The sequence below is a fragment of the Klebsiella sp. 64 genome, from assembly GCF_018223915.1.
Classification (GTDB): domain Bacteria; phylum Pseudomonadota; class Gammaproteobacteria; order Enterobacterales; family Enterobacteriaceae; genus Klebsiella; species Klebsiella pneumoniae.
Map to the genome: position 1 here is coordinate 57,158 of NZ_JAGRQZ010000018.1, position 57,671 is coordinate 114,828.

Genomic DNA, 57,671 nt, shown 5'->3' on the forward strand with positions numbered 1-57,671 from the left:
GCCGCACCAGCGTCGTCTGGCGGCCGGTATCGACCTGGGCACCACCAATTCTCTGGTGGCTACCGTGCGTAGCGGCCAGGCCGAGACTCTGCCCGATCATCAAGGCCGCTATCTGCTGCCGTCGGTGGTGAACTACCACGCTTCGGGGCTGACCGTCGGCTATGACGCCCGGCTTAACGCCGCTCAGGATCCTGCCAATACCATCAGCTCCGTGAAGCGGATGATGGGGCGCTCCCTCGCCGATATTCAAAACCGTTACCCGCATCTGCCGTATCAGCTGCAGGCCAGTGAAAACGGCCTGCCGATGATCCAGACGGCCGGCGGCCTGCTGAACCCGATTCGCGTCTCCGCCGATATCCTCAAAGCGCTGGCCGCCCGGGCGACCGAAGCGCTGGCCGGCGAACTCGACGGCGTGGTCATTACCGTTCCCGCTTACTTCGATGACGCTCAGCGCCAGGGAACCAAAGACGCGGCGCGTCTGGCGGGCCTGCACGTGCTGCGCCTGCTCAATGAGCCGACCGCGGCGGCTATTGCCTACGGCCTCGACTCCGGCCAGGAAGGGGTGATTGCGGTCTACGATCTCGGCGGCGGCACCTTTGATATCTCCATTCTGCGTTTAAGCCGCGGGGTGTTTGAAGTGCTGGCCACCGGCGGCGACTCGGCTCTCGGCGGCGATGATTTCGATCACCTGCTGGCTGACTACCTGCGCGAGCAGGCGGGCTTCAGCGACCGCAGCGATAACCGTCTGCAGCGTGAGCTGCTGGATGCCGCCATCGCGGCGAAAATCGCCTTGAGCGATGCCGAGGCAGCGCACGTCGAGGTCGGCGGCTGGCAGGGCGATATCACCCGCAGCCAGTTTAACGATCTGATTGCCCCGCTGGTAAAACGTACCCTGATGGCCTGCCGTCGGGCGCTAAAAGACGCTGGCGTTGAAGCGCAAGAAGTGCTGGAAGTGGTGATGGTCGGCGGTTCGACCCGCGTGCCGCTGGTGCGTGAGCGCGTTGGCGAGTTCTTTGGTCGCACTCCGCTGACCTCCATTGACCCGGACAAAGTTGTCGCCATCGGCGCGGCGATCCAGGCCGATATCCTGGTGGGCAACAAGCCGGACAGCGAACTGCTGCTGCTCGACGTTATCCCGCTGTCGTTAGGCCTGGAAACCATGGGCGGCCTGGTGGAGAAAGTGATCCCGCGTAATACCACCATTCCGGTGGCCCGCGCGCAGGAGTTTACCACCTTCAAAGATGGCCAGACGGCGATGTCCATTCACGTGATGCAGGGCGAGCGTGAGCTGGTCCAGGATTGCCGTTCGCTGGCGCGCTTTGCGCTGCGCGGTATCCCGGCGCTGCCGGCGGGCGGGGCGCATATTCGCGTTACCTTCCAGGTGGATGCCGATGGCCTGCTGAGCGTTACGGCGATGGAAAAATCGACCGGCGTGGAAGCCTCCATCCAGGTGAAACCGTCTTATGGTCTGACCGATGGCGAAATCGCCACCATGATTAAAGATTCGATGAGCTACGCCGAACAGGATATTCAGGCGCGCATGCTGGCTGAACAGAAAGTGGAAGCCGCGCGCGTGCTGGAGAGCCTGACAAGCGCGCTGGCCGCCGACGCCGCGCTGTTAAGCGCCGCGGAGCGTCAGGCCATCGATGCCGCTGCGGAGCAGGTACGCGCCGCCGCGGCAGGCGACGACGCTGACGCGATTAAAGAAGCGATTAAAAATATCGACACACAAACCCAGGAATTCGCCGCTCGCCGTATGGATCAGTCGGTCCGTATCGCGCTGAAAGGCCAATCCGTGGACGAGGTTTAAAATGCCAAAAATTGTATTTCTGCCCCACCAGGACCTGTGTCCGGATGGCATCGTTGTGGAAGCTGAGACCGGTGAAACCATTCTCGATGCCGCGCTGCGTAGCGGTATCGAAATTGAACACGCCTGCGAAAAATCCTGTGCCTGCACCACCTGCCACTGCATCGTGCGTGAAGGTTTTGACTCGCTGGCGGAAAGTAGCGAAGATGAAGACGACATGCTGGATAAAGCCTGGGGGCTGGAACCTGACAGCCGTCTGAGCTGCCAGGCGCGCGTCACCGACGAAGATCTGGTCGTTGAGATCCCGCGTTACACCATCAACCACGCACGCGAGCACTAATATGGCACTGAAATGGACCGACAGTCGCGAAATCGGCGAAGCGCTGTACGACGCTTACCCGGATCTCGACCCGAAAACCGTTCGCTTTACCGACATGCATCAGTGGATTTGCGATTTGGAAGAGTTTGATGATGATCCAAACGCATCCAATGAAAAAATTCTCGAGGCGATTCTGCTAGTCTGGCTAGACGAGGCCGAATAATTTCGCGTTAAGCGAAAACATTTTAACGGGCTGCCATAGGGTGGCCCGTTTGCTAAGAAGGATAATGATAATGACCGAAGCTATGAAGATTACGCTTTCTACTCAGCCAGCCGATGGACGCTGGGGAGAAAAAGCGACCTGGAGCATCAATAACGACGGCATCGCTCTACATCTCAACGGTAAAGACGACCTCGGGCTTATCCAGCGCGCGGCGCGCAAAATTGACGGCATGGGCATCAAGCACGTCGCCCTGAGCGGCGAAGGCTGGAACACCGATCGCGCCTGGGCCTTTTGGGCCGGCTATAAAGGGCCGAAAGGTCAGCGTCAGGTCGAATGGCCATCCCTTGACGACGCGCAGCGCAGCGAGCTGGATAACCGCCTGACGATCATCGACTGGGTGCGCGACACCATCAATGCGCCGGCGGAAGAGCTGGGTCCGGAGCAGCTGGCGCAGCGCGCTGTCGACCTGCTGTGCGGCGTGGCGGGTGAGAAGATAAGCTATCGCATCACCAAAGGCGAAGATCTGCGCGAGCAGGGCTATCTTGGTCTGCATACCGTGGGCCGCGGCTCCGAGCGCCCGCCGGTTCTGCTGGCGCTGGACTATAACCCGACCGGCGATAAAGAGGCGCCGGTATACGCCTGCCTGGTGGGCAAAGGCATCACCTTTGATTCCGGCGGCTACAGCATCAAGCAAAGCGCCTTTATGGATTCGATGAAATCCGATATGGGCGGTGCGGCGACTATCACCGGCGCGCTGGCTTTTGCCATTACCCGTGGGCTGAACAAACGCGTGAAGCTCTACCTGTGCTGCGCCGACAACCTGATCAGCGGTAACGCCTTCAAACTGGGCGATATTATTCATTATCGCAACGGCAAAACCGTTGAAGTTATGAACACTGACGCGGAAGGCCGCCTGGTGCTGGCGGATGGCCTGATTGACGCCTCGGCGCAGAAGCCAGAGCTGATCATCGACGCCGCTACCCTGACCGGCGCGGCGAAAACCGCGTTGGGCAATGATTACCACGCGCTGTTCAGCTTTGACGATGCGCTGGCGAATCGCCTGCTGGCGAGCGCTCAGGCGGAAAACGAAGCCTTCTGGCGTCTGCCGCTGGCCGAGTTCCACCGCAACCAGCTGCCGTCCAACTTTGCTGACCTGAACAACACCGGCAGCGCGGCCTATCCGGCCGGCGCCAGCACCGCGGCGGGCTTCCTGTCCCACTTCGTGGAAAACTACCATCAGGGTTGGCTGCATATCGACTGTTCGGCAACCTACCGCAAATCTGCCGTTGAGCAGTGGTCGGCGGGCGCCACCGGGCTTGGCGTGCGTACCATTGCTAACCTGCTGACAGCTGAGTAATGGCCTTGCCGGGTGGCGCTGCGCTTACCCGGCCAGGAAAACCATATGCCCGCGTGGACGAATGGCCGCCGGGCAATTCATTGTGAAGTAGCCAAACTATGTCAGATACAAAAAATGAATTAGAAACCCTGCTGGAAAAAGCGGCGACTGAGCCTGCCCATCGTCCGGCATTTTTCAGCGCGCTGCTGGAGGCCACCGTCTGGGTGCCGGGCAGGGCAGCCGATGGCGAGCAGATTGTCGAAGATAGCGCGCTGGATCTGCAGCATTGGGAAAAAGACGACGGTACCTCGGTGATCCCATTCTTTACCTCGCTGGAGGCGCTGCAGCAGGCGGTGGCGGATGAACAGGCTTTCGTGATGATGCCGGCCCGCACGCTGATGGCGATGACGCTGGGCGAATCGTTATTCCTCAACCCGAAGCTGCCGAGCGGCAAAGAGTTCACCCCACGGGAAATCAGCCATCTGTTAGGCGAAGAGGGCAGCCCACTGAGCACCCAGACGGTACTGGAAGGCGGCGAAGCGCTGCTGCTGTCTGAAGTCGCCGAACCGCCGGCGCAGATGGTCGATTCGCTGACCACGTTGTTCAAAACGCTGAAGACCGTCAAGCGGGCGTTTCTGTGCTCGATTAAAGAGCGCGCCGACGCGCCGGCAAACTTATTGATCGGGATTGAAGCGGAAGGGGATATTGAAGCCATTATCCAGACCACCGGCAGCGTGGCCACCGATACCTTGCCAGGCGACGAACCGATCGATATTTGCCAGGTGGTGGAAGGCGAGAAGGGCATCAGCCACTTTATGATTGCCCATATCACGCCGTTCTATGAAAAGCGCTGGGGCAGCTTCCTGCGCGATTTTAAGCAGAACCGCATTATCTGACAGCGGGGGCGGCAGCCCCCGCTGTTTCTTTCTGCTTCCAGTTCGAGGCACAAAAGCGGGGTGGCAAAAGCTAATGCAGGGCGGCAAAGATTCGCGGATAGGCAGACACCATGTGATAGAGGAGAAATCCCGTCACGCACAGTGTGACAATGCCGTTGAAGAGCGCCATATCCCCGCGCCAGGCCCGGCACCTCTCTTCGCCCAGCAGAGAACGTAGCGCTGCCACCAGCCCGCCGACCAGCATAAACGCCAGTAACACCCCTGCCATTTGCGCGATAACAATGTACCAGCCCAGCGGCGTATTCACGCCCCGGGCGCTCATCAGCGCGATCTGCGCCGGCAAAATCGTCTGGAACCCGAGGGTAAGTATCATGAGAAGACGCAGGTCCGCCAGCTGAGCGTCGAACGTGCGGGCCAGGCGCCGGGCGTCACGCAGGAGCAGCACCCCTGACGCCACCGCCGCGGCAACGCTGATGTGCTGGAGAATAAAAATGTATAACGCCAGGGTTCCGGATGGGACCCGGGACAAAAAGAACAGATTGCAAAAGACCATGACCAGCAGGCCAAATTTTGTGACCCAGGCACGGAATACCTCGCCGGGCCAGCGCCGGCTTGACGCTGGGTTATGCATCATCCACGCGGCAAGGGTCGACTTACCGTAACCGGGCGCGAGCAGCACCATCAGAAAACCCAGCAGCGCCTGATGGCAATAGGTGACTAACGGAACGTCTTCGAGAGTGACCCCGAGAAAGCGGGTATACACGGAGACTGGCGCAGGCACCAGGCTTAGCCATGTCCGGTTCCATTGCGGCCAAAAATAAAGGATCGCGCCGCCTGCCAGCAGGCCAGCTATACCTCCCAGCCAGGGAAGGCGCGGTGAATAAGCCGAATGTGGGTTAGAGACTAATGCCATTTTCACTCCTTGTGGTGACATCAGGTTACGGATAAAACGCTCCCTCCTGGAGCAGGCCCCGGCGGCGCGCGTTAATCGCGTCATCCGGGGTGAGATGGTGAATTAGTCAGGACAGCCTTCGAGCCTGGCGTAAAGATCCTCATGAATATATTCCAGCTCCAGCAAGGCGCCATCGCGTGCCTCATTGAGGGTCTGCTGATGCTGCCATTCGTCGTGACTCTCCTCGCTGCCGGCAAAGATCCCCTGCAGATATTCAATCAGTGACGATTCTGCCAGCCAGAGATCATTCTCTTTACCCTCGAAGCGGACAACAGGATATTCACCCTGTTCATCACGTTCAGTGACATAGATAAATACCTGCTGATCGCCGGCGTGGCTGATGCGAATCAGGGCAGGAAGACGCGGATCGTCGTTCCAGACGGGCATCAGCTCTTCAAAGTCCAGTCCGGCCATATCAAGACCATTCATGTAATAAGCATCTTCATCCAGCGAGTCGGAAAGCAGGACGCCATGTTCATCAATGGAGTCCACAACCCATTCCAGTACCAGCTGTCCGTGGGGGCTTTTCAGTTGGCAATCGTAGGCCAACAGCGCTTTCAGACTCTCCGGAAGCGCCACGGTTTCGCTATTTTGCGGGTCACGATATTTCCGTACCCGCAGGCGATCCACTTCGTCTACGGGAATCGGTTTCGGAGTGGGATTGCGGTTGTACTTATGTACGACATCCATGAGATCCGGTAATGAAAATGCCATTATTCAATTTCCTTATATAGTGAGTGGCAGTAAAGCGAATACGGCAGGAACAAACCCTGCGGCAGCACAGAGTAACCGGTTTAGCGAGAAGCAGAAGAAAGTGGGAGAGAAAATCAGAAATTATTTAGTGACCGCGGAACGGGAGGCCCGCGGTCACGCTGTGTTTACGGAGCGGCAGGGGCCGGTTCAATCGGCAGATCGCTCCGCGCGCCCCATTCGCTCCAGGAGCCGTCATACAGGCAGACGCCGTTCACGCCAAGCGTGGTGAGCGCCAGCACGACCACCGCCGCCGTCACCCCCGAGCCGCAGCTGGCGATGATCGGCCGTTCAAAATCGACACCCTGACGTAAAAAGATGTCGTTCAGCTCGTCAACGGTTTTCAGTTCGCCGTTAATCACCAGATCCGTCCACGGTACGTTCAGCGCGCCGGGGATATGCCCGCGGCGCAGGCCCGGGCGCGGTTCGTCGGCCTGGCCGTTAAACCGGGCCGCCGGACGGGCATCGACAATCTGCGCCGATCCTTCATGGCTGACCAACAGGACGTCGGTCAGACGCTTAATTTGTTGAGGATCGAACCGCACGTCGAATTCCCCTTCGGCCACTTCCGGCATCCCTTGTTCCAGCGGCAGTTCGTCGCGCCGCCAGCCCTCCAGCCCGCCGGCCAGAATTGACACCTTCTCTACGCCAAAGGTGCGCAGCATCCACCACGCGCGCGGGGCGGAAAACAGATTGCCTTCGTCATAGACCACCAGATGCTTATCGCTGCAGACGCCCAGTTCGCGCATGGCGACGGCAAACGCTTCGGCCCGCGGCATCATATGCGGCAGCGGACTGGTGTGGTCGGATAGCGCCTCAATATCGAAAAACAGCGCGTTCGGCACATGGCCGGCGCGGTATTCCGCGGCCATATCCCGCAGGGCCTCCTGCCCGGCGGGCGCCATGCGGGCGTCGATAATCTGAATTTCCGGGTCATCAATATGTTCTGCCAGCCAGTCGGCAGCGACAAAAAACGAGGTGGACATAGGTGCCTCCGTTTTATTATTCATGACTGAATTGTCGGCGTTTTAGCTGGCGCTGACAAGTTAAGGACGCCAGAGTGGGGACGGCGTCACGGCACTTTTCTGATTAATCGGCAGAAACCCGCTTCGTCACTGTTGAGAAGCGCCGCCATAACGCATAATAAATGTGACAAATTGCATCAGGCTCATCGGCCGAGGGGTTAGAAGGATGAAACCATTTCGTTTAGCGGCGCTATCACTAGCGCTCCTTACCGCATTTTCATTAACCGGGTGTGATGACAGCGGTACACCGCAGGCCTCGGCCCCGGCGCCAGCCGCGGATAGCAACCCAGGCGCGACGGCAAAACCGGACCGCGCCCAGCTGGCGGCGCTGGCGGAAAAAAGCCAGGGTAAAGCGCTGACGCTCCTCGACGCCTCGGAGGTGCAACTGGATGGCGCCGCGACCCTGGTGCTGACGTTTTCCGTCCCGCTGCAGCCGGACCAGGATTTCTCCCGCAGCGTGCATCTGGTCGACAAGAAAAGCGGTAAGGTGGACGGTGCCTGGGAGCTGGCGCCGAATCTGAAAGAGCTGCGTCTGCGTCACCTTGAGCCAAAGCGCGAGCTGATTGTCTCGGTCGACCCGACGCTGACCGCCCTGAACAAGGCGACGCTCGACAAACCGTTTGAGAAGACCCTGACCACCCGCGATATCGCACCGAGCGTTGGGTTTGCCAGCCGCGGCTCGCTGCTGCCGGGCAACGTGGTCGCCGGGCTGCCGGTGATGGCGCTGAACGTCGATAATGTCGACGTTAATTTCTTCCGCATTAAGCCGGAATCGCTCTCCGCCTTTGTCAGTCAGTGGGAATACCGTAACTCGTTAAGCAACTGGGAATCTGATGAACTGCTGAAGATGGCGGATCTGGTCTACAGCGGCCGCTTCGATCTCAACCCGGCGCGTAATACTCGCGAAAAGCTGCTGCTGCCGCTGAGCGACATCAAGCCGCTCCAGCAGCCTGGCGTCTACGTGGCGGTCATGAACCCGGCGGGCCGTTATAGCTACAGCAACGCGGCGACGCTGTTTACCCTCAGCGATATCGGCGTCTCGGCGCATCGCTACCATAACCGGCTGGACGTTTTTACCCAGAGTCTGGAAAACGGCGCCGCCCAGTCGGGCATTGAGGTGCAGTTGCTCAATGCCAAAGGGCAGACCCTGGCGGAAGCGAAAAGCGACAGCCAGGGCCACGTCACCCTGCAAACCGATAAAGAAGCCGCGCTGCTGCTGGCGCGCAAAGAGGGGCAGACCACGCTGCTCGACCTCAAGCTGCCGGCGCTGGATCTGGCGGAATTCTCTATCGCAGGCGCGCCCGGCTTTAGCAAACAGTTCTTTATGTTTGGCCCGCGCGATCTCTATCGTCCCGGCGAAACGGTGATCCTTAATGCGCTGTTGCGCGATAGCGACGGCAAGCCGCTGGCGGAGCAGCCGGTGAAACTCGAGGTGGTTCAGCCGGACGGCCAGGTGATCCGCTCGGTGATGAGCAAACCAGTGAATGGCCTGTACCAGTTTACTTATCCGCTCGACAGCGGCGCGGCTACCGGCATGTGGCACATTCGCGCCAGCGCCGGCGACAATCAGCCGCGCGAATGGGATTTCCACGTTGAAGACTTTATGCCGGAACGCATGGCCCTGAACCTGACGCCGCAGGCCGCGCCAGTCGCGCCGGATGCCGACGTCACCTTTGGCGTTAGCGGCGCTTATCTCTACGGCGCGCCGGCCAGCGGCAACCAGCTGCAGGGCAAGCTGTTCCTGCGCCCGCTGCGCGACGCCGTCGCTGCGCTGCCGGGCTTCCAGTTCGGCGATATTGCGGAAGAAAACCTCTCCCGTAGTCTGGATGAAGTCCAGCTGACGCTGGACGAAAAAGGCCATGGCGAAGTGACCACCTCAAGCCAGTGGCAGGATAGCCATTCGCCGCTGCAGGTGGTGTTGCAGGCCAGCCTGCTGGAATCCGGCGGTCGCCCGGTGACCCGTACGGTTAAGCAGCCGATCTGGCCCGCCGAGGCGCTGCCGGGGATCCGCCCGCAATTTACGCTGAAGGACGTTTACGATTACCGCACCGATACCACCGTCAAACAGCCGGTGGTGGATGAAAACAGTAACGCCGCGTTTGATATCGTCTATGCCGACGTCAAAGGCGAGAAAAAAGCGATCTCCGGTCTCCAGGTGCGGCTGATCCGCGAGCGGCGCGACTACTACTGGAACTGGTCCGACAGCGAAGGTTGGCAGTCGCAGTTCGATCAAAAAGATCTGCAGGAGGGCGAGGAGTCGCTGGACCTGCAGGCCGGCCAGATCGGCAAAGTGAGCTTCCCGGTGGAGTGGGGATCCTATCGCCTGGAGGTGAAAGGACCGGACGACGTGGTCAGCAGCGTGCGCTTCTGGGCGGGCTGGCAGGATAACAGCGAAGGCGCCGGCGCGGCGCGTCCTGACCGGGTCACCATGAAGCTGGATAAACCGAGCTATAAACCGGGCGACACCATCAGGCTGCACATCGCCGCCCCGGCGGCGGGTAAAGGCTACGCAATGGTGGAATCCAGCGAAGGGCCGCTGTGGTGGCAGGAAATTGACGTCCCGGCGGAGGGGATGGACCTGTCGATCCCGGTGGATAAAACCTGGAATCGCCACGACCTCTACCTCAGCACGCTGGTGGTTCGTCCCGGCGATAAATCGCGCTCGGCAACGCCGAAACGCGCGGTGGGCCTGCTGCATCTGCCGCTGGGCGATGAAAACCGTCGCCTGACGCTGGCGCTGGAGGCCCCGGACAAAATGCGCCCCAACCAGCCGCTGACGGTGAAAGTGAAAGCCAGCGTCAAAGAGGGCGAGGCGCCGAAACAGGTCAATGTCCTGCTCTCGGCGGTGGATAGCGGGGTACTGAATATCACCGATTACGCTACCCCGGATCCGTGGAACGCCTTCTTTGGCCAGAAGCGTTACGGCGCAGATATCTATGACATCTACGGCCAGGTGATCGAAGGGCAGGGACGTGTGGCCAGCCTGCGCTTCGGCGGCGATGGCGACGAGTTAAAACGCGGCGGCAAACCGCCGGTCAACCACGTGACGATCGTCGCCCAGCAGGCGCAGCCGGTGGTATTGAACGATCAGGGCGAAGGCACGGTGACGTTACCCATTGGCGATTTTAACGGCGAGCTGCGGGTGATGGCCCAGGCGTGGACGGCGGATGACTTCGGCAGCAGCGAAGATAAAGTGGTGGTGGCCGCCCCGGTCATCGCCGAGCTGAACACCCCGCGCTTCCTCGCCAGCGGCGATACTACGCGTCTGGCGCTGGATCTCAGCAATCTGACCGATAAACCGCAAACCCTGCAGGTTCATCTTACCGCCAGCGGGCTGGTGACCTTGACCGAGGGCCAACTGCCGCCGGTGCAACTGGCGCCGGGGGCGCGCAGCACGCTGTTTATACCAGTGAGCGCGCTGGCGGGCTTCGGCGATGGTCAGGTTAATGCCACCATCAGCGGCCTGAGCCTGCCGGGCGAAACCTTCGCCCCGCTGCAAAAACAGTGGAAAATCGGCGTGCGTCCGGCGTACCCGGCACAGACCGTCAACAGCGGCGCAGTGCTGCAGCCAGGTGAAAGCTGGCAGCCGCCGGCGGCGCAGAGCCAGGGCTTTGCCCCGCAAACGCTGCAGGGCCAACTGCTGCTCAGCGGTAAACCACCGTTGAATCTCGCCCGCTATATCCGCGAGCTGAAAGCCTATCCTTACGGCTGCCTTGAGCAGACCGCCAGCGGCCTGTTCCCGTCCCTGTATACCAGCGCGGCGCAGCTAAAGGCGCTGGGCATTAGCGGGGACAGCGACGAAAAACGCCGCGCGGCCATCGATGTCGGTATTTCACGCCTGCTGCAGATGCAGCTGGAAAACGGCGGCTTTGCGCTATGGGATAGAGAGGGGCCGGAAGAGTACTGGCTGACCGCCTACGCCATGGACTTCCTCGTGCGCGCCAGCGAGCAGGGCTATAGCGTACCGGTCAACGCCATTAATAAAGGCAACGAGCGCCTGCTGCGCTATCTGCAGGAGCCGGGCCTGATGACCGTGCGCTACAGCGACGACGCCCAGGCTAGCCGCTTTGCCGCTCAGGCCTATGCCGCGCTGGTGCTGGCGCGTCAGCAAAAAGCGCCGCTCGGCGCCTTGCGTGAAATCTGGAGCCGTCACGACCAGGCGCGATCCGGCTTGCCGCTGCTGCAGCTCGGCATTGCGCTGAAAACTATGGGCGATGCGCCGCGCGGCGACGCCGCCCTGAAGCTGGCGGTTGCCACCCCGCGCCAGGATGAGAATCGTTGGCTGGGCGATTACGGTAGCCCGCTGCGCGACAACGCCCTGAAACTGGCGCTGCTGGAAGAGAATAAGCTGCTGCCGGAGGTGCAAAATCAGCTGTTGAGCACGCTGTCGGAAGAGGCCTATGGCCAGCGCTGGCTGTCGACCCAGGAAACCAACGCCTTGTTCCTTGCCGGACGTACGCTGGCGGACCTGCCGGGCAGCTGGCAGGCGAAAACCTCGCTGCAGGCGGAGCCGCTGGCCGGCGACAAAGCGCAAACCCGCAACCTCGACGGCGATCGGCTGGCGGCGCTGCAGGTGAGTAATACCGGCAGTCAGCCGTTGTGGCTGCGTCTCGACAGCAGCGGCTATCCACAAAGCGCGCCGCAGCCGGGCGGTAACGTCCTGGGGATTGAACGCACTATTTTCGATACCCAGGGGCAGCAGAAATCGCTGTCTTCACTGCGCAGCGGCGAACTGGTGCTCGTCAAGCTGGAGGTGACCGCCAAACGCAACGTGCCTGACGCGCTGGTGGTTGATCTGTTGCCAGCCGGTCTGGAGCTGGAAAACCAGAATCTGGCCAACAGCAGCGCCAGCCTGCAGGAGAATGGCGACGCGGTGCAAAACCTGCTTAACCAGATGCAGCAGGCGGATATTCAGCATATCGAGTTCCGCGATGACCGTTTCGTCGCCGCCGTCGCTGTCAATGAAGGCCAGCCGGTGACGCTGGTCTATCTGGCGCGGGCGGTGACGCCGGGCACTTATCAGGTCCCGCAGCCGCAGGTGGAATCGATGTATGCGCCGCAGTGGCGGGCGACAGGAGCGGCCAGCGGTCCGCTCACCGTGACGCCGTAAATGCGCGTATTGCCTCGGGTAAAACGCCGCTGGCGCTGGCTGGCGGCGTTTATTTTTCTGCTGTGGCTGGCGGTGCTGGCGGCCGATCGCCTGTGGCCGCTGCCGCTGCATGACGTCACGCCTGCCCGTGTGGTGGTGGCGGAAGACGGGACGCCGCTGTGGCGGTTTGCCGACGCGCAGGGCGTCTGGCGTTATCCGGTCACGCTCGCCGACGTGTCGCCGCGCTATCTGCAGGCGCTCATCCAGTATGAAGACCGCTGGTTCTGGCGCCATCCGGGGGTCAATCCCTTCGCGGTGCTGCGCGCCGCCTGGCAGGATCTTACTTCCGGGCGAGTTATCTCGGGCGGCAGCACGCTTACCATGCAGGTGGCACGCCTGCTTGATCCCCATCCACGCACCTTCGGCGGCAAGCTGCGCCAGCTGTGGCGAGCGCTGCAGCTGGAGTGGCATCTGTCAAAAAGCGACATTCTAACCCTCTATTTGAACCGCGCGCCGTTTGGCGGCACCCTGCAGGGGATCGGCGCGGCCAGCTGGGCCTATCTCGGTAAGCCGCCTGCCAGGCTTAGCTACGGCGAGGCGGCGCTGCTGGCGGTACTTCCCCAGGCGCCCAGTCGTTTACGTCCGGACCGCTGGCCGCAGCGGGCCCAGGCGGCGCGTGATAAAGTGCTTACGCGAATGGTCAGCCAGGGCGTCTGGCCGGAGCAGGCGGTAAAGGAAGCGATGGAGGAGCCAGTATGGCTGTTTCCGCGCCAGATGCCGCAGCTGGCGCCGCTTTTTTCACGCCGGGCGCTGGCGACCAGTCGTGATGAAAAGGTGGTGACGACTCTGGATGCCGGACTGCAGCGGCAACTGGAAGATCTGGCGCTGAACTGGAAATCGCGCCTGCCGCCGCGCAGTTCGCTGGCGATGGTCGTCGTCGACCACACGGATATGAAAGTTCGCGGCTGGGTAGGCTCGGCGGATATCACCGACGACAGCCGCTTCGGCCATATTGATATGGTCTCGGCGGTACGCTCGCCGGGGTCGGTGCTGAAACCCTTTATCTACGCGATGGCGATGGATGAGGGGCTGATTCACCCGGCATCGCTATTACAGGATGTGCCACGGCGTTTTAGCGATTATCGCCCCGGTAATTTCGACAGCGGGTTTCATGGCCCGGTGAGCGCCAGCGAGGCGCTGGTGCGTTCGTTGAATCTGCCGGCGGTGCAGGTGCTCGAAGCCTATGGACCAAAACGCTTTGCGGCTAATTTACGCAACGCCGGGCTGCCCCTGACACTGCCCGCTGGCGCAGAGCCGAATCTGTCGCTAATCCTCGGCGGCGCCGGGGCGCGGCTGGAAGATATTGTCGCGGCGTACAGCGCCTTCGCTCGCCATGGCAAGGCGGCGCGGCTGCGCCTGAAGCCGAGCGATCCATTGACCGAGCGCGCGCTGATGTCGCCCGGGGCGGCATGGATCGTCCGGCGTATTTTGGCCGGCGAAGCGCAACCGGTTCCCGATGCCTCGCTGCCGCAGGCGGTGCCGCTGGCGTGGAAAACCGGCACCAGCTACGGCTATCGCGACGCGTGGGCGGTCGGCCTCAATGCGCGATATCTGATAGGTATCTGGACCGGGCGCCCGGACGGTACGCCGGTGGTGGGCCAGTTTGGCTTCGCCAGCGCCGTGCCGCTGCTCAACCAGGTCAATAATCTGCTGCTGGCCCGCCCGGCGATGAGCCGCGGCGGGCTGCCGAGCGATCCGCGCCCGGCAACGGTCAGCCAGGGGACAATCTGCTGGCCTGGCGGGCAGGATCTGCCGGCGGGCGACAGCAACTGTCGTCGTCGCCTGGCCAGCTGGCTTTTGGATGCCAGCCAGCCGCCGACTCTGCTGCTGCCGGGGCAGGAGAGCGTACGCGGGATCCGCTTCCCGGTGTGGCGCAATGAACACGGCGAACGGGTGGCGGCGGATTGTCCCGGCGCTCGGGAAAGCCAGGTCGAAGTCTGGCCGCTGCCGCTGGATCCCTGGCTGCCGGCCAGCGAAAGGCGGCGCGCGCGCCTGGGACCGGCATCGGAGTCATGCCCGCCGTTACAGACTCAGGATACCGCGCCGCTGGTGCTGTCCGGCATCCGTGATGGGGCAGTGATAAAACGTCTCCCGGGTGAGGCGCGGGTGATGTTGCCGCTACAAACCAGCGGTGGGGAGGGGCGGCGCTGGTGGTTTATTAATGGCGAACCGTTAGAGGCCGCCGGCGCAAGAACCACGCTAACGCTGGATAAACCCGGCGAGTGGCAGTTGGTGGTGATGGATGAAGCGGGCCAGACGGCAGCCGCCAGCTTTACCCTGCAATAACCAGGGTAAATTTGTTGTTGGCGGTTTGTGTTTTCAATACTCATCTTATTTTAACAAAATGTTACCTTCATCCGTAGGCAGGGGCGGGGATGCTCATTATAATGCGCGCCAGGCCATACAATCGTATGTGCAACAACAGAACATTTAATTAGAGGTAATCATGGCTATTGAACGTACTTTTTCCATCATCAAACCAAACGCGGTGGCAAAAAACGTTATTGGCAGCATCTTTTCCCGCTTTGAAGCTGCAGGGTTCAAAATCGTCGGCACCAAAATGCTGCACCTGACCGTTGAACAGGCTCGTGGTTTCTATGCTGAGCACGAAGGTCGCCCGTTCTTCGACGGTCTGGTTGAGTTCATGACCTCCGGCCCGATCGTGGTTTCCGTTCTGGAAGGCGAAAATGCGGTACAGCGTCACCGTGACCTGCTGGGCGCCACCAATCCGGCAAACGCCCTGGCGGGTACCCTGCGCGCTGACTACGCTGACAGCTTCACCGAGAACGGCACCCACGGTTCCGACTCTGTAGAATCCGCTGCCCGCGAAATCGCGTTCTTCTTTGCTGAAGGCGAGGTTTGCCCGCGCACTCGCTAATCTCCTGCGTCTTTCATGCCACAGCATTGTTGGCTTCCTTCGCGCACCCCGGTCACATAGTTATCTATGCTCCCGGGGATTTGCGAACTCGCCGTCTCGCTGTGACCTGAAATACTTTGGAGATACAAACCTCGTCTTTTCGACCGTCGCGGCGTTGGCTGCGCGCGTTCACCCCGGTCACATAGTTATCTATGCTCCCGGGGATTAATGAGAGGCTCCTGCCTCTCACCGGAGGCCAGCCTACGGCTGGTCAAATTCGTTCCCGACGAATTTGTCACTTGCTTGCCGCCTTGCGACAATCGAAAAGCCTTAGAGGATTGAGCAGTCAGTTACAGATTTTTTTTCATTGCTTTGTGCAAACGTGGCAATGATGCGCCAGAATTTGTAGAATATAGCGCCCCTGGACGAGCAGTCGCTCTCCGGGGCGTTTCTTTTTCAACCCACCTGGGGCCATAACGTGTAATAACGAGGCCGGAAAATATTATGTCTGAACAAATTGTCACGCCTGATACCGCCGCTCTGACGGTGCCGAACAAAGATGCCAAAATCAACCTGCTGGATTTAAACCGTCAGCAGATGCGCGAGTTTTTCAAAAACATGGGCGAGAAGCCTTTCCGCGCCGATCAGGTGATGAAATGGATGTATCACTACTGCTGCGACGACTTTGATGAGATGACCGACATCAACAAAGTCCTGCGCAGTAAACTGAAAGAAGTGGCGGAGATCCGCGCCCCGGAAGTGGTTGAAGAGCAACGCTCAACCGACGGGACCATTAAATGGGCGATTGCCGTTGGCGATCAGCGCGTCGAGACCGTCTATATCCCGGAAGAAGACCGCGCCACCCTGTGCGTCTCCTCCCAGGTAGGCTGCGCGCTGGAGTGCAAATTCTGCTCCACCGCCCAGCAGGGCTTTAACCGCAACCTGCGGGTATCCGAAATTATCGGCCAGGTCTGGCGCGCGGCGAAGATCGTCGGCGCGGTGAAGACCACCGGCGTGCGTCCCATTACCAACGTAGTAATGATGGGCATGGGCGAGCCGCTGCTGAACCTCAACAACGTCGTTCCGGCGATGGAAATCATGCTCGACGATTTCGGCTTTGGCCTTTCCAAGCGTCGTGTGACCTTGTCTACCTCCGGCGTGGTGCCGGCGCTGGATAAACTCGGCGATATGATCGACGTTGCGCTGGCGATCTCCTTGCACGCGCCGAACGACACCATTCGTGACGAAATCGTCCCGATCAACAAAAAGTACAACATCGAGACGTTCCTCAACTCGGTGCGCGGCTATATTTCGAAGTCCAACGCCAACCAGGGCCGGGTGACCATCGAGTACGTGATGCTGGATCACGTCAACGACGGCACCGAGCACGCCCATGAGCTGGCGGCGCTGCTGAAAGATACGCCGTGCAAGATCAACCTGATCCCATGGAACCCGTTCCCGGGCGCGCCGTATGGCCGCAGCTCTAACAGCCGCATCGACCGTTTCTCCAAAGTCCTGATGGAGTACGGCTTTACGACCATCGTGCGTAAAACGCGCGGCGACGATATCGATGCCGCCTGCGGCCAGCTGGCGGGCGACGTCATTGACCGTACCAAGCGTACGCTGCGTAAGCGGATGCAGGGCGAAGCGATTGACGTAAAAGCGGTCTGACAAATGATGACCCGTGCAGCGCAGGCGGCACGGGTCATATTTATGGCCGATAGCCAGGCGAAATACGCTGATTCGGTTAATAATTACGGTGCGTTTTTGTCGACTTTGAGGCAGTATGTAGCGGCACAACAACCGCTTAGCATTCAATTTTGATTCGTCTCTGTGATCGCGCGGCTGACAGTCCTATACTGTGAGGCTGACGTAGCACAGATGTCTCGCGGCGCCGGCTTTTTCCCGCGCTGAACTTTAAATTTCACGTACCAGTAGTTGTAGCGAATGAATACTGAAGCCACTCAAGATCATCAAGAAGCAAACACCACGGGCGCGCGTCTGCGTCACGCCCGCGAACAACTCGGACTTAGCCAGCAAGCGGTGGCCGAACGCTTATGCCTGAAGGTGTCCACGGTTCGTGATATTGAAGACGATAAGGCCCCCGCCGACCTCGCCTCCACCTTCCTGCGCGGGTACATCCGCTCCTACGCTCGCCTCGTACATATTCCAGAAGACGAGCTGCTGCCGATGATGGCCAAGCAGGCGCCCATCCGCGCGGCGAAAGTCGCGCCAATGCAGAGTTTCTCTTTAGGCAAGCGCCGCAAAAAGCGCGACGGCTGGCTGATGAGCTTCACCTGGCTGGTGCTGTTTGTGGTTATCGGTCTGAGCGGCGCCTGGTGGTGGCAAGACCATAAGGCGCAGCAGGAAGAGATTTCGACCATGGCCGATCAGTCTTCCGCTGAGCTGAACGGCGGCGACGCCAACAGCCAGAACGTGCCGCTGGATACCAGCGCCCCTGCAGCCCCGACCGCCGATAGCGCCGCGAACAGCGCGCCAACCGATACCGCCAGCGCACCGACCACCAGCGCGCCGGCCCAGACGCCAGCGGATAATAACGCTGTCGTGGCGCCTTCCCAGGCCAATGTCGATACCGCGGGGACGACGCCGGCAGCTCCGGCTACCACCCCAGCCTCGCCGTTGCCGACCGATCAGGCGAACGTCACGACTCCGGCGGCGTCGGCGCAGGATCTGGTGATGAACTTTTCCGCCGACTGCTGGCTGGAAGTGAGCGATGCCACCGGTAAAAAACTGTTCAGCGGCCTGCAGCGTAAAGGCGGTAACCTGAACCTGAGCGGTCAGGCGCCGTATAAGCTGAAAATTGGCGCCCCGGCCGCGGTACAGATCCAGTATCTGGGCAAGCCTGTCGATTTAAGTCGTTTTATCAGAACTAACCAGGTTGCGCGTCTGACCCTCAATGCCGAATCATCACCGGCGCAGTAACAGACGGGTAACGCGGGAGATTTTTCATGCATAACCAGGCTCCGATTCAACGTAGAAAATCTAAACGTATTTACGTTGGTAATGTGCCAATTGGCGATGGGGCTCCCATCGCCGTTCAGTCAATGACCAATACGCGCACCACCGATGTGGCGGCGACCGTAAATCAAATCAAAGCGTTAGAGCGCGTAGGCGCGGACATTGTCCGTGTCTCTGTTCCGACGATGGACGCTGCTGAGGCGTTCAAACTTATCAAACAGCAGGTTAACGTCCCGCTGGTCGCCGATATCCACTTTGACTACCGTATTGCGCTGAAAGTGGCGGAATATGGCGTCGACTGCCTGCGTATCAACCCGGGCAACATCGGCAACGAAGAGCGCATCCGCATGGTTGTAGATTGCGCTCGCGATAAAAACATCCCGATCCGCATCGGCGTCAACGCCGGCTCGCTGGAAAAAGATCTGCAGGAAAAATATGGCGAGCCGACGCCGCAGGCGCTGCTCGAATCCGCCATGCGTCATGTCGATCATCTCGATCGTCTGAACTTCGATCAGTTTAAAGTCAGCGTTAAAGCCTCCGATGTCTTCCTGGCGGTGGAATCCTATCGTCTGCTGGCGAAACAGATCGATCAGCCGCTGCATCTCGGGATCACCGAAGCGGGCGGCGCGCGCAGCGGCGCGGTAAAATCGGCGATCGGTCTGGGACTCCTGCTGTCCGAGGGGATCGGCGATACGCTGCGCGTCTCGCTGGCGGCGGATCCGGTGGAAGAGATCAAGGTCGGCTTCGATATCCTCAAATCTCTGCGTATTCGTTCCCGCGGCATTAACTTTATCGCCTGCCCGACCTGTTCACGCCAGGAGTTTGACGTTATCGGTACGGTGAATGCTCTGGAGCAGCGTCTGGAAGATATCATCACCCCGATGGATGTTTCGATCATCGGTTGCGTGGTGAACGGCCCGGGCGAAGCGCTGGTCTCCACCCTTGGCGTCACCGGCGGCAACAAGAAAAGCGGCCTGTATGAAGACGGCGTGCGTAAAGATCGCCTGGACAACAACGACATGATCGACCAGCTGGAAGCGCGGATCCGCGCCAAAGCCTCGATGCTCGATGAAGCCCGTCGGATTGACGTTCAACAGGTTGAAGCAAAATAACGTGTTGGGAAGCGATACGCTTCCCGTGTATGATTGAACCTGCGGGCGCGAGGCGCCGGGGTTCATTTTTGTATATATAAAGAGAATAAACGTGGCAAAGAACATTCAAGCCATCCGTGGCATGAACGATTATCTGCCGGGCGAAACCGCTCTCTGGCAGCGCATTGAAGGCTCACTGAAGCAGGTGCTCGGTAGCTACGGTTACAGCGAAATCCGTTTGCCGATTGTAGAGCAGACCCCGTTATTCAAACGCGCGATCGGCGAAGTGACCGACGTGGTTGAAAAAGAGATGTATACCTTCGAAGACCGCAATGGCGACAGCCTGACGCTGCGTCCGGAAGGGACGGCGGGCTGCGTACGTGCCGGCATCGAACATGGTCTGCTGTACAATCAAGAACAGCGTCTGTGGTACGTCGGGCCAATGTTCCGTCACGAGCGCCCGCAGAAAGGTCGCTACCGCCAGTTCCATCAGATCGGCGCCGAAGTGTTTGGCCTGCAGGGCCCGGACATCGACGCGGAGCTGATTATGCTGACCGCGCGCTGGTGGCGTGAGCTGGGCATCTCCGAGCACGTCAGCCTGGAGCTGAACTCCATCGGTTCGCTGGAAGCGCGCGCCAACTACCGCGACGCGCTGGTGGCATACCTGGAGCAGTTTACCGATAAACTGGATGAAGACAGTAAACGCCGGATGTATACCAACCCGCTGCGGGTGCTGGACTCCAAAAACCCGGACGTTCAGGCGCTGCTCAACGACGCGCCGGCGCTCGGCGATTATCTTGACGAAGAGTCGAAAGCCCACTTTGCCGGCCTGTGCGCGCTGCTTGACGATGCCGGGATCCGCTACACCGTCAACCAGCGCCTGGTGCGCGGCCTTGATTACTATAACCGCACCGTGTTCGAGTGGGTGACCACCAGCCTTGGTTCCCAGGGCACCGTCTGCGCCGGCGGTCGTTACGACGGCCTGGTTGAGCAGCTGGGCGGTCGCGCTACCCCGGGCGTGGGTTTTGCCATGGGTCTGGAACGTCTTGTTTTACTGGTCCAGGCAGTGAATCCGGAATTTAAAGCCGATCCTGTTGTCGATATATACCTGGTAGCCTCCGGGACCGATACTCAGTCTGCTGCAATGCGTCTGGCTGAGCAGGTTCGCGATGCGCTGCCCGGCGTGAAGCTGATGACCAACCACGGCGGCGGCAACTTTAAGAAGCAGTTCGCCCGCGCTGACAAGTGGGGGGCGCGCGTCGCGCTGGTGGTCGGTGAATCAGAGATTGCTGACGGAAACGTGGTAGTGAAGGATTTACGCTCAGGTGAGCAAACTACCGTAACGCAGGAGAGCGTTGCCGCGCATTTGCGCACACTTCTGGGTTAATCTCCCGGGAATTATTAGTCAGGAGAAGGACTGCGTGGAAACTTTTAACAACGAGAACGATCAGGTCGATGCGCTGAAGCGTTTCTTTGCCGAAAACGGCAAAGCGCTGGCGGTCGGGGTGATTTTAGGGATTGGCGCGCTGGTTGGCTGGCGCTACTGGACCTCCCATCAGCAGGATACCGCCAGAGACGCGTCGCTGGCTTACGAGAAGGCGACTTCCGCGCTGAAATCGAATACGCCAGAAGTGCTGTCAGGGGCAGAGAAATTCGCGGCTGACAATAAAAATACCTACGGCGCCTTCGCCTCTCTCGAGCTGGCACAGCATTTTGTTGAACAGAACGATCTGCCGAACGCTGAAAAGCAGCTGCAGCAGGGGCTGGCGGCCGCATCTGATGATAATCTGAAATCGGTTATCAGTATGCGTCTGGCCCGCGTTCAGCTGCAAATGAAACAGGCTGATGCGGCGCTGAAAACCCTCGACAGCATCAAAGGTGAGGGCTGGACCGCCATTGTGGCCGATTTGCGCGGCGAAATTCTGTTGAGCAAAGGCGATAAGCAAGGGGCCCGTGCGGCGTGGGAAGCTGGCGTGAAAAGCGATGCTTCTCCTGCGCTCAGCGAAATGATGCGTATGAAAATGAATAATTTGTCCATCTGAGAGGGACTCGATGCAATTGCGTAAATTACTGTTGCCAGGGCTGCTTTCCGTTACCTTGCTGAGCGGGTGTTCGCTGTTTAATAGCGAAGAAGATGTGGTGAAAATGTCACCGCTGCCGACGGTAGAAAACCAGTTTACGCCGTCCACGTCCTGGAGCACCTCGGTTGGCGATGGTATCGGCGAATTTTACTCTAACCTTCATCCGGCCTTTGCCGACGGCGTAGTGTATGCTGCTGACCGTAAAGGCACCGTCAAAGCGCTGAACGCCGACGACGGCAAAGAGGTGTGGTCGGTGAATCTGGCGGAGAAAGATGGCTGGTTCTCGCGCACGCCAGCGCTGCTTTCTGGCGGGGTGACCGTCTCTGGCGGCCATGTTTATATCGGCAGCGAGAAAGCGCAGCTGTATGCGCTGAATACCAGCGATGGTACCGTGGCCTGGCAAACCCGTGTCGCCGGCGAGGCGCTGTCGCGTCCGGTGGTGAGCGATGGCATGGTGCTGGTGCATACCAGTAACGGCCAGCTGCAGGCGCTAAACGAGACCGATGGGGCCGTGAAGTGGACCGTTAACCTCGATATGCCGGCGCTCTCCCTGCGCGGCGAGTCTGCGCCTGCGACCGCCTACGGCGCGGCGATCGTCGGCGGCGACAACGGCCGCGTCAGTGCAGTATTGATGCAGCAGGGGCAGATGATTTGGCAGCAGCGTATTTCTACGGCCACCGGCCCGACGGAAATTGACCGCCTGAACGACGTCGACACGACGCCGATCATCGTTAACGGTGTGGTTTATGCGCTGGCTTATAACGGTAACCTGACCGCGCTGGACCTGCGTAGCGGCCAGATTATGTGGAAACGCGAGCTGGGTTCGGTGAATGATTTCATCGTCGATGGTAACCGTATCTACCTGGTAGACCAGAACGATCGCCTGCTGGCACTGACCACCGACGGCGGTGTAACCCTGTGGACGCAAAGCGATCTGCTGCACCGTTTGCTGACCGCGCCGGTGTTGTATAATGGCAATCTGGTCGTCGGCGATAGCGAAGGCTACATGCACTGGGTTAATCCGGAAGATGGCCATTTTGTGGCGCAGCAGAAAGTCGATAGTTCCGGCTTCCTGACCGACCCGGTGGTTGCCGATGGTCGACTGCTGATCCAGGCGAAAGACGGTACGCTGTACGCGATTACGCGTTAATTACCGCTGTCGTGAGTGATTAAGAAACGGCCCCTGGCAGACAGGGGCCGTTTTGACTTTTTTAAAAACGTCGTTAAGACGATGTTGCTTAGTGATTGTATGAGGCATTTAACATGATACCTGTGGTCGCGCTTGTCGGGCGCCCTAACGTTGGAAAATCCACGCTCTTTAACCGCCTGACGCGCACTCGTGATGCGCTGGTTGCGGATTTCCCGGGGCTGACTCGTGACCGTAAGTACGGTCGGGCCGAAGTCGAAGGCCGCGAATTCATCTGTATCGATACCGGTGGTATTGATGGTACGGAAGAGGGCGTGGAAACCCGGATGGCGGAGCAGTCGCTGCTGGCAATCGAAGAGGCCGATGTGGTGTTGTTTATGGTCGATGCGCGCGCGGGCCTGATGCCGGCGGACATCGCGATCGCTAAACACCTGCGCTCTCGTGAAAAGCCCACCTTCCTGGTGGCTAACAAAACCGACGGCATCGACGTCGACCAGGCAATGGCGGACTTCTGGTCGCTCGGTCTGGGCGATATCTATCCGATTGCCGCTTCGCACGGCCGCGGCGTGACCAGCCTGCTGGAGCAGGCCCTGCTGCCATGGGTCGATGAGGTTAATCCGCAGGAAGAAGTGGATGAAGACGCCGAATACTGGGCGAAATTCGAAGCCGAGCAGAATGGCGAAGCGGAAGAAGAGCCGGAAGACGACTTCAATCCGCAGGATCTGCCGATCAAGCTGGCGATTGTCGGACGTCCTAATGTCGGTAAATCAACCCTCACCAATCGCATCCTCGGTGAAGATCGCGTGGTGGTTTACGATATGCCGGGCACCACCCGTGACAGCATTTATATCCCGATGCAGCGTGACGAGCGCGAATACGTGCTCATCGATACCGCCGGGGTGCGCAAGCGCGGGAAAATTACCGACGTAGTGGAAAAGTTCTCGGTGATCAAAACGCTGCAGGCGATTGAAGACGCCAACGTCGTGCTGCTGGTGATCGATGCTCGCGAAGGGATCTCCGACCAGGACCTCTCGCTGCTGGGCTTTATTCTTAACAGCGGCCGTTCGCTGGTGATCGTCGTTAACAAGTGGGATGGCCTGAGTCAGGAAGTGAAGGAGCAGGTGAAGGAGACCCTCGACTATCGTCTGGGCTTTATCGACTTTGCCCGGGTGCACTTCATCTCCGCCCTGCACGGCAGCGGCGTCGGCAACCTGTTTGAATCGGTACGCGAAGCCTACGACAGCGCTACGCGCCGCGTAAGCACCGCGATGCTGACCCGGATCATGAACATGGCGGCGGAAGATCATCAGCCACCGCTGGTGCGTGGCCGTCGCGTGAAGCTGAAATACGCCCACGCCGGGGGCTACAACCCGCCTATCGTGGTGATCCACGGTAACCAGGTCAAGGATCTGCCGGATTCCTACAAGCGCTATCTGATGAACTACTTCCGTAAATCCCTGGACGTGATGGGCACGCCAATCCGTATCCAGTTCAAGGAAGGGGAAAACCCGTTCGCTAACAAGCGTAACACCCTGACGCCGAACCAGATGCGTAAACGTAAGCGCTTGATCAAGCACATCAAGAAAAGCAAATAAGCTATCAGCAAGATTTACCCACCAACATGAATCCTTCAAAGCCCGCTCTGCCGGGCTTTTTTATTAAGGCCGATTGTAGCGACGCAACAACGCGCATGATTGGCATGTATATCTGCAAGTATCCTATGAGATTTCTCATTTGCCAGCTTCGCTTGCTCAAGCAATTGTTTGAGTACGCTATGATAATATATACGCAGAAAGTTATCGCAATGATACGAGAGAAAACGCATCTGGATATATCGGAGAAAATCCACGGTGTCGCTCTTCTGTAATATGGAAGAAACTGGAGAGTCTACTTTATGGCTGAGTATTGTGGTAAATTGCGGTTCTTCCCAGGATGGGGAAATTAATCGGCAAGGAGCGATTATGTATTACAGCAATGTTGTCATCAGCTATTTACAGGCCAATAAAATTCTCGCAATGAAACTTGATCGCGCTGTTTCAGGCATAGAACAACGGGTTTCCGGTCAGGTTAAAACAATAGGTGCTGGCGTTACTCGAATCCTATATTATACATCCTGTTTTACTGATGAGTATCAGGATGTATGTAAAAAGCAGAAGAATGAGGATGTTAGATTTGCTAAAGGTATCTACCATCTTTTACAGCGTAAGGATATTGTATATGAAATGCTGAAAATATATTTTGAAGAAATATTTAAGCACAAAACAACAGAGCAGTTAGAGCATATTAAAAGAATTCTGATGGCTGTTAACATTCATATCGCTGCAGACTCTCTAACCAAATCTGGATTTGTTTTAGCTACGGCTACCTGTGTTTCGGTAGGCATGAAAGTAAGCCTTGATATGGGAGCGATTGCTGGGCGTTCTGCGGGGGTCGCCGTTACAGTGGCTGGCATGTATGGCGTTGTGCAGAGGGCTGCAGATAGCGCTGAGCGTCTCCGAATCTGTTATCCTGCATTCTTTTCTATACTATACGAACAAGAACTTGAAATGATGTATTTCCTGGTGGCGCCATTATTTGAACATGCCGACGCTTTTAAAGCCCAATGGGCTTCAGAGGCAGAGCTCGCTAATATCATCGAAAGAATGATTAGGTAGTGATGATGTCATTTATTAAAAGAGCGCTTTTGTGGTTGTTCCAGCAATTAATTTCGCTGTATGCCCCGCCACTTTGCATTGTCATATTTGCAGTGGTTTTTTTTCAAATTTTTCCTGAGGGGCCGGTTTGGCCTGTTGGTATATTCGCTGTACTTATGATTATTATCTTTGGGCGCTATGTGAAATGGTAATTCTAACGTTATTTATGATAAGGAAATTGTATGTCTACTCCCGCACATTTATGGCTTGAAGATGAAAACGGTTCTCCGATCATTGGAAGCTGCATGATGCCAACGCGTCTTGGATCTATTGAGTTAAAATCATTCTCTCATGGTATTACTATTCCAGTTGATCCAAGCTGGGGAAAACTGACAGGTACGCGAATACATCGTCCTGTGTCGATAGTGAAGGAATTCGATCAGACAACACCGCTTTTGTATCGTGCCGTGTGTGAGGGGCGCCCGATGAAGAAGGCGATTATAAAGATGTATCGCATTCTGGAGGCGGGCATTGAGGCCGAGTATTTCAATATCATCCTGGAGAACGTTAAAGTCACTACGGTTGCGCCGTATTTATCACCTACTGGTATGAGCAGTACCCACCTGGAAACGCTCGAGATGCGTTATGAGGCGATCACCTGGAAATACATGGACGGAAATATTTACTACCGCGACTCATGGAATGACCGTTGTTGTGCATGACTCCATTATTCTCACGCAAAAAATGCCAGGTATCTCGTAGTAGGTACAATTTTATACATCAATTCAAAGTTGAAATTCATATTGGTGGGTTTTTGTGGCCGCCATGCCGGTAAATGTCAAAACCTTCCGCCATAATCCCGCGATACTTCGCCGGGAACAGAGCGGCTCAAAGGTGGACTTACTATGCAGATTGGTTTTATCGGCCTCGGCGCGGTGGTGGAAACCGCCTATTTACCGGCGCTGCGTCGCCTGGGGGACGTCATCGACCGCTGCCAGGGCTATGACCTGGACTGCAGCAGAGCGCTGCCGGGGATCCAGCGCTGTAGTTCGCTGTCGGCGCTGCTGGCCGAACCCCTGGATACGCTCTTCATTACCACCTCATCACTTCAGCATCTGCCCGTACTGGAGAGGGCGTTAGCCAGCGGCATTTCCCGCATCGTGGTGGAAAAGCCGATCGTGGCCAACCTTGAGCAGGCCGCCCGGCTGCGGGCGCTGCTGGCGCCGCCTGAGCAGGCCGCGCGGGTGCTGGCTCTTGACCACTGGATGGCGCGAGGCGTTGCGCTGAACGCTCCTGGCCCGCTGTGGCGGGCGGAAGGGGAGGCCAGCGGCTTGCCTCCGCCGCACCTGTCAGCGCAGGATATCGTCTGGCTCGAAGGCTCTTTGCAGGAGCCAAGCGGCTTTAACAGCGCTGGTGAGCCGGTCGCACTCAATTTTGCCACCGGGGAGCTGGATACCCGGCAGCTGCGTCACCCTGATGGGGTGATCCTCGATATCGGCACCCATGTCCTGGCGATGCTCCGCGAAACCCTGCACGCCAGCGGAAGCGATACGGCGCTGAGCCTTTCCCTTCGGGTGGCGAAAGACCGCCTCGGCCATGACATTGCTCCTGGGGATACGAGCACTGCCGAGGGGGAGGCGCATCTGCAGGGAACCCTGGGCACTATCCCGCTCAATATCTGGCTCAACAAATACGCGGGTCCCGCGGGCGGGCAAAAGGGAATGCGGATAGGACTGCGGGACGGGCGAATAATTACCTTCGATCGCGCCCCTGAGGGCGAAGTGGTGACGCTACAGGACGGCGAGCGGGTGCAGCGCTGGACCCGGCCCGGGGCGATCTATACGCACTGTCTTGATGAGCAGATCCTCGGCGCTGATAATCTGTTTATCCGGGCGCCGGACAGCGTGGCCGGGCTAACGCAGCGTAGGCTTGAGGAAGTGGAATGGCTGCTCAGGTTGCAGCAGCAATTACGCGGCCCGCATTAAACCCGGAACATGATAAAATAGGTGCAGATAAACGTTGAAAGGAATGGTTATGGAACTTGATTGCCCTCTGTGCCACGCGCCGTTAGATGTCAAAGGCAGTAGCGCGCATTGCGCCCAGTGCGAAAGGGTATTTACCCTTGAGGCCCGCTGCCCGGAATGCCACCAGCCGCTGGAGGTGCTGAAGGCGTGCGGCGCGGTGGATTACTTTTGCCAGCATGGGCATGGCCTTATCTCGAAAAAACGGGTGGAATTTATTCCGCTGGTTTAGTGGGCGAAGGCTTTCTGGCCCGCGTTTTTTTCACCGGCGCGATCTGCTTCACTTCGCTTTCGACCCAGCCGTCTTTCAGGCGGGTGGTGAGCAGATCGCCGGTTTTGACCTGTTTTGTCTGCTTCAGCACCGTACCGTCGCTCACCGAGGTGACGCTGTAGCCCCGCGCCAGGGTGGCTAAGGGGCTCACCGCCTCCAGATGGGTCACCGCGTTGCCAAACCGTTCACGCCGCTCGCTGAGGCGGCCACGCATAATTTCCGCCAGCCGGTATTCCAGCTGCTGGATCCGCGACTGCGCGCGGTGGATCCGCGGCTGCGGGTTGTAGTGATTCAGACGCTGAACGGTGCGCTTTTGCCGCTGTTCTGCGCGCTTAAGCTGTGACTCCACGGCGATACGCATCCGTTGGCGCAGGCGTTCCAGGGCGGTCTGCTGGCGGGCCAAGCGCAGCTGTGGATGCTGTTGCTGCAGGCGATGGAACAGCTGGGTAAAACGGCGCTGGCGACTGGCGAGGAAATAGTCCATCGCCATTTCCAGCCGCTGCTGTCCGGACTGCAGCTGGCGCAGCAGCTCCTGCTGGTTGCGGCTGACGATTTCCGCGGCGGCTGAGGGAGTCGGTGCCCGCAGGTCGGCAACAAAATCAGCGATCGTGACGTCGGTTTCATGGCCGACGGCGCTGACGATAGGGATCTGGCTGGCGAAAATAGCCCGCGCCACCCGCTCATCGTTAAAACTCCACAGATCCTCCAGCGAACCGCCGCCGCGTCCGACAATCAGTACGTCACACTCCTGGCGCGCGTTGGCCAGCGCGATGGCGCGCACAATCTGCCCGGGGGCGTCGTCACCCTGGACCGCGGTTGGGTAGATGATCACCGGCAGCCCGGGATCGCGGCGCCTGAGGACATGGAGAATATCGTGCAGCGCGGCACCGGTTTTCGAGGTGATGACGCCGACGCAGTGGGCGGGAGAGGGGAGCGCCTGCTTATGTTTTTGCTCGAACAGTCCTTCCGCCGTTAACTGCGCTTTCAGCTGCTCATACTTCTGCTGCAGCAACCCTTCGCCGGCGGGCTGCATGCTTTCGACGATAATCTGGTAGTCGCCGCGCGGCTCATACAGCGTGATGTTGGCGCGAACCAGCACCTGCTGCCCGTGCTGCGGGCGGAACGTGACCCGGCGGTTGCTGTTGCGGAACATCGCGCAGCGCACCTGGGCGTTATCGTCTTTTAAGGTGAAGTACCAGTGGCCGGAGGAGGGCTGGCTGAAGTTAGAGATCTCGCCGCTGATCCAAACCTGGCCCATTTCGCGCTCAAGCAGCAGACGCACCGTCTGATTGAGGCGGCTTACGGTAAAAATTGCGGGGGATTGAGAGGGTAACATGTGAGCAAGATCAAACTTTAAATCAGCAGGTTATTCAGTCGATAGTAACGCGCTCAGAGGGGATGGCAAGTATTATTTGCAAAAAAGGGTAGATGCAATCGGTTACGCTCTGTATAATGCCACGGCAATATTTATCCACCCTGGTCGAGATATTGCCCATGCTACGTATCGCTAAAGAAGCCCTGACGTTTGACGACGTCCTCCTCGTTCCCGCTCATTCTACCGTTCTGCCGAATACTGCCGATCTCAGCACTCAGCTGACGAAAACCATTCGTCTGAATATTCCTATGCTCTCCGCAGCCATGGATACCGTAACGGAAGCGCGTCTGGCTATTGCCCTGGCACAGGAAGGCGGCATCGGCTTTATTCACAAAAACATGTCCATCGAGCGCCAGGCGGAAGAAGTTCGTCGCGTGAAGAAACATGAGTCCGGCGTGGTCACCGACCCGCAGACTGTTCTGCCGACGACCACTCTGCGTGAAGTGAAAGAGCTGACCGAGCGCAACGGTTTCGCCGGCTACCCGGTGGTTACCGAAGAAAACGAGCTGGTTGGCATCATCACCGGCCGCGACGTGCGTTTCGTCACCGATCTGAACCAGCCGGTCAGCGTCTACATGACGCCGAAAGAGCGTCTGGTCACCGTTCGTGAAGGCGAAAGCCGTGAAGTGGTCTTCGCTAAGATGCACGAAAAACGCGTTGAGAAAGCGCTGGTCGTGGATGAAAGCTTCCACCTGCGCGGCATGATCACCGTCAAAGACTTCCAGAAAGCAGAACGTAAACCGAACGCCTGTAAAGATGAGCAGGGCCGTCTGCGCGTAGGCGCGGCGGTCGGCGCTGGTGCCGGCAACGAAGAGCGCGTAGACGCGTTGGTAGCGGCAGGCGTTGACGTTCTGCTGATCGACTCCTCGCACGGTCACTCAGAAGGCGTTCTGCAGCGTATCCGTGAAACGCGCGCGAAATATCCTGACCTGCAGATCATCGGCGGCAACGTTGCCACTGGCGCAGGCGCACGCGCGCTGGCGGAAGCCGGCTGCAGCGCGGTGAAAGTGGGCATCGGCCCGGGCTCCATCTGTACTACCCGTATCGTCACCGGCGTGGGTGTGCCGCAGATCACCGCTGTTTCCGACGCGGTGGAAGCGCTGGAAGGGACCGGTATTCCGGTTATCGCTGACGGCGGTATCCGTTTCTCCGGCGATATCGCCAAAGCGATCGCCGCCGGTGCGGCGGCGGTGATGGTTGGCTCCATGCTGGCGGGTACCGAAGAGTCCCCGGGTGAAATCGAACTCTATCAGGGTCGCTCTTACAAATCCTACCGCGGGATGGGCTCCCTTGGCGCGATGTCCAAAGGCTCCTCTGATCGCTATTTCCAGAGCGATAACGCCGCTGACAAACTGGTGCCGGAAGGTATCGAAGGCCGCGTGGCCTATAAAGGCCGCCTGAAAGAGATCATTCACCAGCAGATGGGCGGTCTGCGTTCCTGTATGGGTCTGACCGGCTGTGGTACCATTGACCTGCTGCGTACCAAAGCTGAATTCGTACGCATCAGCGGTGCGGGCATTCAGGAAAGCCACGTTCACGACGTGACCATCACCAAAGAGTCCCCGAACTACCGTCTGGGCTCCTGATTTCTTCGCCCGACCTTGCGTCGGGCGATTTATTTACTCTGTTTCACTTGCCTCGGAATTAGCGTCAATGACGGAAAACATTCATAAACATCGCATCCTCATCCTCGACTTCGGGTCTCAGTATACTCAGCTGGTGGCGCGTCGCGTGCGTGAGCTGGGCGTCTACTGTGAGCTGTGGGCATGGGATGTCACGGAAGCACAGATCCGCGAATTTAATCCAAGCGGCATCATTCTTTCCGGCGGCCCGGAAAGCACCACCGAAGAGAACAGCCCGCGCGCGCCGCAGTATGTGTTCGAAGCAGGCGTGCCGGTATTTGGCGTCTGCTACGGCATGCAGACCATGGCGATGCAGCTGGGCGGCCATGTAGAAGGTTCTAACGAGCGTGAGTTTGGTTACGCACAGGTTGAAGTGGTTAACGACAGCGCGCTGGTGCGCGGTATCGAAGATTCCCTGACCGCAGACGGCAAACCGCTGCTGGACGTGTGGATGAGCCACGGCGACAAAGTGACCGCCATCCCAGCGGACTTCGTAACCGTCGCCAGCACCGACAACTGCCCGTTCGCCATTATGGCCAACGAAGAAAAACGCTTCTACGGCGTGCAGTTCCACCCGGAAGTGACCCACACCCGTCAGGGAATGCGTATGCTGGAGCGCTTCGTGCGCGACATCTGCCAGTGCGAAGCGCTGTGGACCCCGGCGAAAATCATTGACGACGCCGTTGAGCGTATCCGTCAGCAGGTTGGCGACGACAAAGTGATCCTCGGCCTCTCCGGCGGTGTGGACTCTTCGGTGACCGCGATGCTGCTGCACCGCGCTATCGGCAAAAACCTGACCTGCGTATTCGTGGACAACGGTCTGCTGCGCCTGAACGAAGCGCAGCAGGTGATGGAGATGTTCGGCGACCACTTTGGCCTGAACATTGTTCACGTTGAAGGCGAGCAGCGTTTCCTCGACGCGCTGGCGGGTGAAAGCGATCCGGAAGCGAAGCGTAAAATTATCGGTCGCGTTTTCGTGGAAGTGTTCGACGAAGAAGCGCTGAAGCTGGACGACGTCAAATGGCTGGCGCAGGGTACCATCTACCCTGACGTTATCGAATCTGCCGCTTCCGCCACCGGTAAAGCGCACGTCATCAAATCTCACCACAACGTGGGCGGCCTGCCGAAAGAGATGAAGATGGGCCTAGTTGAGCCGCTGCGTGAGCTGTTCAAAGACGAAGTGCGTAAGATCGGCCTGGAACTGGGCCTGCCGTACGACATGCTCTACCGTCACCCGTTCCCGGGCCCCGGCCTTGGCGTGCGCGTGCTGGGCGAAGTGAAGAAAGAGTACTGCGACCTGCTGCGTCGTGCGGACGCTATCTTCATCGAAGAGCTGCACAAAGCTGACCTGTATAACAAAGTCAGCCAGGCGTTCACTGTGTTCCTGCCGGTTCGTTCCGTCGGCGTGATGGGCGATGGCCGTAAATACGACTGGGTGGTTTCCCTGCGTGCGGTGGAAACCATCGACTTCATGACCGCGCACTGGGCACACCTGCCGTACGATTTCCTCGGCCGCGTCTCCAACCGTATCATCAATGAAGTGAACGGTATCTCCCGCGTGGTGTATGACATCAGCGGCAAGCCGCCAGCAACGATTGAGTGGGAATAATCCCCGGCGTTAGCTGAATGAAACGAAACCCTCTGTGTTTACAGAGGGTTTTTTTATAGCTGCTACATTAAGGTCTCCCACCTGACGGCAAGCGCTAATCGCGCATATATTGATGCATCTGGGCCGCCGACATGTCCCACTGGCTTCCTTCAAACGGGGGCATATAGCTGCCATCATCTTCGCCAATCTCAGCGGCAGTGAGCTGATTGAGTTTATCGTTCATAGTCATTAACAGATCCCGGTATTTCTCTGGCTCCCGGGCGAGGTTATGATTTTCTTCGGGGTCGTTAACCAGATCGAAAAGTTCAACATCATTATTCTCCAGCAGTTCGGCCAGGGTAGCAGGAATATGATGCTGCTTGAGCGAAAAGTAGCGGGCAAATTTATAGTGTCCATCGTTGATCATACGGATCCCTGAGCGATGGGAAAAATCAGGATGGAGTGACGCGATCGCTTTTTTAAATTGATCGTGCGGGAGTTTTTCTCCAGCCAGCTTTCTGAATTTTGCCGTGTATTGCGCATCCATATACAGGATCATGCCGTAACAATAAAGCGAACCCGGACGCAGCGCATTTAAGCCCGCTTGCTCAGGATGCGCCAGTAATGGGCTCATATCCCGGCCTTTTCTGCCCTCCAGGACTTTCTCTCGCAGCGAGCGATCGCGTCCAGTCAGACCAATCAGGGTCGGTACTAAATCCAGATGATTGGTCAAACTGTTGCAGCGGATATTTCCCGGATACGCCGGATGGCGAATGATCATCGGCACATGGATCTGCTCTTTGTACACCGAGGAACCTTTACCATGCATCTGGTGGGAGCCACCGAGTTCCCCATGGTCGGCGGTAAAGACGATAATCGTATTTTGCGTCAGCTGCAGGTTATCCAGCTCATTGAGAATCGCCTCAAGATGCAGGTCATTGTCGCGAATACAGTTGAAATAATAATCCAGTAATTTGCGCCAGCGCCGGTCTTCATCGGGGAACTGTCCCTCCATCACCGCCCTGGCATTCTGGTACTCTTTATGGGCGGCAGGTCTGCCAGGCTCATCGAGCGACTGATGGCGGTTTGCAGGCAGCGGATAGTCTGGCCAGCTTTGCTGATAGATTTGGTTGTGCGGGGGTTGGGTTGGCAGCAGGGTGTGGTTTTCTTTATCCATTGGCCCTTTCCACTGCACCTGCTCACCATGCTCATCGGTGTCGATAAACATGACATCGTGGGGGTTAACCAGGTTTACTGCCGCGAACCAGGGCTTATTTTCATCATTCAGCGGGCGGCCGGTGTTACGTAGCCAACTAATGGTCTGCCCCGTGGTGACTGAATCAAAGAAATAGCCGCCCTTACTTTTCCCGATGACATCGCCAATGCCGTGATAATCAGAGAAACCATACTTTTCCATAATTTCATGCAGTCGCGGCGTCGGGATCTCGCCCAGGTCCATTTCTTCTACCGATTTACCAGCGACCGGCTGATCGATCTCCCGGGTAAGATGCCATTTACCTTTATACGCCGTGTAATAACCCAGTTCACTCATCATATGGCCCACGGTACGTAATTCCGGGTCCAGATCGTAATTCATCCAGGGGAAGCCAAGATTATCAAACATCCGGGTGTGCGGCATATGGAGCCCGGTGTACATGACAGAGCGCGATGGCGTACAAACGTTGGCCGTGTTCTGATGATTGGTAAAAGTGATACCCGTTTTCATCAGGCGTTCCCGGCCCGGCACCGGAAAGGGATACCGCTCGAAATAACGTTCCTGATCGCAGGTTATTAGTAAAATATTGTAGCCTTCGGGCAGTGTGTCAGGGATTTCGCCGGTGAAAGGAATATCCCATGCCGCTTTCGGGGCGGCATTATTTTGTGCGGCGTTTCCCGTCTCTGGTAACAGGCTCACGACAGCGGCAATCCCCAGACCTTTGAGGAGATCGCGGCGATTTCCATCTATTTTATTTGGTTCTTTCATCTTCAGACTCCGTTAATTGTAATATATTTTGCCGAATCTCCGGGATAAGACTCATAATGAGCGCGGGCGGCTGGCAATTTAATAAAAGCCTTCGCATGACGTTCATATAGGGCGTGATATGGCCGAAAAAAGTTAAATAGCCGCTGCACAGGTAATTCTGTGCTTCGTCGTCATGGATGGTAAAACGGTGTTTAGGGCATCCCCCATGGCAGGCAAAGCGCCAGTGGCAGCTCTGACAGCGGGCAGAGAGTTGGCCCTTTTGCTTCCCGAACTGTTGCTGAAATGGCGAGCTCGCCATCGCTGCCATAGCATCTTGCTTCAGATTACCCAGTTTATATTCCGCTGAGACAAAGTGATCGCAGCTGTAGACATCGCCGTTTTGCTCCACCAGTAAACTCTGCCCACAGACAGGCTGCATGGTGCAGAGCGTGGCGGGCTGGCCGGCCCATACGCCGAGCAGATTATCAAAGTACTGGATAAACACCCTGCCAACATCGTTTTCCAGCCAGTCGTCGAAAACACTGCACAAAAATTTGCCCCAGCCCTCAGGGGTAACTGACCAGGGAGCAGGGGAGTCAACGAGAGGAATAAACTGGAGATGGTGAAGGTTTAGCTCGCGGCTCAGGCAGCGATAGAGACTTTTCCCCTGGCTTGCAGACTGGCGGCTGACCACCACCATGGCATTTACCGGAACGTCATGCTGCTGCAGGCAGCGTATGGCCTGCACAACTTTTTCCCAGGTGGGTTTTCCGCAGCCCGTCGTACGCCAGGTGTCGTGGAGTGACGCAGGGCCATCAATGGATAATCCGACCAGAAATCCATGACGACGCAAAAAACGAGCCCATTTATCGTTCAGCAAGATGCCGTTGGTTTGCAGGCTGTTGGCGATGATTTTGTTACCACGGTAACGCTGCTGGAGCTCGACCACCTTTGCAAAAAAATCCAGCCCGCATAAGGTAGGCTCACCGCCCTGCCAGCAAAACTCGACGTTTTGCGAGGGGGTCGATGAAATGGTGTTGTGAATGTACGCTTCCAGCGTGAGGTCGTCCATGGTGGCATACCCTGGACGCGGAACCTCGTTTTCCAGATAAAAGCAATACCGACAGGCCAGATTGCATCGATTGCCGCCGGGTTTTGCTACGGTATTAAAATTAGCGCTCATTCTTTGCTATGCTCGAACGTTTTCGATGAGGAAGAGAGTAAAGCTAATTGTGTTACCGGAGGTGTGGCTAATGTTACCGATGGCGACTGGCTTTATTTTTTGGATCATTATGCAAGCGAAAAATACAGGCGGTATCGTTATTTTTCGCAGGTGACAGCATGCCCTGCTATTCTCTTAAAAATTTCATTATTGATTTGGTGAATGTATTTTCATTAAAAATTTATAGTATGAATAATGCCTGCCATATGGCTATAAGCGCAGGCGTAAATTATCAAGGGCGTAGTGATCCACGTTTACTCTTCAGCAAGGTTGTTTTTGGCTATCGGTTGGTCAACGGCCGCTGCCGGATATTCTACATTACGTTCATACTGCGCCTTACCCGCCTCGCGCACCATCGCCAGCGCCAGTCCGGCAACGATCAACGTTAACCCGGTGGACACCCACATTCCGCCGATAATGCCCAGCCGGTGGTTCAGCCATGCGTAGGCAAAGGGTGAAACAGCTGCCATCAGTTGCCCGGGGATCAACAGGAGACCCGTGCGGCTGGCGTAGCTTTCTGCGCTAAACAGCGCCAGCGGCAGCGTCGCTTTGACAATCGTCACCAGCCCGTTAATCGCGCCATAGCCCAGCACAAACCCGGCTGCGCATCCGGCAAAGGTCGTGCTGCTCAATCCAAGGAGAAAACAGAGCGGCATGGCGAGCGCAGTAAAACGCGTTAGCGTGAGTGAGGTGACCCGGGGACCGGCCAGCACTTCCCCCAGCCGGGCGCCGGTCTGGCCGAATCCCCACAGCATACCGACGGCAACCGGCAGACCAAAGTGGCTGATAAACTCCGGCAGATGGGTAGAGGTACCGTTAGAGATGAAGGTGATCAGCGCAATAAAGATCGCGTAACGCGCCCCGTTACGCCGGTCGCCCTCTGCTGTCGCTGGCGAGGCTGGTGATTTCGCCGCTGAACTGAGCCGCTGGCGAGGCAGTTGATAACTCAGCCATGCGCTCAGCAGGCCAAACAGCGCATAGATCCGCAGGGCATTCTGCCAGGGCATGATGGTTAATAACGCCTCGCCCAGCGGCCAGAAGAGGGCAGAGGCCAGACCGCCAGCGAGAGTGATATGAGAGATAGTTTTCCGCGCCTGCTGACCGTACAGATTCACCACTGCGGCGAACAGCGCATCATACAGTGAGAGCCGCATGCCGATGCCGGTCAGCAGCCAGGCGCCGTACCAGCCGGCCAGCGAAGGGCGCCAGGCCATCATGGCGCAGCTGGCGGCTATCAGTAAGGTACCGCTGGTGACCACCAGTCTTCCGCCAAAGCGAGCCAGCAGCCTGGCAACGAACGGGGAGACAGCGGCCATCATCAGCATCGCAAGCGTCAGGCCGAGATAGATCTGCGGCAAGGACCATCCTTTGTCGGCGGCAATAGCCCCGGCAAAGGTGCCGGGCATATAAAAAGAGATCCCCCAGTTGATGAGTTGCTGACCGCCCGCGGTGAAGGCAAGGCGTCGGGGAATAGCGTTTATTTCCATGGTTTTTCATTCCGTTAAGACAGTTGTCCTGAGCATACCCGGCAGGCTATTGTTCTGGCAGAGCGGCCACCTTATGCGCGGTATAAGAGAAACTTTTATGACAACACTGAACCTGGGAAATCTGGCGACCTTCCGGCTGGTCGTACAGCGCGGCAGCTTTTCTGCCGCCGCCGACGCGCTGGGGATCTCCCAACCTGCCGTCAGCCTGCAGGTACGTCAGCTGGAGCAGTTTTTACAGACCAGGCTGCTGGAGCGAACCGGACGTGGGATCAAGGCGACGGCGGCGGGAATGGCATTGCTGGCCCACAGCGAGCAGATCGATCGGGCGGTGAATAGCGCGGTGCAGTCGGTCAGCGCATTCAGTCAGGAGGTTAATGGATCGTTGACGCTGGGGACTGGCGCGACGGCCTGCATTCATCTTCTTCCACCGCTGCTGCAGCATCTTCGTCAGCAGCACCCGCTGCTGACGGTGGGGGTGACCACCGGCAACACGCTGGATATCGTCCGCGCGGTGGAAGAAAACCGGCTCGATCTCGGGCTGGTCACGCTGCCCGTGCAGGGGCGCAGTCTGGCGGTGACTGCGATGTTAGATGAGGAGTTCGTGACCATCTATGCCAGCCGCGAGACGGAGATGCCGGCGGTTTATACTCCCGCCGAGCTGCAGGCGCAGCCGCTCATTGCCTTCGAGGCGGGTAGCGGCACGCGGGATCTGATTGACTGCTGGTTCCGCTCGGCGGGACTGGCGGTGACGCCGGTAATGCAGTTGGGGAGCATCGAGGCGATTAAGCGCATGGTGCGGGCAGGGCTGGGCTACAGCATCGTGCCCCGCATGGCGGTGGAGCGGGTGGAGGATCGCGACGGATTACGCGTACACTCGCTGGCGCCGCGGCTATACCGACAGCTGGCGGTAGTCATGCGTCAGGACAAAATTGTGACAAAAGGTATCGCTGAAATGCTGCGCCTGCTGCATACCGTGCGCTTATAAATCGCCGACGGCAAAATTACCGCATCAAAGACAGTACTTCAGCAGCGAGCGGCTCTGCCTGCGGAGTGTGGCGCTTGCAGTATTAGAATCAAAGGATTACTCGCGGGGGGAGGGCTCGACGGTGAGCGATGACTCCTGCGACGCTTTTTTATCCTGATGATGGTACCAGGCGCCGATGGAGGAGTAGACAAAGCGTCCAAAGAAGAAGAGAAAGCTGATAAGCAGTACGATACGGGTCATGCGACGGTTAAATCGATGTCGTTTACGCATACTGGGTGCCTGACTCACAAAAGGATCCTTGAAGTATACCCGAAGATGGGCGATGGGGGTATTAAGGCACAGGAACGAGATGGGGTCAATTGATGCAGATGTAAAAGTGCGGCAGTGAAAACATTAATTAATGTTATATAAGATAATCGTCGTATTTACATGCTCACTTTATTAGCCGTGAAATGTCGGGAAAAATAAGATTTATTAATGTTGGCGTCAGCATTTGTTGATTTATATCAATAGTCTCCTTCTCTTGGCCACTAAAATCAGCGGACGTTACCGTGTCGTTATTATTTACGCGGTCAGCATGGGTGGTTGGATGCCTGCCTGAATATGCCTCGCGGGAGCAGAGGCACTCTGTAGAGCACCTATGAATTTATTAAAATACTATCAACAATATCGCGACAAGTGGTGGGCTTTACCGCTCGTTCTGCCTGCGCTGTTATTACCGGTCGCCAGATGGGCGAATACCTACACCATGCTCAATGGTCATATGGTATTTTTGTATTATCTTCCCCTGGCGCTGGTGCTCAGCCTGATGATGTTTTTTGGCTGGGCGGCGATCCCTGGCATTATTATTGGCCTGCTCTTAACTCTGGCCCACGGCATGATGCTTGAGCAGTCCATCGGTGTACTGTTCCATTTCCTTATCCCCTGCGTGCTCTGCTGGGGCGGCTACCGCATTTTTGTCCCCCAGCGTCAGCAGGTCTCACACGGCAACGTCCGACTGATGCCGCATCGTCTGTTCTGGCAAATGCTGCTCCCCTCGGTCATTTTTCTGATTTTGTCACAGATTGCCGAATATCTTGGACTCCATCCGCGCACAACGGAAATGACCGGCGTTACGCCATTTAGTTTACGTTCATTAATCACCTTTCAGGCGCTAATGGTAGGGTGCCTGACCGGCATGCCGCTGTGTTATTTTGTGTTACGGGTCATTCGTAATCCTTTTCATTTACGCGGCTTTATTTCTCAGGTTCGCTTACAAATTGATCCAAAAATAAAAAAATTGAAATTATTTGCTGGGCGACGGTATTAATTCTGCTACTGTGGCTATTATTGATGCCGCTTAATGATAGCAGCACCATATTTAGTACGAATTATACGTTGTCATTGCTGATGCCGGTGATGCTCTGGGGTGCCATGCGTTTTGGCTATCGCTTTATCTCACTGATCTGGACGCCGGTGCTGATTGCCGTGATCCATTTTCATTACCGTTACTTACCAATTTACCCAAGCTATAACACCCAGTTGGCGATCACGTCATCAAGCTATCTGGTATTCTCGTTTATTGTCGCCTATACGGCGATGCTGGCGACACAGCAGCGGCTGATCTACGCTCGCGTCCGGCAGATGGCCTTCCTCGACCCGGTGGTTCATATGCCGAACTTGCGGGCGCTGAGCCGGGCGCTCAACGGCACGAGCTGGTCGACGCTCTGTTTTCTGCGCATTCCTGAGCTTGAATTGCTGGGGCGCCACTATGGGGTACTTTTGCGAATCCAGTATAAGCAAATGCTGGCGAACCACCTGAGAACGCTGCTGCAGCCCAACGAAGCGGTATATCATCTTGCCGGTCACGATTTAGTGTTCCGTCTCAATAGCGAAGGGCACCAGGCGCGCATTCACTTAATTGACCGCTCCCTGCGACAGTTCCGTTTCCACTGGGACGGGGTCCCCCTGCAGCCGCGGATCGGCATGAGCTATTGCAACGTTCGCTCGCCGGTCAAGCATCTGTATTTACTGCTTGGCGAGTTGAACACCATTGCCGACATGTCGTTAGCCAGCGGCCATCCGGAAAATTTACAGCGCCGCGGCGCGGGCCATGTTCAGCAGGATCTGAAAGATAAAGTCGTGATGATGAACCGCATTCTCAAAGCGCTGGAACATGACCATTTTGTCCTGATGGCGCAGCCTATCCAGGGCATTCGCGGCGATCGCTATCATGAAGTGCTGGTGAGGATGGAAGGGGAGTCGGGTGAGCTAACGGGGCCAAACGAGTTCTTGCCGGTGGCGCACGAGTTTGGGCTGTCCACGCGGGTGGACCAGTGGGTTATTGAGCATACGCTGGCCTTTATGGACGCCAACCGGCGGGCGCTGCCTGGTCTGCGGCTGGCGATCAATCTTTCTCCGGTGTCGCTGAGCCGCAGCCAGTTTCCTCAGGAGGTCGAAGCGCTGCTGCAGGCCTACAACATTGAGCCATGGCAGATTATTTTCGAGCTGACCGAGAACTACGCGCTCAGCAATCCCGAGCTGGTCTGCCAGACTTTAGAACATCTGCGGGCGCTGGGCTGCCGGGTGGCGATCGATGATTTTGGTACCGGCTACGCCAGCTACGCCCGGTTAAAAACAATGAACGTCGACATTCTTAAAATCGACGGCAGTTTTATTCGCAATCTGCTTGCCAGCAGTCTTGATTACCAGGTCGTGGACTCTATTTGTCGTCTGGCGCGTATGAAGAACATGCAGGTGGTGGCCGAATATGTGGAGTCGCCGGAAATACGTCAGGCGGTCATCACGCTGGGGATCGATTATATGCAGGGCTATGATATCGGGGTACCGGTACCTCTGACGCAGTTGGCGGAGGAGATGACCGGCTGAGCAGCAAAAAGCCGGGCGTAAGCGCCCGGCTCGGTTGATAGCCAGAGATACGATCAGGCGTCTGGCTCTTCTTCAGCAATCTTCAGCATCCATTCCGGCACGCCTTCCCAGTACTGTTGCTCTTTTTCCAGATCCAGCAGCACCAGCGCATTCTGGCTAAACCAGTTGTGCGGAAACGTCAGCGTCCAGTGGTGAGCTTCCGTCTGCAGGCGCAGCGTCGGCGGCGTAGTGGTAGCCTGACGCTGATTATTCAGCAGTACGCCCAGGCGCAGTAGCTGAATTAGCGGCAGAAACTGCTTTTTCCTGAATAGCGTAAAGCGCGGCAGATCGTCGAGCTTGATCGCTTTGCGATGATAGCGTACGAGGGTGGCCATCAGCATCTGCTGCTCCTGATTGAAGCCCGGCAGGTCGCTATTTTGGAGAATGTAGGCCGAGTGACGATGCATGCCGCTGTGGTTGATATTCAGCCCTACCTCATGGAGCATCACCGCCCATTTCAACAGCGCCGCGAGGTGCGGATTGGCCAGCTTGGGATTCTGCTCCTGCCACTGCTCCAGCATCTGGGTGGTAGTTTCCAGTACCCGGCGCGCCTGTTCGCGATCGATGTTGTACTGATTTGCCAGACTCTGTGCCGTGCGGCTACGAATATCCTGGTGGCGGAAGCGGCCTTCCATCTCGTACAGGACACCTTCGCGCAGCGCGCCATCGGACAGACGAAGTTCTTTGATGGCCAGCGCGTCAAACACACCGCAGAGGATCGCCAGCCCAGGCGCAAAGACCGCTTTACGGTCTTCTGAGAGACCGGGCAGACTGAGCGCGTCGAAGTTTTTATGCTTCAACAGCTCATTTACCAGCATCTCGAGGCGCTCCGGCGTAATAAATCCGTCCTTCTCGCCCATCGCCACCAGCACTTCCTGGGCGGCTTTAATGGTGCCGGAGGCGCCCAGCGCCACGGTCCATCCCTGAATACGGAACTGCCAGGCCAGCGTCTCCAGCTTCTGCACCGCCGCCAGGCGCGCGCGCTGGAAGTTTTCTTTATTGATAACGCCGCCAGGGAAATAGGCCTGCGAGAAGCTCACGCAGCCCATGCGGCGGCTTTCCACCAGGCGGGGCTCAAAATCTTCGCCAATGACCAGCTCGGTTGAACCGCCGCCGATATCAATCACCAGCTTGCGGCCGCGCTCCGGCTGCGTGTGCTCAACGCCCATAAAAATCAGGCGCGCTTCTTCATTACCGGAGATGATCTCGATCGGGTAGGGGATCACTTTTTCCGCGCGTTTAAGAAACTCCGCCGCGTTGGTCGCCTGACGCAGCGTATGCGTCCCGACGATACAGACGCTGGAGGGGGAGAACCCCTGCAGGCGTTCGGCAAACAGCGACAGGCAGTTCAGCCCACGGGTCATGGCTTCTTCGCTCAACACCGAGTTTTCATCAAGGCCATCGGCCAGATGTACGCGCTGTTTCAGGCGTCCGATGATCTGCATGGCGCCGTCGACGACACGGGCGATGACCATATGAAAACTGTTCGAACCAAGGTCAACCGCAGCGAACTCCTGCGGCCGAGGGGTGTTATCGTTTATTGGCATAGGTTAGTCGGGTTGTTCGAGTGATTTGAGATAATCGTAAATCGCCATTTGCGCGCGCACTTTACGGCGATTGCCGCGCGGCACATAGCGGTTACTCAGTTCTTTATCAAGATAGCGCGCTTTTACCGTATCGTTGAACAGGATATCAAAAATATCCAGCACCCGCTGCTTCAGACGCGGATCGAGCAGCGGAGCGGCAACTTCGATGCGATAATCGATGTTACGCGTCATCCAGTCGGCAGAGGAGAGCCAGACCTGTTTATCGCCACCGTTTTCAAAACAGTAGACCCGGTCGTGCTCGAGGAAACGGTCCACAATACTGATGACGCGGATATTTTCGCTGATACCTTCCAGACCCGGGATCAGCGAGCACATGCCGCGGATCAGCAGATTAACCGGCACGCCGGAGCTGGAGGCGGCATACAGTCGGTCCACCAGACCTTTATCCACCAGGTTGTTCAGCTTCAGCGTAATCCCGGACGGTTGCCCGTTTTGCGCATTGGCGATCTCGCGATCGATCATCTCATACAGCAGACGACGCGAGTTCTGCGGCGACACCAACAGGTAGTCGAAGCTAACCGGACGATAGGGGTTCTCGATAAAGTTAAACACCCGGCGGACTTCATTGGTAATGCGCGCATCGGCGGTTAACAGCGAATAGTCGGTGTAGATCCGCGCCGTCTTCTCGTTAAAGTTACCGGTGCCGATGTGGGCGTAGCGCACCACCTCATCGCCTTCTTTACGCGAGATAAGGAACAGCTTGGCGTGGATCTTCAGACCTGGCGCAGAGAAGATAACGTGGACTCCCGCTTCCGTCAGGCGTTTCGCCCAGTGAATGTTAGCCTCTTCATCGAAGCGCGCCTGCAGCTCCACCACTACGGTGACTTTCTTACCGTTGTGGGCGGCGTGGATCATCGCGTCAATAATGCGCGAATCCTTGGCCACGCGGTAAATGTTGATTTTGATCGCCAATACGCTGGGGTCGAAGGAGGCCTGACGCAGCAGCTCCAGCACGTGCTCAAAGGTGTGATAGGGATAGTAGAGCAGCACGTCGCGTTCGCGAATGGCGTCGAAGCCGTTGCGGAATTTATCAAACCACAGATGACGCAGGCGCGGCATGGGCTTATTGACCAGATTGGCCTTACCGACGTTCGGGAAGCCGATAAAGTCTTTAAAGTTGTGATAGCGGCCGCCCGGCAGCATTGAGTCGTAGTTGGAAATGGAGAGCTTATCGCGCAGCATTTCGACCATCGCATCCGGCATATCGCGCTGGTAGACGAAGCGAACCGGCTCGGCGGTCAGGCGCTGCTTGAGGCTGGAGGACATCAGCTCCATCAGGCTCGACTCCATCTCATGCACCAGATCGTACTCGGCGTCACGGGTCATCTTCATCGAGTAGGCGTTCAGCGCATCGTAATCAAAGAAGCCTTTAAAAATATCGTCCAGGCAATAGCGCAGGATGTTATCCAGGAGGATCATTGGCTTGCGGCGACGCGGCGCTTCCGGCGGCAGGTTCACGAAGCGCGGCACTTTATCCGACGGTATTTCCAGCAGAGCATAGTTGATGTTTTCCCCGCGGATAATCTCCACCGCCAGATAGGTGTAATCATCTTTCAGGAACTGCACGAGGTCCGTTTCGCGGTTGATCAGGATCGGCGAGATATGCTGGCGTAAATACTGCTTGAAGTAGTTGCGCAGCCAGGCCTGCTGATTGACGGACAGCTGGCGCTCGTTGATCAGGAAGATCTGGTTACGCGCCATCTCCAGCAACAGTTCATTATACAGACTATCGAATTCCTGATCGGCCTTCAGAACGCGGGCCTGAATTTTGCCTAACAGGTGGCGAGAATGGGCGGTACTGCCTTGTTCTTCACTGATAATAATCCGGCGCTTCAGCTCAGCGAAGCGCACTTTGTAAAACTCATCCAGGTTGTTGGAGTAAATACCTAAGAAGCGCATGCGCTCAATCAGCGGGTTACTCTTGTCCGCCGCTTCCTGCAGCACGCGTTCGTTAAAAGACAACCAGCTGAGTTCTTTTTCGATGTATAGCTTTTCCTGGCCCATTACCGCTCACACTCCGTTTTACTCACAGGACGTAGACTATTATGACGAATTTTTCTGCATAGCGATTTACTGTGTCACAACAATATGACAGTAAGAAGAATTATTTCTGTGAGATGTTTGATTAGTAAACACTTTTAATTAAAAAAAGCCCCGCGATGTGCTCATGCGGGGCTGGTTGTTCATTCGTCGGCGGCATAGCCCTGCGGGGGAAGCTGTCGCTCATCCAGCCAGGCGTGGTTGCCTGCCATGCGCAGACGTCCATCGACGAACCAGCTGATGACCAGCGGATAAATGGCATGTTCCTGGGCCTGAACCCGCGCCGTGATTTCCTCCTCGCTGTCGCCAGCGAAGACCGGCACCTTGGCCTGCAGGATAACCGGCCCACCGTCCAGCTCATCGGTGACGAAGTGCACCGAGGTACCGTGCTCCTCGTCACCGTTCTCCAGCACCTGACGATGAGTATGCAGGCCAGGATACTTCGGCAGTAGCGAGGGATGGATGTTCAGCAGACGTCCCTGATAGTGGCTGACGAACGCCGGGCTAAGGATACGCATATAGCCTGCCAGCACCACCAGATCCGGGGCGTAGGCGTCGATTTCATGCATCAGCTGACGATCGAACGCTTCCCGGTCGGCAAACTGACTTTGCGCCAGCGCATGGGCCGGGATGCCGGCCAGGCGCGCGCGCTCAAGGCCGAACGCATCAGCCTTGTTACTGAATACCGCACGCAGGGTGCCGTTTATCTGTTTCCGGCCGCAGGCGTCGATGATCGCCTGCAAATTGCTGCCGCTACCGGAAATCAGCACCACGATGTTTTTCATGCAATGACCACACGCTGTTCGGAATCGGAGGCTTTGATATACCCGATTTTCCACGCGTTTTCACCTTTGTCATTCAGCAGGGCAATCGCTTTGTCCGCTTCCGCTGCCGGCAGGGCGATAATCATCCCTACGCCGCAGTTAAAGGTACGGTACATTTCATGCTGGCTGACGTTACCGGCGGTTTGCAGCCAGTTGAAGACGGATGGCCACTGCCAGGAGGACTCATCGATGATCGCCTGGGTGTTATCCGGCAGCACGCGCGGAATGTTTTCCCAGAAGCCGCCGCCGGTCAGGTGGGCAATAGCGTGGACATCAACGCTGGCGATCAGATCAAGCACCGATTTCACATAGATGCGGGTTGGCGCCAGCAGATGGTCGGCCAGCGGTTTACCGTCAAGGTCGGTAGTTTGTGGGTCAACGCCGCTAACCTCAATGATCTTACGCACCAGCGAATAGCCGTTAGAGTGCGGGCCGCTGGACGCCAGCGCCACCAGCACGTCGCCATCGGTCACTTTGCTGCCGTCGATGATTTCTGATTTTTCCACTACCCCGACGCAGAAACCCGCCACGTCGTAATCTTCGCCGTGGTACATCCCGGGCATCTCTGCGGTTTCACCCCCGACCAGCGCGCAACCGGACTGCAGGCAGCCTTCGGCGATGCCGTTGATGACGCTGGCTGCGGTATCGACGTCCAGTTTACCGGTGGCGTAATAATCCAGGAAAAACAGCGGCTCAGCGCCCTGAACCACCAGGTCGTTCACGCACATGGCGACCAGGTCGATACCGATGGTGTCGTGACGCTTCAGATCCATTGCCAGACGCAGCTTGGTACCGACGCCGTCGGTGCCGGAGACCAGTACCGGCTCGCGGTATTTCTGCGGCAGTGCGCACAGCGCGCCGAATCCGCCCAGTCCCCCCATCACTTCCGGGCGACGGGTTTTCTTCACCACGCCCTTAATACGGTCGACGAGAGCGTTGCCTGCATCAATATCCACGCCGGCATCTTTATAGCTGAGAGAGGTTTTATCGGTCACTGCGAAGTCTCCACGCGTTTGCGGTAAGCAAGAAAAATCGGCGCAATTCTAACAGGGAAAGCAAACGTTTGCGAGCCTGCTTTACAGTTGGCGTAAAACCGCTGATGAATGGTTAAATTTGATACTGCTCACGAAAATGAAACCGGGTACAGTCTGGTGCTTGCCTCTACGTAAAGGAATCCTCATTATACGACTGAAACCGGTTTCCTTGTTGGTTTGCCACGCATTTTGTCGGTGATTGACGCGGGTCAGGAGAGGGATGAATGAAGATTGCGGCATTTGATATCGGTGGCACCGCGTTAAAGATGGGCGTGATGACCCGCGACGGCAGGCTGCTGGAAACCGCCAGGCAGTCAATCAATGACAGCGATGGCGATCGGATCTTACAGGCAATGCTGTCGTGGCTGGCGGCCCACCCGTCGTGTGAAGGAATAGCCATCAGCGCGCCGGGCTATATCGATCCGCACAGCGGTCTTATCACCATGGGCGGCGCTATCCGTCGATTTGATAACTTCGCCATGAAATCGTGGCTCGAGACGCGAACCGGGCTGCCGGTCTCGGTGGAAAACGACGCCAACTGTGTGCTGCTGGCCGAGCGCTGGCAGGGCAAAGCGGCGGAGATGGCCAATTTTCTGGTGCTCACTATCGGTACTGGCATCGGTGGGGCGATTTTCTGCCAACACCAGCTGATCAACGGGGCGCGTTTTCGTGCCGGCGAATTCGGCTATATGCTTACCGACCGTCCCGGCGGACGCGATCCTCGTCGCTATTCAATGAATGAGAACTGCACTCTGCGGGTGCTGCGCCATCGCTATGCGCAACATATTGGCGCGCCGCTGGATAGCGTGACAGGCGAACTGATTTTCGACCGCTATGACGCCGGCGACCCGGTTTGTCAGCGTCTAGTCGCCGAGTTCTTCAATGGCCTGGGCCATGGCCTTTATAACCTCGTCCATATCTTCGATCCGCAGACCATTTTTATCGGTGGCGGCGTTGTGGAACGCCCAGGATTTCTGACGCTACTGCGCCAGCATCTGGCCTGGTTCGGCATTGCCGACTATCTCGATACCGTCAGTCACGGTAACGATGCCGGCCTGATTGGCGCGGTTTACCATTTTAATCAGCTGTATCGTTCGCCAGACGACGATCGACATTAGGGAGAGACTATGTCCGGATTTAAAGCAGGTTTTCTGTGGGGCGGCGCGGTCGCAGCGCATCAGTTAGAGGGCGGCTGGCAAGAGGGCGGCAAGGGGATCAGCGTGGCGGATGTGATGACCGCCGGCGCCCACGGCGTGCCGCGGGAAATTACCGACGGCGTGGTGGCCGGGAAAAACTACCCGAACCATGAGGCGATCGATTTTTATCATCGTTATCCACAAGACCTGGCGCTGTTTGCCGAGATGGGCTTCAAATGTTTTCGCACCTCGATTGCCTGGACGCGTATTTTCCCGCAGGGCGATGAGCTGGAGCCCAACGAGGCTGGCCTGCAGTTTTATGATGATCTGTTCGACGAATGCCTGAAACACGGCATTGAGCCAGTCATTACGCTGTCGCATTTTGAAATGCCTTATCATCTGGTCACCGAGTACGGCGGCTGGCGCAACCGCAAGCTAATCGACTTTTTCGTGCGCTTTGCCAGGGTCGTCTTCACCCGCTATCAACATAAAGTGAAGTACTGGATGACCTTTAACGAGATCAACAACCAGGCCAACTTCCATGAGGACTTTGCCCCCTTCACCAACTCCGGTTTGAAATATTTGCCGGATGAAGACCGGGAACCGGTGATGTACCAGGCCGCGCACTATGAGCTGGTGGCCAGCGCCCTGGCGGTGAAAGCGGCGCGCGAGATCAACCCGGCGCTGCAGATTGGCTGCATGATCGCTATGTGCCCCATCTATCCGCTGACCTGCGCCCCGGACGATATGATGATGGCGATGAACGCCATGCACCGCCGTTACTGGTTTACCGACGTCCACGTGCGCGGTCGCTATCCGCAGCATCTGCTCAACTATTTTGCCCGCCGCGGCTTTACTCTGGATATCACCGAAGCCGATCGTCAGGCGTTAACCGAGGGCTGTGTCGACTACATTGGCTTTAGCTACTATATGTCGTTCGCTACCAAAGCCACCGAAGACAACCCCTTGCTTGATTATGATGAAACCACCAGCCTGGTCTCCAACCCGTACGTCAAAAAGTCGGACTGGGGCTGGCAGATTGACCCGGTCGGCCTGCGCTATTCGCTGAACTGGTTCTGGGATCACTACCAGCTGCCGCTGTTTATTGTCGAAAACGGCTTTGGCGCGATTGATGTCCGCGAAGCGGACGGCAGCGTCAATGACCAGTATCGTATCGATTATCTCTCCGCTCATATCGCGGAGATGAAAAAGGCGGTGGTCGAGGATGGCGTCGATCTGATGGGCTACACCCCCTGGGGCTGTATCGATCTGGTTTCCGCCGGCACGGGGGAAATGAAAAAACGCTACGGCTTTATTTATGTCGATAAAGATAATGAAGGCAATGGCACGTTGGCACGCAGCCGGAAAAAGTCCTTTGCCTGGTATCAGCAGGTAATTGCCAGCAACGGGGAGAACCTGTCGTAGTCGGGTGGCGCTAACGCTTAACCGACCTACAATACACGTAGGCCCGCGTAAGCGTATGGACTGCACCCCGCACCCAAGCCGGAGCCTCGCCTCCGGTTTTTTTGTCTCTAAATCACTTTGCTTGATATACGTCAAGCAAGATGGGTATGGCACAATCCGCAAAAAGCGGTATAATCCCGCGATTTTTTTTGTGGCTGCCCCTCAGAGGAGAAAGAGAATGAAGATTGTGGAAGTCAAACACCCACTCGTCAAACACAAGCTGGGCCTGATGCGCGAGCACGACATCAGCACCAAACGCTTCCGTGAACTCGCCTCAGAAGTGGGCAGCTTACTGACTTATGAAGCCACCGCCGATCTGGAGACTGAGAAAGTCACTATTGAGGGCTGGAACGGTCCGGTGGAAGTCGAGCAGATCAAGGGCAAGAAAATTACCGTTGTGCCTATCCTGCGCGCTGGCCTTGGCATGATGGAAGGGGTGCTGGAGCACGTGCCAAGCGCGCGTATCAGCGTGGTCGGTATCTATCGCAATGAAGAAACCCTCGAGCCGGTGCCTTACTTCCAGAAACTGGTGTCTAACATCGATGAACGTATGGCGCTGGTCGTTGACCCGATGCTGGCCACCGGTGGGTCGATGATCGCCACTATCGATCTGCTAAAAAACGCCGGCTGCACCAGCATCAAGGTGCTGGTGCTGGTGGCGGCGCCGGAAGGGATTGCCGCGCTGGAGAAAGCCCACCCGGACGTTGAGCTGTACACCGCCTCTGTCGATAAGGGACTGAACGAGCACGGGTATATCATTCCCGGTCTCGGCGATGCCGGCGACAAGATTTTTGGAACGAAATAAAATATACCGCGAAAAAAGCCGACTTTGAGAGTCGGCTTTTTTTTGAATAAAAGTAATCCACAGCAAATAACAGACGACTCTCAGAGGAATACACTATGACGCGCCGTGCCATCGGGGTGAGTGAAAGACCGCCGCTTTTACAGACAATCCCGCTTAGTTTGCAACATCTGTTCGCCATGTTTGGCGCAACGGTACTGGTGCCTATTCTGTTCCACATTAACCCGGCCACCGTCCTGCTGTTCAACGGCATCGGTACGCTGTTGTACCTCTTTATCTGTAAAGGCAAAATTCCCGCTTATCTGGGATCAAGCTTCGCTTTTATCTCCCCGGTGCTGCTGCTGTTGCCGCTGGGCTACGAAGTGGCGCTGGGCGGCTTTATTATGTGCGGCGTGCTGTTCTGCCTCGTCTCCTTTATTGTCAAAAAAGCCGGTACCGGCTGGCTGGATGTGATGTTCCCGCCGGCGGCGATGGGCGCCATCGTGGCGGTTATCGGCCTCGAACTGGCGGGCGTGGCGGCTAATATGGCCGGGCTGCTGCCGGCCGACGGCCAGTCACCGGACAGTAAAACCATTATTATCTCGATGGTGACCCTGGCGGTGACGGTGTTCGGATCCGTGCTGTTCCGCGGCTTCCTGGCGATTATTCCGATCCTGATCGGCGTGCTGGTGGGCTATGCGCTGTCGTTTGTGATGGGCGTGGTCGATACCACCCCGATCGCCGAGGCGCACTGGTTCGCGCTGCCGACTTTCTACACTCCGCGCTTTGAGTGGTTTGCTATCTTCACCATACTGCCCGCCGCGCTGGTGGTGATTGCCGAGCACGTGGGGCATCTGGTGGTGACCGCCAATATCGTTAAGCGCGATCTGATCCGCGACCCGGGCCTGCATCGTTCGATGTTTGCCAACGGCCTGTCGACGATCGTTTCCGGCTTCTTCGGTTCGACGCCCAACACTACCTACGGTGAAAATATCGGCGTGATGGCGATTACCCGGGTCTACAGCACCTGGGTAATCGGCGGCGCGGCGATCATTGCGATTCTGCTCTCCTGCGTCGGCAAACTGGCGGCGGCTATCCAGATCATCCCGGTGCCGGTGATGGGCGGCGTTTCCCTGCTGCTGTACGGGGTGATCGGCGCCTCGGGGATCCGCGTACTGATTGAATCGAAGGTGGATTACAGTAAAGCGCAGAATCTGATCCTCACCTCCGTGATCCTGATCATCGGCGTTAGCGGCGCTAAAGTGCACATTGGCGCCGCCGAGCTGAAAGGGATGGCGCTGGCGACTATCGTGGGCATCGCCCTCAGCCTGATTTTCAAGCTTATTAGCGTCCTGCGTCCGGAAGAGGTGGTCCTCGACGCGGCGGATAGCGAAGAGTTTAAATAACGATCGCCTGACCGGGCGGCGATCCCGCCCGGTTCTCTCCTGACCTAAATCTGTGGTAAACTCTTCGCGTTTTTCTGTAAGCCTATGTTGAGGTCCATCTGAACGCACCGGCACAGCTCTCTTTGCCACTGTATCTTCCTGACGACGAAACCTTCGCGAGTTTCTGGCCGGGTGATAATCCTTCCCTACTTGCCGCCCTCCAGAACGTACTGCGCCAGGAACACAGCGGGTACATTTATATCTGGTCACGTGAAGGGGCAGGTCGTAGCCACCTGTTACACGCCGCCTGCGCGGAGCTTTCCCAGCGCGGGGATGCGGTAGGCTACGTGCCGCTGGATAAACGGACGTGGTTTGTGCCCGAGGTGCTGGAGGGGATGGAACAGCTGGCGCTGGTGTGCATCGATAACATCGAGTGCGTCGCCGGCGATGAGCCCTGGGAGATGGCCATCTTTAATCTCTATAACCGGATCCTGGAATCAGGCAAAACCCGGCTGCTGATCACCGGCGATCGGCCGCCGCGGCAGCTGAATCTTGGCCTGCCGGATCTGGCCTCACGGCTGGACTGGGGGCAGATCTATAAGCTGCAGCCGCTGTCGGATGAAGACAAACTGCAGGCGCTGCAGCTGCGCGCCAGACTGCGCGGCTTCGAGATGCCTGAAGATGTGTGCCGCTTCCTGCTGAAGCGGCTGGATCGCGAGATGCGTTCGCTGTTTATGACCCTCGATCAGCTGGATCATGCCTCGATTACCGCTCAGCGCAAGCTGACGATCCCCTTCGTGAAAGAGATCCTTAAGCTTTAGTCCGCCAGGGGAGTCAGCTCCTGCTCCGTCAGCCCGGTCAACCGGGCGACCAGGTCGCGCGGAAGGCCGCTGTGCAGCATAGCGACAGCGATGCGCTGCGCCTCTTCTTTCCGTCCTTCCTGACGGCCTTGCGCCAGGCCCCGCTCCAGCCCCTGTTGTTCCAGATATTCCGCAATCGTCATCAACGTCTCCTTATGCTGCGGCGTACGTAACGCCAGCTCGCGAATGAATTTAATCGGCTCGCGCGTGTTGCCTGCCTGTACCAGATAGTGCATCAGGGCTTGTACCTGCGATTCCGTCGCCAGTCCAGTCAATAATAATTCGCTCAGCTTGTCGAGGAGCTGCGCCAGATCGCGTTGTCGAATATGTTTTTGCAGTAACTCCAGCGTTGCCATGCGCTGGTGGGTGGCAATCTCGTCATCCGGAATGACGGTTATGTCCGCCAGCGGAAACGCCCCGTGATAAAGGTGGCGGCCAGCTCCGGAGCGACGAATTCATCGAGCCAGCGCAGAGAGAACGGATAGGGGCTCACCAGACCGTGGTAGAAGAGAACAGGGATCACCAGCGGCAGGCGATCGTGGCCGGCATCGAGATGGCGCTGCATGGCGGCGATGGCGTAGCGCATCAGACGAAAGGCCATATGCCGGTCGGGCGTGCTCTGGTGTTCGATAAGCGCATAAATATAACCGTCGCCCGCCGTGGTTTTCAGGGAATACAAAATGTCGGCGTAAAAGGGACGCAGATCGTCTTCGACAAAATGCCCGGACTCGAGATGCAGCGTACGCAGATCGCACACTTTAAGCAGCGTCTCGGGCAGATACAGCTGCAGGAAATCACGGGCGGTATCGGGATGGGAGAGGTAGGTCTTAAACACGGCGTCATGGGGCGTGGAGGTCGGCTTTTTCATGTTCATCCGTCCAGTGGATTGAGCGATGGATGAACAGTAGCACCGTCCGGCGGGCGGGAGATATTGGCGTGAAAGATCTGGAATCGCCCACGTAAAAAAAGCGCCGCGCAAGCGCGGCGCGGGTGAGTTAGCTTACGATCTCAAGAACCTGTTCCGGCGGGCGGCCAATACGCGCCTGGCCGCGGCTGACGACGATAGGGCGCTCGATGAGTTTCGGATTGTCGACCATCGCCTGTATCAGCGCCGCGTTGCTGAGAGCCGGGTCGGCCAGATTGAGCGATTTATACAGATCCTCTTTCTGGCGCATGAGCTCGCGGGGGCTCTCCATACCCAGCAGCTGCAGCAGCTGGCGCAGCGTCCCGGCATCCGGTGGCGTCTCAAGATAAAGCACCACCTCAGGATCGATGCCGCGACTCTGCAGCAGGCTCAGCGTTTCGCGGCTCTTGGAGCAGCGTGGGTTATGGTAAATTTTTACCGCGTCGGTCATGGGGTCTCCTTACATTTTTTGATAGGGACGGAAGCGAGCCTGCAGATCGCGTAGCTGATCGATACGGGCATCGTAACGTGCCTGCTGCAGGCTACCGAGTTTCACCTGCGAGCTGGCGCTGCTGAGCAGGGAAATCGCCTGCTCCAGCTGGCCGACCAGCGCCATGCTTTCAGCCCGCGCCGCCAGCTCCTGATCGCGATTGCCCAGCGCGCCTTCCGCCTGGGCCAGCAGGTCCCAGCCGTTGCCATCCTCTTTATAGGTAAAGGTATACCGGTTCAGAATGGTCGCCGCTTCCCCGGGCTGCCCGCCCTGCAGCAGGGCGTTGGCCAGGTTCAGCTGCAGCACCGGATTAGTACGCAGCTCGCGGGCGTTTTTAAGGCGATTGATGGCGTCGCTGGTTTTCTTTTGTCCGAGGTCGATATCAGTGGCCAGATCGAGATACCAGGCATTTTGCGGGTCGGCGTTGAGCAGCGGCTGCAGCGTTTTGCGTGCCTGGTCAAAGTTGTTGCTTTCCATCGCCAGCAGAGCGCGACCATACTGGGCGGCATGCTGTTGGCGGATATTGCCTTTATCCCAGGCGTTCAGCAGATCGGTGCCCAGCTTGTTGTCGCCGTTAGTGTACATCCCGAGGGTACGCGCCTTCGCCAGATAGAAGTCCGCCGAGGACTGTACCACCACCGGGCGCATCTGGTTGGCACGGTTACGGGCATCGGCCAGTCGGCTTTCCGGTAGGGGGTGGGTGAGCAGCATTTCCGGCGGTCGCGTCGAGTAGCGCGACTCGTCAAGCAGTTTACCCATAAACATCGGCATAGCCTGCGGGTCGAAACCCGAGCGCTGCAGAACCTGAATGCCAATCCGGTCGGCCTCTTCTTCGTTCTGGCGGGTGAAGCTGATCATACCCTGCTGGGTGCCGGCCAGCGTCCCGGTCAGGGCCGCCATTCCGGCCTGCGGGCTGGCCATCGCCAGCAGAATCGAACCCAGGGCACCGACCCAGGTCAGCGGCGCATTGCGCTTCTGATCTTCCATCGCGCGGGCGAGATGCCGCTGCGTCACGTGGGAGATTTCGTGCGCCATGACAGAGGCCAGTTCGCTCTCGTTATCAGAGTAGCGGAACAGGGCGGAGTGGAGGACCACATTGCCGCCGAAGAAGGCGAAGGCGTTGATCTGGTCGTTATTAATCAAATAGAAGTGGAACGGGGTACGCACCGAGTTGGCGTGAGCCACCAGACGCATACCCAGCCCGTTGATATATTGCACCAGCAGAGGGTCGTTGATCAGCGGCGCGCTACCGCGCAGTTGGCGGACGTAGTAATCCCCCATCTGCATTTCCTGACCGATTGACAGCGTGCTTCCTGCGGAGGTTCCCATGTCCGGCAGGGTATCTGCGGAGTCAGCAAAAGCAGGACCTATCGAACCCAGCGTCAGCGACGCGATCGCGGTCGCCACCAGCGTTTTCTTCAACTGCCTGAACATAACCTCTGTCCTGTAATGTGGGTGTGCCAGTTTGACCGATTGTGCGGCGTAATGTTCCCTGGCCGCATCCCTGCGAGTTTAGCTGGCGTTGGCCGCCTTGAAAATATGTTCTTCATGGCGGAGAACGGTTTGACTGCGGCGCATCAAAAAGCGAAGTCTTTTTTGTGACATTTCGATACAATTCCCCGGATTGTCGCCGCTTGGCCCTTCAGGGAAGGTTTTATGCTTGAGATGTTAATGCAGTGGTACCGCCGTCGATTCAGCGACCCTGAGGCGATAGCGCTGCTGGTTATTTTGCTTGCCGGTTTCGGCATTATGTTCTTTTTCAGCGGCCTGCTGGCCCCGTTGCTGGTGGCTATCGTGCTGGCCTATCTGCTGGAGTGGCCGACCGTTCGTCTGGAGCGCATCGGTCTGTCGCGCACCTGGGCCACCTCGCTGGTGCTGATCCTCTTTGTGGGCATCCTGCTGTTGCTGGCCTTTGTGGTGCTGCCGGTAGCCTGGCAGCAAGGGATCTACCTCATCCGCGATATGCCGGGCATGCTAAATAAGCTCTCTGATTTCGCCGCCACGCTGCCGCGGCGCTATCCGGCGTTAATGGATGCCGGCATTATCGATGCGATGGCGGAAAATATGCGCACCCGGATGCTGACGGTGGGCGACTCGGTGGTTAAGTACTCTCTGGCCTCGCTGGTGGGGTTACTCACCCTGGCGGTCTATCTGGTGCTGGTGCCGCTGATGGTCTTCTTCCTGCTGAAGGATAAAGAGCAGATGCTCAACGCGGTGCGCCGCGTTCTGCCGCGCAATCGCGGGCTTGCCGGGCAGGTGTGGAAAGAGATGAACCAGCAGATCACCAACTACATTCGCGGCAAGGTGCTGGAGATGATTGTCGTCAGCGTCGCCACCTGGATAGGCTTTATTCTCTTTGGCCTCAACTACTCGTTGCTGCTGGCGGTGCTGGTGGGCTTCTCGGTGCTGATCCCCTATATCGGCGCGTTTGTGGTGACCATTCCGGTGGTGGGGGTGGCGCTGTTTCAGTTTGGCGCTGGCACCGAGTTCTGGAGCCTGTTTGCGGTCTATCTGATTATTCAGGGGCTGGACGGTAACCTGCTGGTTCCGGTGCTATTCTCGGAAGCGGTCAATTTACACCCGCTGGTAATTATCCTGTCGGTGGTGATCTTTGGCGGACTGTGGGGATTCTGGGGCGTCTTCTTCGCCATTCCGCTGGCCACGCTGATTAAAGCAGTGGTGCATGCCTGGCCGGATGGTTTGGCGGTCGACGACTAAGGCAATGAGAATAAAAAAAGACGCCGGGCGAGGGCTTCCTCTCCCGGCGTCTTGCTTTGCATCAGGCGTTTTCTTTCAGCCAGTTCAGCACCACGTCGTGGTGATTGCTGGTTTTAAAATCATCAAAGACGTGTTCGATTTTGCCATCGGCATCAATGAGGAAACTAATCCGGTGGATCCCGTCGTAGGTTTTCCCCATAAAGGATTTTTCGCCCCAGACGCCAAACTGCTCGCAAACCTGATGGTTTTCATCAGACAGCAGCGTAAAGTTCAGCAGCTCTTTTTCGGCGAAACGGGAGAGTTTTTCCGGTTTATCGGTGCTGATGCCCAGCACTTCAACGCCGGCTTTTTTCAGGTCGTCCATATTATCGCGCAAGCCGCACGCCTGGACGGTGCAGCCCGGGGTCATGGCTTTCGGGTAAAAATAAACCAGGACACGTTGTCCCTGGAAGTCGGTTAAATTTACTTCCTCGCCGTCCTGGTCCGGTAAGCTAAATTTCGGTGCGATATCACCGGCTTTCAGTGGGGTCATGGGTTAAACTCCATCCTGTTCATCATGCTGTGAATAATTAACGATGTTAATACTGCCTTGTGCGTTCAGTTCTGTACATAGGGCTTTGAACGCTTGTTCGATATTTGCTGCATTTTGCGTCGCAGGACTGTGGGCAGTTATCTGGATAAAAAGCTGCGCGGAATCGCCGTCTCCCGGCTGCGTGCGGGACACCAGCTCCGCAATATTCATATTCCATGTATCGCACAGGGCAGTAAAGCGCTCGATGATATGCGGTGAGTCCGGCACCTCAACCTGGACCCAAACGGTGTTTGGCATGGCCTGCGGCGGGCGCGCAGTGGTGCGTTTCATCACGATCAACAGCTCCAGCTCCGCGCCTTTCAGCGGCAGCGTTGATTCGATCAGGTTAATCGCATTCCACGACCCGGAAAGCAGCATGATAAACGTAAACTCATCACCGAGCATGGCCAGCCGGCTGTCTTCGATATTACAACCGCAGCTGCTGACGTGGCGAGTGATCGTATTCACGATGCCGGGACGGTCAGCCCCCAGGGCGGTAATAACCAGATAGTGTTGTAATGAGGCTGTCAAACCTGTTCTTCCTTTAAAAAGGTGAGGTAACATTAGGAAAGCATAAAAAAAACCGCCATACAACATCCCTGATGGCGTCGGGTCTCTTGCTTTTATTACAGCTCCAAACGTAACATTGAGAATCTTGTCGCACTTCTGCTCTGAGGATGGCCCATGTTCACGGGAAGTATTGTAGCGCTTGTCACGCCGATGGATGAAAACGGTAATGTCTGCCGGACAAGCCTGAAAAAACTGATTGATTACCATGTCGCCAACGGAACCTCGGCGATCGTTTCGGTAGGGACTACCGGTGAATCCGCAACGCTGAGCCATGAAGAGCATGGCGACGTGGTGATGATGACGCTGGAGCTGGCCGACGGGCGTATTCCGGTTATCGCTGGAACGGGAGCCAATGCAACCGCAGAGGCGATTAGCCTGACCAAACGTTTTAACGATAGCGGTGTTGTCGGCTGCCTGACGGTCACTCCTTATTATAACCGTCCGACCCAGGAAGGCCTGTTCCAGCACTTTAAAGCTATCGCCGAACATACTGACCTGCCGCAAATTCTGTATAATGTGCCGTCCCGTACCGGTTGCGATATGCTGCCGGAAACCGTTGGCCGTCTGGCGGAAATTAAAAATATTGTCGGTATTAAGGAAG

General features: G+C 57.4%; 46 protein-coding genes and 2 pseudogenes (2 of these 48 running past the window's edge). 31 read left to right on the plus strand and 17 right to left on the minus strand.

The features are described from left to right. From hscA to sseB, 5 genes are all read left to right on the plus strand, one after another. Window positions 1-1,810: the 3' portion of a Fe-S protein assembly chaperone HscA gene (hscA, locus tag KHQ23_RS13660; RefSeq protein WP_004149343.1), read on the plus strand. 41 nt of this gene lie to the left of the window's left edge; the window shows 1,810 of its 1,851 coding nt (coding positions 42-1,851); its start codon lies off the left edge, out of view; the stop codon is at window positions 1,808-1,810. 1 nt (window position 1,811) lies between these two features. Next, on the plus strand, window positions 1,812-2,147 hold the full coding sequence (gene fdx, locus KHQ23_RS13665; protein WP_002913956.1) for an ISC system 2Fe-2S type ferredoxin: 336 nt from the start codon (window positions 1,812-1,814) through the stop codon (window positions 2,145-2,147). A gap of 1 nt (window position 2,148) precedes the next feature. Beyond that, a complete protein-coding gene (gene iscX / locus KHQ23_RS13670) occupies window positions 2,149-2,349 on the plus strand; it encodes a Fe-S cluster assembly protein IscX (RefSeq protein WP_002913954.1) in 201 nt (66 codons plus the stop codon). Window positions 2,350-2,419: 70 nt separating this feature from the next. Beyond that, a complete protein-coding gene (gene pepB / locus KHQ23_RS13675) occupies window positions 2,420-3,706 on the plus strand; it encodes an aminopeptidase PepB (RefSeq protein ID WP_002913953.1) in 1,287 nt (428 codons plus the stop codon). A gap of 98 nt (window positions 3,707-3,804) precedes the next feature. Beyond that, entirely contained in the window at window positions 3,805-4,581 is a 777-nt protein-coding gene (gene sseB, locus KHQ23_RS13680; protein WP_002913952.1) for an enhanced serine sensitivity protein SseB, read from the plus strand. A gap of 70 nt (window positions 4,582-4,651) precedes the next feature. Here the strand turns inward: sseB and KHQ23_RS13685 are convergent, their stop codons facing one another. The 3 genes from KHQ23_RS13685 to sseA all read right to left on the minus strand — a co-directional run bounded on the left by KHQ23_RS13685 (window position 4,652) and on the right by sseA (window position 7,269). Further along, window positions 4,652-5,494, minus strand: coding sequence for a hypothetical protein (locus KHQ23_RS13685; RefSeq protein WP_004174837.1), 843 nt, complete (start codon window positions 5,492-5,494; stop codon window positions 4,652-4,654). A 102-nt stretch (window positions 5,495-5,596) separates the two neighbouring features. Beyond that, on the minus strand, window positions 5,597-6,247 hold the full coding sequence (locus KHQ23_RS13690; RefSeq protein ID WP_004899839.1) for a DUF5066 family protein: 651 nt from the start codon (window positions 6,245-6,247) through the stop codon (window positions 5,597-5,599). A gap of 164 nt (window positions 6,248-6,411) precedes the next feature. Then, on the minus strand, window positions 6,412-7,269 hold the full coding sequence (gene sseA / locus KHQ23_RS13695; protein WP_002913950.1) for a 3-mercaptopyruvate sulfurtransferase: 858 nt from the start codon (window positions 7,267-7,269) through the stop codon (window positions 6,412-6,414). A gap of 205 nt (window positions 7,270-7,474) precedes the next feature. Here sseA and KHQ23_RS13700 point away from each other — a divergent pair, with 205 nt between their 5' ends. From KHQ23_RS13700 to KHQ23_RS13765, 14 genes are all read left to right on the plus strand, one after another. Continuing rightward, window positions 7,475-12,418 carry an alpha-2-macroglobulin gene (locus KHQ23_RS13700; RefSeq protein ID WP_211652652.1) on the plus strand — a complete coding sequence of 1,648 codons (4,944 nt, stop codon included), beginning with the start codon at window positions 7,475-7,477 and terminating at the stop codon, window positions 12,416-12,418. Further along, window positions 12,419-14,743 carry a peptidoglycan glycosyltransferase PbpC gene (pbpC, locus tag KHQ23_RS13705; RefSeq protein ID WP_023282903.1) on the plus strand — a complete coding sequence of 775 codons (2,325 nt, stop codon included), beginning with the start codon at window positions 12,419-12,421 and terminating at the stop codon, window positions 14,741-14,743. Window positions 14,744-14,903: 160 nt separating this feature from the next. Beyond that, the gene (gene ndk, locus KHQ23_RS13710) at window positions 14,904-15,335 is read left to right on the plus strand and encodes a nucleoside-diphosphate kinase (protein ID WP_004144312.1); all 432 of its coding nucleotides are present in this window, start codon (window positions 14,904-14,906) and stop codon (window positions 15,333-15,335) included. Window positions 15,336-15,818: 483 nt separating this feature from the next. Continuing rightward, window positions 15,819-16,985 carry a bifunctional tRNA (adenosine(37)-C2)-methyltransferase TrmG/ribosomal RNA large subunit methyltransferase RlmN gene (locus tag KHQ23_RS13715; RefSeq protein WP_002913894.1) on the plus strand — a complete coding sequence of 389 codons (1,167 nt, stop codon included), beginning with the start codon at window positions 15,819-15,821 and terminating at the stop codon, window positions 16,983-16,985. A 276-nt stretch (window positions 16,986-17,261) separates the two neighbouring features. Next, entirely contained in the window at window positions 17,262-18,257 is a 996-nt protein-coding gene (gene rodZ / locus KHQ23_RS13720) for a cytoskeleton protein RodZ (protein WP_004149336.1), read from the plus strand. Between the two features lie 26 nt (window positions 18,258-18,283). Beyond that, window positions 18,284-19,405 carry a flavodoxin-dependent (E)-4-hydroxy-3-methylbut-2-enyl-diphosphate synthase gene (gene ispG / locus KHQ23_RS13725; RefSeq protein ID WP_002913892.1) on the plus strand — a complete coding sequence of 374 codons (1,122 nt, stop codon included), beginning with the start codon at window positions 18,284-18,286 and terminating at the stop codon, window positions 19,403-19,405. A gap of 91 nt (window positions 19,406-19,496) precedes the next feature. Further along, complete coding sequence (hisS, locus tag KHQ23_RS13730; protein WP_004149335.1) at window positions 19,497-20,771, plus strand: histidine--tRNA ligase; 1,275 nt, start codon at window positions 19,497-19,499, stop codon at window positions 20,769-20,771. Window positions 20,772-20,805: 34 nt separating this feature from the next. Then, window positions 20,806-21,426, plus strand: a complete 621-nt coding sequence (locus KHQ23_RS13735; protein ID WP_002913890.1) for a YfgM family protein — start codon at window positions 20,806-20,808, stop codon at window positions 21,424-21,426. A gap of 10 nt (window positions 21,427-21,436) precedes the next feature. Then, the gene (gene bamB / locus KHQ23_RS13740; protein ID WP_002913889.1) at window positions 21,437-22,615 is read left to right on the plus strand and encodes an outer membrane protein assembly factor BamB; all 1,179 of its coding nucleotides are present in this window, start codon (window positions 21,437-21,439) and stop codon (window positions 22,613-22,615) included. Window positions 22,616-22,728: 113 nt separating this feature from the next. Further along, window positions 22,729-24,207, plus strand: a complete 1,479-nt coding sequence (gene der / locus KHQ23_RS13745) for a ribosome biogenesis GTPase Der (protein WP_004144309.1) — start codon at window positions 22,729-22,731, stop codon at window positions 24,205-24,207. Window positions 24,208-24,573: 366 nt separating this feature from the next. Continuing rightward, window positions 24,574-25,266: a hypothetical protein gene (locus KHQ23_RS13750; RefSeq protein WP_023285454.1), complete on the plus strand. Its 693-nt coding sequence runs from the start codon at window positions 24,574-24,576 to the stop codon at window positions 25,264-25,266. A 221-nt stretch (window positions 25,267-25,487) separates the two neighbouring features. Next, window positions 25,488-25,967, plus strand: a complete 480-nt coding sequence (locus KHQ23_RS13755; RefSeq protein WP_020317242.1) for a type VI secretion system tube protein TssD — start codon at window positions 25,488-25,490, stop codon at window positions 25,965-25,967. 183 nt (window positions 25,968-26,150) lie between these two features. After that, window positions 26,151-27,230, plus strand: coding sequence for a Gfo/Idh/MocA family oxidoreductase (locus tag KHQ23_RS13760; protein ID WP_032432265.1), 1,080 nt, complete (start codon window positions 26,151-26,153; stop codon window positions 27,228-27,230). A 49-nt stretch (window positions 27,231-27,279) separates the two neighbouring features. Next, window positions 27,280-27,498, plus strand: coding sequence for a zinc ribbon domain-containing protein (locus KHQ23_RS13765; protein ID WP_004144303.1), 219 nt, complete (start codon window positions 27,280-27,282; stop codon window positions 27,496-27,498). Here the strand turns inward: KHQ23_RS13765 and xseA are convergent. After that, entirely contained in the window at window positions 27,482-28,873 is a 1,392-nt protein-coding gene (gene xseA / locus KHQ23_RS13770; RefSeq protein WP_004149333.1) for an exodeoxyribonuclease VII large subunit, read from the minus strand. The two genes, KHQ23_RS13765 and xseA, sit on opposite strands and share 17 nt — an antisense overlap. Before the next feature lie 158 nt (window positions 28,874-29,031). Between xseA and guaB the strand changes: the two genes are divergently transcribed. Continuing rightward, the gene (guaB, locus tag KHQ23_RS13775) at window positions 29,032-30,498 is read left to right on the plus strand and encodes an IMP dehydrogenase (RefSeq protein WP_004151980.1); all 1,467 of its coding nucleotides are present in this window, start codon (window positions 29,032-29,034) and stop codon (window positions 30,496-30,498) included. 67 nt (window positions 30,499-30,565) lie between these two features. Then, a complete protein-coding gene (gene guaA, locus KHQ23_RS13780; protein WP_004151979.1) occupies window positions 30,566-32,143 on the plus strand; it encodes a glutamine-hydrolyzing GMP synthase in 1,578 nt (525 codons plus the stop codon). A gap of 94 nt (window positions 32,144-32,237) precedes the next feature. Here guaA and KHQ23_RS13785 read toward each other — a convergent pair whose 3' ends face one another. From KHQ23_RS13785 to KHQ23_RS13795, 3 genes are all read right to left on the minus strand, one after another. Then, window positions 32,238-34,106: a sulfatase-like hydrolase/transferase gene (locus tag KHQ23_RS13785; protein ID WP_032434906.1), complete on the minus strand. Its 1,869-nt coding sequence runs from the start codon at window positions 34,104-34,106 to the stop codon at window positions 32,238-32,240. Next, window positions 34,090-35,268 carry an anaerobic sulfatase maturase gene (locus tag KHQ23_RS13790; protein WP_032409521.1) on the minus strand — a complete coding sequence of 393 codons (1,179 nt, stop codon included), beginning with the start codon at window positions 35,266-35,268 and terminating at the stop codon, window positions 34,090-34,092. Before KHQ23_RS13790 ends, KHQ23_RS13785 begins: the two co-directional genes overlap by 17 nt. 293 nt (window positions 35,269-35,561) lie before the next feature. Next, window positions 35,562-36,794 (minus strand): MFS transporter, encoded by a 1,233-nt coding sequence (locus tag KHQ23_RS13795; RefSeq protein WP_038989816.1) that lies wholly within the window; start codon window positions 36,792-36,794, stop codon window positions 35,562-35,564. A gap of 73 nt (window positions 36,795-36,867) precedes the next feature. Between KHQ23_RS13795 and KHQ23_RS13800 the strand changes: the two genes are divergently transcribed. After that, window positions 36,868-37,779 (plus strand): LysR family transcriptional regulator, encoded by a 912-nt coding sequence (locus KHQ23_RS13800; protein WP_073553568.1) that lies wholly within the window; start codon window positions 36,868-36,870, stop codon window positions 37,777-37,779. Window positions 37,780-37,875: 96 nt separating this feature from the next. Here the strand turns inward: KHQ23_RS13800 and KHQ23_RS13805 are convergent, their stop codons facing one another. Beyond that, window positions 37,876-38,049: a YfgG family protein gene (locus tag KHQ23_RS13805; protein ID WP_004174861.1), complete on the minus strand. Its 174-nt coding sequence runs from the start codon at window positions 38,047-38,049 to the stop codon at window positions 37,876-37,878. Window positions 38,050-38,419: 370 nt separating this feature from the next. Here KHQ23_RS13805 and KHQ23_RS13810 point away from each other — a divergent pair. Continuing rightward, a pseudogene (locus KHQ23_RS13810) lies at window positions 38,420-40,647 on the plus strand (EAL domain-containing protein). 53 nt (window positions 40,648-40,700) lie between these two features. Here the strand turns inward: KHQ23_RS13810 and ppx are convergent. From ppx to purM, 4 genes are all read right to left on the minus strand, one after another. Further along, window positions 40,701-42,233: an exopolyphosphatase gene (ppx, locus tag KHQ23_RS13815; RefSeq protein WP_002913839.1), complete on the minus strand. Its 1,533-nt coding sequence runs from the start codon at window positions 42,231-42,233 to the stop codon at window positions 40,701-40,703. 3 nt (window positions 42,234-42,236) lie between these two features. Next, entirely contained in the window at window positions 42,237-44,297 is a 2,061-nt protein-coding gene (ppk1, locus tag KHQ23_RS13820) for a polyphosphate kinase 1 (RefSeq protein WP_002913838.1), read from the minus strand. 179 nt (window positions 44,298-44,476) lie between these two features. Next, entirely contained in the window at window positions 44,477-45,118 is a 642-nt protein-coding gene (gene purN / locus KHQ23_RS13825; RefSeq protein ID WP_004145656.1) for a phosphoribosylglycinamide formyltransferase, read from the minus strand. Beyond that, window positions 45,115-46,152, minus strand: a complete 1,038-nt coding sequence (gene purM, locus KHQ23_RS13830; RefSeq protein ID WP_002913836.1) for a phosphoribosylformylglycinamidine cyclo-ligase — start codon at window positions 46,150-46,152, stop codon at window positions 45,115-45,117. The genes purN and purM overlap by 4 nt, the downstream gene beginning before the upstream one ends. A gap of 263 nt (window positions 46,153-46,415) precedes the next feature. On the opposite strand from purM, the gene bglK reads away from it, so the two are divergent. The 5 genes from bglK (at window position 46,416) to KHQ23_RS13855 (ending at window position 51,778) form a co-directional block, all read left to right on the plus strand. Further along, window positions 46,416-47,309 (plus strand): beta-glucoside kinase BglK, encoded by an 894-nt coding sequence (gene bglK / locus KHQ23_RS13835; RefSeq protein WP_021312780.1) that lies wholly within the window; start codon window positions 46,416-46,418, stop codon window positions 47,307-47,309. 9 nt (window positions 47,310-47,318) lie between these two features. Continuing rightward, window positions 47,319-48,752 (plus strand): 6-phospho-beta-glucosidase, encoded by a 1,434-nt coding sequence (locus KHQ23_RS13840; RefSeq protein WP_004174870.1) that lies wholly within the window; start codon window positions 47,319-47,321, stop codon window positions 48,750-48,752. A gap of 217 nt (window positions 48,753-48,969) precedes the next feature. Beyond that, complete coding sequence (gene upp, locus KHQ23_RS13845; RefSeq protein ID WP_002913827.1) at window positions 48,970-49,596, plus strand: uracil phosphoribosyltransferase; 627 nt, start codon at window positions 48,970-48,972, stop codon at window positions 49,594-49,596. Between the two features lie 95 nt (window positions 49,597-49,691). Beyond that, a complete protein-coding gene (gene uraA, locus KHQ23_RS13850) occupies window positions 49,692-50,978 on the plus strand; it encodes a uracil permease (RefSeq protein WP_002913824.1) in 1,287 nt (428 codons plus the stop codon). Window positions 50,979-51,076: 98 nt separating this feature from the next. Continuing rightward, window positions 51,077-51,778: a DnaA inactivator Hda gene (locus tag KHQ23_RS13855; protein ID WP_020947395.1), complete on the plus strand. Its 702-nt coding sequence runs from the start codon at window positions 51,077-51,079 to the stop codon at window positions 51,776-51,778. Here KHQ23_RS13855 and KHQ23_RS13860 read toward each other — a convergent pair. The 3 genes and pseudogenes from KHQ23_RS13860 to bepA all read right to left on the minus strand — a co-directional run bounded on the left by KHQ23_RS13860 (window position 51,775) and on the right by bepA (window position 54,645). After that, a pseudogene (locus KHQ23_RS13860) lies at window positions 51,775-52,691 on the minus strand (Rpn family recombination-promoting nuclease/putative transposase). The gene KHQ23_RS13855 and the pseudogene KHQ23_RS13860 sit on opposite strands and share 4 nt — an antisense overlap. A gap of 121 nt (window positions 52,692-52,812) precedes the next feature. Then, window positions 52,813-53,172: an arsenate reductase (glutaredoxin) gene (arsC, locus tag KHQ23_RS13865; protein WP_002913810.1), complete on the minus strand. Its 360-nt coding sequence runs from the start codon at window positions 53,170-53,172 to the stop codon at window positions 52,813-52,815. A 9-nt stretch (window positions 53,173-53,181) separates the two neighbouring features. Next, the gene (gene bepA, locus KHQ23_RS13870; RefSeq protein WP_002913807.1) at window positions 53,182-54,645 is read right to left on the minus strand and encodes a beta-barrel assembly-enhancing protease; all 1,464 of its coding nucleotides are present in this window, start codon (window positions 54,643-54,645) and stop codon (window positions 53,182-53,184) included. A gap of 51 nt (window positions 54,646-54,696) precedes the next feature. Between bepA and KHQ23_RS13875 the strand changes: the two genes are divergently transcribed. Beyond that, window positions 54,697-54,813, plus strand: a complete 117-nt coding sequence (locus KHQ23_RS13875; RefSeq protein ID WP_004221267.1) for a hypothetical protein — start codon at window positions 54,697-54,699, stop codon at window positions 54,811-54,813. A 54-nt stretch (window positions 54,814-54,867) separates the two neighbouring features. Further along, the gene (locus KHQ23_RS13880) at window positions 54,868-55,929 is read left to right on the plus strand and encodes an AI-2E family transporter (RefSeq protein WP_002913806.1); all 1,062 of its coding nucleotides are present in this window, start codon (window positions 54,868-54,870) and stop codon (window positions 55,927-55,929) included. A 61-nt stretch (window positions 55,930-55,990) separates the two neighbouring features. Here KHQ23_RS13880 and bcp read toward each other — a convergent pair whose 3' ends face one another. Together bcp and KHQ23_RS13890 are read right to left on the minus strand one after the other, a co-directional pair. Then, complete coding sequence (gene bcp / locus KHQ23_RS13885) at window positions 55,991-56,461, minus strand: thioredoxin-dependent thiol peroxidase (RefSeq protein WP_002913805.1); 471 nt, start codon at window positions 56,459-56,461, stop codon at window positions 55,991-55,993. A gap of 3 nt (window positions 56,462-56,464) precedes the next feature. Next, the gene (locus KHQ23_RS13890) at window positions 56,465-57,031 is read right to left on the minus strand and encodes a glycine cleavage system transcriptional repressor (protein WP_002913804.1); all 567 of its coding nucleotides are present in this window, start codon (window positions 57,029-57,031) and stop codon (window positions 56,465-56,467) included. Between the two features lie 153 nt (window positions 57,032-57,184). Between KHQ23_RS13890 and dapA the strand changes: the two genes are divergently transcribed. Next, window positions 57,185-57,671: the 5' portion of a 4-hydroxy-tetrahydrodipicolinate synthase gene (gene dapA / locus KHQ23_RS13895; protein WP_002913803.1), read on the plus strand. It continues 392 nt past the right edge of the window; the window shows 487 of its 879 coding nt (coding positions 1-487); it begins with the start codon at window positions 57,185-57,187; the stop codon falls past the right edge of the window.

Bases quoted from the DNA above. Each gene is read 5' to 3' on its own strand.
- fdx (WP_002913956.1), top strand. From the start codon at position 1,812: ATGCCAAAAATTGTATTTCTGCCCCACCAGGACCTGTGTCCGGATGGC.
- iscX (WP_002913954.1), top strand. From the start codon at position 2,149: ATGGCACTGAAATGGACCGACAGTCGCGAAATCGGCGAAGCGCTGTAC.
- pepB (WP_002913953.1), top strand. From the start codon at position 2,420: ATGACCGAAGCTATGAAGATTACGCTTTCTACTCAGCCAGCCGATGGA.
- sseB (WP_002913952.1), top strand. From the start codon at position 3,805: ATGTCAGATACAAAAAATGAATTAGAAACCCTGCTGGAAAAAGCGGCG.
- KHQ23_RS13685 (WP_004174837.1), bottom strand. From the start codon at position 5,494: ATGGCATTAGTCTCTAACCCACATTCGGCTTATTCACCGCGCCTTCCC.
- KHQ23_RS13690 (WP_004899839.1), bottom strand. From the start codon at position 6,247: ATGGCATTTTCATTACCGGATCTCATGGATGTCGTACATAAGTACAAC.
- sseA (WP_002913950.1), bottom strand. From the start codon at position 7,269: ATGTCCACCTCGTTTTTTGTCGCTGCCGACTGGCTGGCAGAACATATT.
- KHQ23_RS13700 (WP_211652652.1), top strand. From the start codon at position 7,475: ATGAAACCATTTCGTTTAGCGGCGCTATCACTAGCGCTCCTTACCGCA.
- pbpC (WP_023282903.1), top strand. From the start codon at position 12,419: ATGCGCGTATTGCCTCGGGTAAAACGCCGCTGGCGCTGGCTGGCGGCG.
- ndk (WP_004144312.1), top strand. From the start codon at position 14,904: ATGGCTATTGAACGTACTTTTTCCATCATCAAACCAAACGCGGTGGCA.
- KHQ23_RS13715 (WP_002913894.1), top strand. From the start codon at position 15,819: ATGTCTGAACAAATTGTCACGCCTGATACCGCCGCTCTGACGGTGCCG.
- rodZ (WP_004149336.1), top strand. From the start codon at position 17,262: ATGAATACTGAAGCCACTCAAGATCATCAAGAAGCAAACACCACGGGC.
- ispG (WP_002913892.1), top strand. From the start codon at position 18,284: ATGCATAACCAGGCTCCGATTCAACGTAGAAAATCTAAACGTATTTAC.
- bamB (WP_002913889.1), top strand. From the start codon at position 21,437: ATGCAATTGCGTAAATTACTGTTGCCAGGGCTGCTTTCCGTTACCTTG.
- der (WP_004144309.1), top strand. From the start codon at position 22,729: ATGATACCTGTGGTCGCGCTTGTCGGGCGCCCTAACGTTGGAAAATCC.
- KHQ23_RS13750 (WP_023285454.1), top strand. From the start codon at position 24,574: ATGTATTACAGCAATGTTGTCATCAGCTATTTACAGGCCAATAAAATT.
- KHQ23_RS13755 (WP_020317242.1), top strand. From the start codon at position 25,488: ATGTCTACTCCCGCACATTTATGGCTTGAAGATGAAAACGGTTCTCCG.
- KHQ23_RS13760 (WP_032432265.1), top strand. From the start codon at position 26,151: ATGCAGATTGGTTTTATCGGCCTCGGCGCGGTGGTGGAAACCGCCTAT.
- KHQ23_RS13765 (WP_004144303.1), top strand. From the start codon at position 27,280: ATGGAACTTGATTGCCCTCTGTGCCACGCGCCGTTAGATGTCAAAGGC.
- xseA (WP_004149333.1), bottom strand. From the start codon at position 28,873: ATGTTACCCTCTCAATCCCCCGCAATTTTTACCGTAAGCCGCCTCAAT.
- guaB (WP_004151980.1), top strand. From the start codon at position 29,032: ATGCTACGTATCGCTAAAGAAGCCCTGACGTTTGACGACGTCCTCCTC.
- guaA (WP_004151979.1), top strand. From the start codon at position 30,566: ATGACGGAAAACATTCATAAACATCGCATCCTCATCCTCGACTTCGGG.
- KHQ23_RS13785 (WP_032434906.1), bottom strand. From the start codon at position 34,106: ATGAAAGAACCAAATAAAATAGATGGAAATCGCCGCGATCTCCTCAAA.
- KHQ23_RS13790 (WP_032409521.1), bottom strand. From the start codon at position 35,268: ATGAGCGCTAATTTTAATACCGTAGCAAAACCCGGCGGCAATCGATGC.
- KHQ23_RS13795 (WP_038989816.1), bottom strand. From the start codon at position 36,794: ATGGAAATAAACGCTATTCCCCGACGCCTTGCCTTCACCGCGGGCGGT.
- KHQ23_RS13800 (WP_073553568.1), top strand. From the start codon at position 36,868: ATGCGCGGTATAAGAGAAACTTTTATGACAACACTGAACCTGGGAAAT.
- KHQ23_RS13805 (WP_004174861.1), bottom strand. From the start codon at position 38,049: ATGCGTAAACGACATCGATTTAACCGTCGCATGACCCGTATCGTACTG.
- ppx (WP_002913839.1), bottom strand. From the start codon at position 42,233: ATGCCAATAAACGATAACACCCCTCGGCCGCAGGAGTTCGCTGCGGTT.
- ppk1 (WP_002913838.1), bottom strand. From the start codon at position 44,297: ATGGGCCAGGAAAAGCTATACATCGAAAAAGAACTCAGCTGGTTGTCT.
- purN (WP_004145656.1), bottom strand. From the start codon at position 45,118: ATGAAAAACATCGTGGTGCTGATTTCCGGTAGCGGCAGCAATTTGCAG.
- bglK (WP_021312780.1), top strand. From the start codon at position 46,416: ATGAAGATTGCGGCATTTGATATCGGTGGCACCGCGTTAAAGATGGGC.
- KHQ23_RS13840 (WP_004174870.1), top strand. From the start codon at position 47,319: ATGTCCGGATTTAAAGCAGGTTTTCTGTGGGGCGGCGCGGTCGCAGCG.
- upp (WP_002913827.1), top strand. From the start codon at position 48,970: ATGAAGATTGTGGAAGTCAAACACCCACTCGTCAAACACAAGCTGGGC.
- uraA (WP_002913824.1), top strand. From the start codon at position 49,692: ATGACGCGCCGTGCCATCGGGGTGAGTGAAAGACCGCCGCTTTTACAG.
- arsC (WP_002913810.1), bottom strand. From the start codon at position 53,172: ATGACCGACGCGGTAAAAATTTACCATAACCCACGCTGCTCCAAGAGC.
- bepA (WP_002913807.1), bottom strand. From the start codon at position 54,645: ATGTTCAGGCAGTTGAAGAAAACGCTGGTGGCGACCGCGATCGCGTCG.
- KHQ23_RS13875 (WP_004221267.1), top strand. From the start codon at position 54,697: ATGTTCCCTGGCCGCATCCCTGCGAGTTTAGCTGGCGTTGGCCGCCTT.
- KHQ23_RS13880 (WP_002913806.1), top strand. From the start codon at position 54,868: ATGCTTGAGATGTTAATGCAGTGGTACCGCCGTCGATTCAGCGACCCT.
- bcp (WP_002913805.1), bottom strand. From the start codon at position 56,461: ATGACCCCACTGAAAGCCGGTGATATCGCACCGAAATTTAGCTTACCG.